Genomic DNA, 56,739 nt, shown 5'->3' with positions numbered 1-56,739 from the left:
CGGTCGCCCTCGGCGGCAACGCCTGGGACCGCGCGGGACGCGTCTGGTACGACACCCTCACGAGCGGTCTCGCCGAACGCACGGACTTCGCCACCTTCGCGGCAGCCTCGATCACCGCGGCCACTTCACGCTTCGGTGCCGACTCCGAGGAGCGGACGGAACTCGAGGCGGCCTGGGCACGTGTCGGGATCGTGCCGGCCGGCTGAGCACGATGGTAGGGATCATGAGGGCGGAGTAGCATCGCGGCATGAAGGTCACGGTGACGAGGAGCGGCGGCGTCGCGGGGATGACGCGGCGCTGGGAGGTCGTCGTCGACGACCAACCCGACGTGGACACCTGGATCGTGCTCCTCGAGGGCCTGCCGTGGGACGACGCCCCACAGGGTCCACCGCTGCCCGACCGCTACGTCTACCGCATCCGATGCGCGCCCAAGGAGGCGACGCTCGGGGAACGTCAGCTCACCGGCCCCTGGCAGGAACTCGTCGAGCGGGTCCGGGCGGCGCAACCGCCTCGCGAGTGACGGCAGCGGCCCGCCGTCGGGCGGACCGCTACGTGCGTCAGTGCTGCGGGAACCGTTCCGCGAGCAGTTCGATCGTCCGTTCGCGGGCCGGTGCCGAGTTCGCGGGAGTGCCCTCCCGAGCCGATCCGACGGGCGACACCATGACCTCGTCGACGCCGAAGCGATCGGCGAGTCCCTGCAGTTCCGTCGCGGCGCGGTCGGCGTCCCCGATGATCCAGGCGGCGCGCATCTGCTCGACGAAGCCGAGCTCGAGGTCGCTCTGCTCAGCGGTCGCAGCCTCCTCCACGGTGGCGATCGGCCCGAGGGGCTTGCCCGAGCGCAGCCGGGCCATCTGCTGGAGGTTCGGCAGGGCGAGGGCCTCGGCCTCCTCCGCGGTGTCGGCCACGACGGCGTTCGCGGTGAGGAAGGTGCGCGGGGCGTCGAGCAGCGCGGAGGGCTGGAAGCTCGAACGGTAGAGCTCGAGGGCGCGAGCCGTCCCCTGGCCGGAGAAGTGGTGCGCGAAGACGTACGGCAGGCCGAGTGCTGCGGCGAGCGCCGCGGAGTAGTCGCTGGATCCGAGCAACCAGACGTCGGGCACGCTCCCCGCCTTCGGGGTGCCGCGGAGGGCGTACTCCTCGCCGGAGGTCATGCGGACACTGGCACCGTCGACCCCGAGGAGGGCGACGATGTCCTGCACGTTGTTCGGGAAACGGTCGACGTCGCTCGTGTTACCGGACTGCCGGAGGACGGCGGAGATGACCGGGTCGCTGCCCGGAGCACGTCCGAGGCCGAGGTCGATGCGGCCGGGTGCCGAGGCCTCGAGGAGCGCGAACTGCTCGGCGACCACGAGCGGCGCGTGGTTCGGGAGCATCACGCCACCGGAGCCGACGCGGATCCGCTTCGTCGCGGCGGCGAGGATGCCGATCACGACCGCGGGGTTGGTCGACGCGACGGAGGGCATGTTGTGGTGCTCCGCCACCCAATACCGGTGGTACCCCAGCTCGTCTGCGCGCTTCGCCAGGGCGATCGTCGCGGCGAGCGCCGCCGCCGTGTCCTGGTCGGTGCGGACGGGGATGAGGTCCAGTATCGAGAGTCGCATGTTCACCTTTCGTCGCGCTGCCGAACGGCGACAGGCGCTTCGGGTGTAGCGTCCGGAGGGCTCGACATATTCCGGAGGGATGCCTCCGGCGGATTCCCAGCACGGTCCAAGCCGGAACCGACATCCGCCGCGTACGCTGGACGCCCGCCACTGCGAAGGAGCACACCATGGGATTCCTCGATCGACTGCTCGGACGCCCTGAGTCCGACGAGCCGGCCAAGGCGACGGATGACCGCCGGGCAGCGTCCGCAGCGCCCCGGACGCCGGACGAGATCGCCGTCGAGCGCTACCGCTACCTCCTGCGCACCGCTCCGCCGGAGACCATCGAACAGGTCCACGAGGAGGCGTTCACAAAGCTCACCCCCGAGCAGCGGGGCATCCTGTTCCGCCAGCTGTCCGAGGACGCTCCGACGGGTGAGGCGCCCACGAACGACTCCCCGAAAGCGCTCGCACGCTCCGCCACCCGCGCGGAGATGCGCCAACCGGGCACCCTGGAGCGGAACCTCGGCCCGCAGGGCGGTGGCATGGGCTTCGGGGGAATGCTCGCCAGCTCGATGCTCGGCACCATCGCCGGGGTCGTCGTCGGTTCGGCCATCGCGCAGGCGTTCATCCCCGACACCGTCGGCACCGAGGCCGGGGCGGACGCGGTCGGCGCCGATCAGAGCGGAGGCGAGGCTGGAGCGTCCGACGGGGCGGCTGTCGACGCCGGAGCCGACCCGGCGGCCGGCGGTTGGGGTGACGGCGGGTTCTCAGACGGTGGCGGCGGCGACTTCGGTGGTGGCGACTTCGGCGGCGGAGGCGACTTCGGATTCTGAGCGCCGACGCTGATCAGCTGAAGCCGATCACCCGGAGCTGGTCAGCGTCGGCGGCCGACGCTGCCCGGCGGGAGCGCGGCTCGCAGCTCGACGGCGCGGAGTTCGAGCAGTTCGATGACCTCCTCGATCCGCCCCTCCCTCGCCTCGTCGGTGGCCCGCTCCACCCACTGCGCGAGTTCCCGCTGCGCACTGTTCGGCAGGCCGCGGAAGAACGCCAGTCGACCGGCGTCGTGGAGCGCCTGTTCGAGGTCTGGCCGCAACCGGACGACCGTCCCGGTCGCCGCGAGCGGCGCGTCTCCCACATCAGCGTGTCTGCCCATGCGGCCACGCTAGTGGCTCGGGTGCCGGCCGTCGAGGGACCGGACTCCGATCGGCTTCCGGAGTCAGGTCTCCGAGCGGCGAAGCCTCAGGCGAGTTCCCAGGCGGCCACGCCACCGCCCACGACGACGAACACGGGGTGGGGCTGGGGCCGCCAGACCCTCGCCCACCGGGCTGCGACCTCCGGGCTCCGCTCGAGGAGATGGCGGCGCAGGTTGCCCCACTCGTAATCGAGCTGGCCGTCCGTCACGACGAGCGGCTCCCGCAGGGAACCCGCGGCGACGATGCGTGAGCGGTCGAGGGCCATGCCGCGCTCCCCCGCTTCGTCGGCGACACCACCGAGATAGGCGGCGACGGCCTCGAGCGGTTCTTCGGCCTCGAGGAAGCGCTGGAGCTGCGGGTGCGAGCGGAGACTCGAGCCGGGCTCCGCCAGCACCCGCTGGGCGATCAACCCCTCGCGCCAGGACGACGTCACCGCCTGGGCGTCGAAGTACCGTGGATGGATCGACCAGAGACGCATCCCTCCATCCTGCCCGACGCCGCCGACACGATGATCGGGGCAGCCCCTGACCCGGTGCCCCCGGGTGTGCCGCGGGTCTCCCGGCGTATGCTGGCGGTCATGTCTCCGCGTCCGCACCGTCCGCTGATGCAGCGGTGACCGCGCCCGCGACCCCGGGCCGAAGCGGACTCTTCGTCGATCTGCGCCCCCTCCGGGAGAGTCCCGCCTTCGCACGACTGTGGATCGGCGGCGCGATCACCGGTATCGGCGGCCAGATGACCATCGTCGCCGTCGGCCTCCAGGTGTACGACCTCACCGCCTCGACCTTCGCCGTCTCCCTGGTCGGGGTCATCGCCCTGCTCCCGATGATCTGCTTCGGCCTGTACGGCGGCATGCTCGCCGACGCCTTCGACCGGCGCACGGTCGCCCTCTCGGCCGCGATCGTCACCTGGGTCTCGACGGCCGTCATCGCCGTGTTGGCGTGGAGCGGCTCCGAGCTCGTCTGGCCCCTGTACCTGCTCACGACGGTCAACGCCGTGTCGACCACCATCGTCGGGACGACCCGGCAGGCGATCCTCCCCCGGCTACTTCCGGCACGCCTCCTCCCCGCTGCCGCCGCCCTCTCCGGCATCGCGGCCGGCGTCATGGTCACGGTGGGCCCGGCACTGGCCGGCGTGCTCGTGGCCGGCGTGGGCTTCCAATGGACCTACACGATCGACGTCGTCCTGTTCGTCGCCGCCTTCCTCGGGATCGCGTCCCTGCCGAAGATCCTCCCCGAGGGCGGGGTCAGCCGACTTCCCGGCATCCGGAGCCTCGTCGACGGATGGACGTTCCTCAGGACCGCCCCCAACGTGCGGATGACCTTCATCGTCGACATCATCGCGATGACCTTCGGCAACCCGCGGGTGCTCTACCCCGCCGTCGGTACCCTCGTCCTCGGCGGCGGAGCGATCACCGTCGGCGTCCTCACGGCAGCCGGCGCCGTCGGCACGCTCCTGTCGAGCCTCGTGTCGGGGAGACTCGGCCGGATCGACCGGCAGGGCCGTGCGATCGAGCGGGCCATCATCGTCTACGGCCTCGCCGTCGCCGGCTTCGGAGCCGTCCTCGCGTGGGTCACCCTCTCCGGCGCGGCCACACACGAGGCCGAGGGCGCGAACCTCCCCGCCATCGTCATCGCCGCCACCGCCCTCGCCGTCGCGGGCGCTGCGGACAACATCAGCTCGATCTTCCGCATGACGATCCTGCAGGCCGCCGTGCCCGACGCCGTCCGCGGGCGACTCCAGGGCGTGTTCACCGTCGTGGTGACCGGAGGGCCACGCGTCGGCGACCTCTACATCGGCCTCGCCGCCTCGGCGTTCGCGCTCTGGATCCCGGCACTCGCCGGAGGGCTCCTCGTCGTGGCGCTCGTATGGACCGTCGTGCGCCTCCAGGGCGGCTTCCGCCGCTACGACGCCCGCACGCCGACGCCCTGAGCCGGACTCAGGCGGGCGCGGTGGCGATGGAGAAGACGTCGCGGCCGGCGAGCGAAGCACGGCCGGGGAGGCCCTCCAGCTCGAGGACGAGCCCGAGTCCGGCCACCGTGTAGCCGGCCCGCTCGATGAGGTTGACCGCCGCGCCACAGCTCCCGCCGGTCGCGAGCACGTCGTCGAGGATGAGCACACGGGTGCCGGCAGGCAGCTGCTCGGTCCGCAGCTCCAGCGCCGCGGCTCCGTACTCGAGGCCGTAGTCCTCGCGCAGGACCTCGCCCGGCAGCTTGCCCGCCTTGCGGATCGGGACCAGCCGCGTGTGCGTCGCGTAGGCGACGGCGGCGGCCAGGAGGAAGCCGCGGGCCTCGACCCCGGCGACCGCGTCGAAGCGACCGGCGAAGTGCTCGCCCAGCTCGTCGATGATCGCGCGGAAGGCGTCGGCGTCGGCGAAGACGGGCGTCAGATCGCGGAACAGGATCCCGGGCGTCGGGAAGTCGGGGATCGTCGCCGTCAGGCGGTCGACGTACTGGGTGGCGGTGGTCATCTGGTCCTCGTTCGGTCTGGCGGACATGCGACACCCCTCGTCACCGCGACCGTCGGTCGGCGGGGACGAGGGGTGGCCTGCGGATGGTTACTTGACGCCCAGGAGGTCGATCACGAAGACCAGCGTCTGGCCGGACAGCTGGTGTCCGCCACCGGCCGGACCGTACGCGAGCTCCGGCGGGACCGTGAGCTTGCGGCGGCCGCCGACCTTCATGCCGGGAATGCCGTGCTGCCATCCCTGGATGAGGTTGCGCAGCGGGAAGTTGATGGACTGTCCGCGGCTCCACGAGGAGTCGAACTCCTCGCCGGAGTCGTAGCCGACGCCGAGGTAGTGGACGTCGACGGTCGAGGAGGCCTGGGCCTCGTCGCCCTCGCCGATGAAGATGTCCTCGACGACGAGTTCGGTGGGGGCCGGGCCCGTTGGGGCGTCGACCTCGGGCTTGGTGCGTGCTGAATCGGTCATGCATCCATCCAAGCAGTTCAGCACGACCGGCACACGCGGATTTCGCTGTGCGCGTGACCTGGCACGGCTCCTCCGAGCGCCTGCGGCCTCCTGTATTCCGGGTCTTGCGCTCCGCCGCCGACGGGTGCAAGCTGATGGCACAGACCAACTCATCGCCCGGGCGACTCGCAGGCACTGCCGCAGCACCGGGCGATGAGTCTGTCCGGGCGAGATCGAGCCGCCCCGCTCGAGCCCTGACCGGCCCGGACCGCTATGGCCACAACGCCCACCGCCGACGAGGCTGCGATAGCGTAGAGGCGTGAAGTTCGCCCATTTCGTCGCCACAGACCACCAGTCGAGCACCCCCGCAGAGCCGCGGGTCAGACTCGCCGTCATCAGCGATTCCGGGGCGGTGTTCCTCGATGAGATCCTCGAGGACGCCCCGCGCGACCTCCAGGAGCTGATCGAGCGCGGTCCGGCCGAGCTCGACCGGGTGCGCAGCTTCGTCGAGACGTCCATCGCCCACGGCGTGAGCGGCGAACCGCTCGACGGCCTCGTGCATGCCTCGGCGGTCCTCCGCCCACCGACCATCCTGGCGGTCGGGCTCAACTACTCCGCCCACTCGCAGGAGCTCAACCTCAAGACGGACAACGCCCCCACGATCTTCGGCCTGTGGGCCAACTCGCTGACCGGTCACGAGGGCACGACGAGCTGGCCCGCCGAGATCAGCGAGCAGGTGGACTACGAGGCCGAGCTCGGCGTCGTCATCGGTCGCGCCGCCCGCGACGTCGCGGCAGCCGACGCCCTGGGATACGTGTTCGGGTACACCGTCGTCAACGACATCACGGCACGGAACATCCAGTACTCCGAGGCGCAGTGGTCGAGGTGCAAGTCCTTCGACGGTTTCACCCCGACCGGCCCCGTGGTCGTGACGGCCGACGAGATCACCGACCCACAGGCCCTCCACATCTCGACGGTCCTCGACGGCGTGACGCTGCAGGACTCCTCGACCAGCCACATGGTCCGCAGCGTCGCGACGCTCATCGAGCACCTCTCCGGTTCGGCGACCCTCCTGCCCGGAACCCTCATCTCCACGGGAAGCCCGGGCGGGGCCGGATACTCGCGCGACCCGCAGGTCTTCCTCACGGACGGTGCCACCGTCACGGTGTCGGTCGAGGGCGTCGGTTCACTGACGACCCATTGCCGGGTCACCGCCGCCGAATAGGCCCTCAGGCACAGCACGAAGCCGTCCGGACCGTGGGTCCGGACGGCTTCGTCGTGCGTGCGACTCAGCGACTCGGGTCGGAGTCGGCGCCCGGGATCGGGAGGTCGATGATCGGGATGGCCGACGTCACCGCTTCGATCCCCGAGAGTCGGGCGGGAGAGAGCTGCTTCGTCACTTCCTCGCGGGTCATGAGGTTCGCCTCGACGACGAGGTCGGCGACGTTCCGACCGGTGAGCAGAGCGGTCTTCGCGAGCGCCGCGGCCGACTGGTAGCCGATGAAGGGCGTGAGGGCCGTGATGACCCCGACGGAGGCGCCGACCATGACACCGAGACGCTCCTCGTTCGCCGTGATGCCGTCGATGCAGTTCACCCGCAGCGTCCGGCAGGCCTGAGCCATCCACACGATGCTCTGCAGCAGGGAGTGCGCGATGACGGGCTCGAAGGCGTTCAACTGCAGCTGCCCGGCCTCGGCGGCCATCGTCACCGTCATGTCGGCGCCGACGACGCTGAAGGCAACCTGGTTCACGACCTCCGGGATCACCGGGTTGACCTTGCCCGGCATGATACTCGAACCGGCCTGGCGGGGCGGCAGGTTGATCTCGCCGAAACCGGCCTGGGGTCCGCTCGACAGGAGCCGGAGGTCGTTGCAGATCTTCGAGAGCTTGATCGCGCTGCGCTTCAAGGTGCCGCTGAACGACATGAACCCGCCGGCGTCGCTCGTCGACTCGATGAGGTCGGGAGCGGTGGTGAGCGACAGGCCCGTGATCTGGTTGAGGTGCCGGACGACCGACTCCGCGTAGCGGGGGTCGGCGGTGATCCCCGTTCCGATGGCGGTGGCGCCCAGGTTGACCTCTGCGAGCAACCACAGGGTCTCCTGCAGGCGGTCGTAGTCCTCCGTCAGGGTGGTCGCGAACCCGTGGAACTCCTGGCCGAGCGTCATCGGAACGGCGTCCTGCAGCTGCGTGCGCCCGACCTTCAGCACATGGGAGAACTCGTCGGACTTGGCGCTGCACGAGTCGCGCAGCAGGCCGAGCTCCGTCAGGAGGAACTGCAGGGAGAACGCGAGCGCGATCTTGATCGACGTCGGGTAGACGTCGTTGGTGGACTGCGAGCGGTTGGTGTCGTCGAGCGGGTGCAGGTACTGGTACTCCCCCTTCGCGTGGCCGGCGAGTTCCAGCGCAATGTTCGTGATCACCTCGTTCGCGTTCATGTTCGTCGAGGTGCCGGCGCCGCCCTGGATCACGCCGACGAGGAACTCCTCGTGGAAGTCGCCGTCGATGATGATCTGGCAGGCGCGGTCGATGAGGTTCGCCTTCGCGGGATCGAGGACCCCGATCTCGGCGTTCGCGCGGGCCGCGGCCTGCTTCACACTCGCGATGGCGACCACGAGGTCCGGATAGACCGAGATGGGACGCTTCGTGATGGGGAAGTTCTCGAGCGCCCGCGCGGTGTGGATACCCCAGTAGGCGTCGGCCGGGATCTGCATCGAGCCGAGCGAATCCGACTCGGTCCGTGTCTCGCCCGTGCTCATGCTGTCCGCCATGTCGTCGTGTGCTCCAGGGGTGGTCGGGATGCTGCTGGTGGTGGTGCTGATCGTCACTCGTGGCTCCGTTGCCTGGTGGGTGGATGTCCCATCCAGCGTAGCCCGGTGCGCTCCTCGGTGGCGCTCGCGTGTCTCGTTCCCGAGACGGTCGGCGCCCGGCGTCACTGCTTCCGGGAGAACGCCTCGAGTCGCTCGGCGGGGCTCAGCGCGGCCATGCGCTGGACGAACGCCTCGCTGAACGTGTCGGCGGTGACGAAGTCGCCGAGCGGGACCGTCGAGTGCGTGATGCGGTCGTCGTACACGTGCACGAGGTTGAAGGACTGGCCGCCGAACATGCCGTTCACCTCCGTGGACGGGAGCGAGAGGTTCATCGAATAGCAGCTGGCACTGGCGACCTGGACCGGGATGCCGGCGAAGGTGCTCGATGTCGAGTAGTGCAGATGACCACCGAGGATGGCCCGGACGTCGCTGCCCCGGAGGACGGCTTCGAGCCGGTGCTGGTCGCGGAGCTCGAGGATGTCGAAGAAGGGGATGCTCGACGGCACCGGTGGGTGGTGCATGGCGAGGATGCTGCCGAGCGGCGCCGGCGTGCTCAACACCTGTTGCAACCACGCCAACTGCTCGTCCTCCAGCTCACCGTGGTGCCACCCCGGCACCGTCGAGTCGAGGCCGATGACCCGCAGCCCACCGAAGTCCCAGACGGCGTCGAGCGGCTGCTCACCCGCCGGCAGGTCGAGCAGCTCCGTGCGCATGACCGACCGTTCGTCGTGGTTGCCCATGAGCCAGACGATCGTGGTGCCCAACCGTTCGGCGACCGGTTCGACCCGCTCGCGGAGCCGCCGGTAGGCGTCGGCCTCACCGAGGTCGGCGAGGTCTCCCGTGAAGACCATCGCGTCGGGTCGGAGCCGCATGCGTTCGACCTGCCGGAGCGCCTGTTCGAGGTTCGCCTGCACGTCGACCGCGTCGTAGAGGCGGCGGCCGTCGGCCAGGAGGTGCGGATCGCTCAGGTGGACGATGACGCGGCTGGGCGCCGGATACTGGCCGAATCGGACGTCGGAAGTCATGCCCCGAGTCTAGGACGCACCCCCGACGAGACCGGATCGTCCGCCGCCGGGAGCGGCGGACGACGGCTCAGGACGCGACGCCGAGCAGCTGCTCGATGGGCCCGCGGGCGAAGAACACGAGGAACCCGGCCGCCACGATCCAGAGCAGCGGACTGATCTCCCGAGCCTTGCCGGACAGCGAGCGCAGCACGACCCAGGCGATGAAGCCGGCACCGATGCCGTTCGCGATCGAGTAGGTGAGCGGCATGACGACGACCGTCAGGAACACCGGGAGCGCGACGGAGAACTCCGTCCAGACGATGTCCTTGATCTGCGACATCATGAGCGTCCCGACGATGACGAGGGCGGCAGCAGCGACCTCGGACGGGACGATCTGGGTGAGCGGCGTGAAGAACATCGCCAGCAGGAAGAGCACACCCGTCACCAGGTTCGCGAGGCCCGTCCTGGCGCCCTCGCCGATCCCGGCGCCGGACTCGATGAACACGGTCGACGAGGAGGACGACGTGGCGCCACCCGCCACCGCTCCGACACCCTCGACGATCAGCGCCGACCGCAGCCGCGGGAAGTCGCCCTTCGCGTCCGCGACGCCGGCCTCCTTCGAGAGCCCGGTCATGGTGCCCATCGCGTCGAAGAAGTTCGTGAACACGAGGGTGAAGACGAGCATGAGTGCGGCGAGCACACCGATGCGCTCGAAGCCGCCGAAGCTCACCTGGCCGAGCAGGCTGAGGTCGGGCAGCCCGACGACCTGGGTGGGGAGGGTGGGCACGCTGAGGTTCCAGCCACCGGCGTTCTCGCCGCCGTTCGAGGCGCCGACCTTGAAGACGGCCTCGGCGATGATCGCGATGATCGTCGAGGCGACGATGCCGATGAGGAGGGCGCCCTTCACCTTGCGGGCCACGAGCACACCGGTGAGGAGGAGCGAGATGACGAACACGGCGGTGGGGACCGTCGCGACGGAACCCTCGATCCCGAGGCCGACCGGCGGGGATCCGGCGCCCGTGGAGCGGACGAAGCCCGCGTCGACGAAGCCGATGAAGGCGATGAACAGGCCGATGCCGACCGTGATCGCGATCTTCAGCTGGATGGGGACCGCGTTGAAGATCATCGCGCGGAGCCCGGTGGCTGCGAGGAGGACGATGATCAGACCGTTGATGACGACGAGGCCCATCGCCTCGGCCCAGGTGACCTGGCCGACGACGCTGACCGCGAGGAAGGAGTTGATCCCGAGGCCCGCCGCGAAGGCGAACGGCAGGCGTGCCACGAGACCGAAGAGGATCGTCATGACGCCGGCGGTCAAGGCGGTGACGGCTGCGACCTGCGCGAAGCCGAGTTCGCCTCCCGTGACGTCGGCCGAACCGCTCAGGATGATCGGGTTGAGGATGACGATGTAGGCCATCGCGACGAAGGTCACGAGGCCTCCGCGCACCTCGCCTCCGACGGTCGAGCCGCGCTTGCTGATCTCGAAGAAACCGTCGAGACGCTCTCGGAACGAGCGCGGAGCGGTGGGCGTCGTGGTCACTGGACCTCCTGGGTCTGCATCGAAGCAACCAGCGTACCGGCACGGCGGACCGCCCCGCGACGACCGGGATGCGAGGGTCCCGCTACGATCGGCTGGACCCCTTAACCAGCACCCTCCCCACGGAATCGAGCTCACATGGCGCTGCCCTGGACTCTGCACGGCGACGGCAAGCACGTCCCGACCCACGCGATCGTCGGCCCCGGAGAACGGCTCAGCTGGCCCCGGACGATCGGGCTCGGGATGCAGCACGTCGTCGCGATGTTCGGCGCGACCTTCCTCGTCCCCGTCCTGACCGGCTTCCCGCCCACCACGACGCTGTTCTTCTCGGGCGTCGGCACCATCCTCTTCCTCGTCATCACCAAGAACCGCGTGCCGAGCTATCTCGGCTCGTCGTTCGCGTTCATCGCCCCGATCTCGGCCGCCGTCGCGAGCCAGGGCATGGGGAGCGCGCTCTTCGGCATCCTCGCGGTGGGGCTCCTCCTGGCGCTCGTCGGTGTCGTCGTGCAGGTCACGGGCACCGGCTGGATCGACGCGCTGATGCCGCCGGTCGTCGCCGGCGCCATCGTCGCGCTCATCGGGTTCAACCTCGCCCCCGCCGCGAAGAACAACTTCGTGGAAGCTCCGGTCACCGCCCTCGTGACGCTCGCGGCCGTGATCCTCTCGACCGTGCTCTTCCGCGGCATCCTCGGCCGTCTGTCGATCGTGATCGGCGTCGTCGTCGGCTACGTCGTCGCGGCGATCCGGCAGGAGATCGACTTCTCGAAGATCGCCGACGCAGCCTGGGTCGGGCTCCCCGAGTTCCACCTCGCGGACAACCCGATCTCGAACCCGGCCGTCTGGGCCGTCCTCCCGGCGTTCCTCCCCGTCGTGCTCGTCCTCATCGCCGAGAACGTCGGCCACATCCGGGGTGTCGCGCAGATGACCGACGCCTCCGTGAACAAGCAGACCGGCCGTGCGCTCCTGTCCGACGGTCTCGCGACGATGCTGGCCGGGTTCGGTGGCGGTTCGGGTACGACCACATACGGCGAGAACATCGGTGTCATGGCCGCGACGCGCGTCTACTCGACGGCGGCCTACTGGGTCGCCGGTCTGTTCGCGGTCCTCCTCGGCCTCTCCCCCAAGGTCGGTGCGGTCATCAACACCATCCCCGCAGGTGTGCTGGGTGGTGTCACGACGGCGCTCTACGGGCTCATCGGCATCATCGGCGTGAAGATCTGGCTCGACAACAAGGTCGACTTCTCGAAGCCCGTCAACCAGTTCACCGCGGCCACGGCGCTCATCATCGGCATCGCCGACTTCACCTGGGTCGCGGGCGGCGACGTCAGCTTCAACGGGATCGCACTCGGCACGATCGCGGCGATCGTCATCTACCACCTGATGACGGTCGTCGGCCGCTGGCGCAAGACCGCCTGACCGGGGGCTCTCATCCGTCTGCCAGCGCGGGCCGCTGGCGTCGGCGCGGGTCATTGCCGCGATCCTTGGGGCGGCCAGCGCAGTGCGCTGGCGTCAACGCGGGTCACACCCGTGAGCGCGGGTCTCCGGAGGACCGCGCTCGCGCGTCTGACCCGCGGCCACGCCGCGTAGGTACGGTTCGCGTCAGCGCACCGCGCTGGCGACCCCGCACGGATCGGTGCCGGAGTGGTGGCCCGCGCTCGCGTCAGCGCGGTGCGCTGGCGAACCCGAGTGGCTTAGCCCTGGTGGAAGAACGGCACGATCAGGTAGATGCCGAAGAGCACCGCCGCCGCACAGAGCGCGAAGCAGGCGTAGGCGCCGGCCCGGGCCAGGTTCTGCTGCGCGGGGGTCAGCGGGTTCTTCCGCGCGGCCTTGGCGGCACGCTTCGCCGCCTTCGCGGCCTCCTCCGGCGTGATGACCGTGATCGCGTCGGTGAACTCGGCCGGCGCGACGACGGGGATGCGCCCGGCGGTGGTGAGCAGGCGGAGCCCGAACGAGTACAGGCTGACGACGGCGGTGGCGCCGACGAGCGACGTCGCGAACACGATGAGGAATGCGGCCCAGTCGATCACTTCTTCACCTTCTTGGGCTTGGGGTTGCGCTTGATCTTGACGGCGCGACCGGAGTCGGCGACCTCGCTGACGACGTTGCTGTGGTCGACCTGGTTGCGGCGCGAGATCAGGAAGATGGTGAGGATCACGCCGACACCGACGACGGCGTCGATGATGATGCCGAAGAGACCGAGGTGCGCGACGGCGGCGGCCAGTGCGCCGACGATGCCCGCGGCGGGCAGGGTCATGAGCCAACCGAGGGCGATGCGGCCGGCCGTCCCCCACCGGACCTTCGAGCCACGGCGTCCGAGACCGGAACCGATGACGGACCCGGAGGCGACCTGCGTGGTCGAGAGCGCGAAGCCCAGGTGACTCGACGCGAGGATCGTCGCGGCGGTGCTCGTCTCCGCGGCGAAGCCCTGCGCCGGCTTCACGTCGGTGAGTCCCGTGCCGATCGTCTTGATGATGCGCCAGCCGCCCATGTAGGTGCCGAGGGCGATGGCGAGCGCGCAGACGACGATGACCCAGAGTTCGGGGCCGGTGCCGACGGCCTGCACCCCGACCGCGATGAAGGTGAGCGTGATGACGCCCATCGTCTTCTGCGCGTCGTTGGTGCCGTGTGCGAGGGCGACGAGGGAGGAGGAGAAGATCTGCGCGTACCGGAAGCCGTCGCGGCCGTCGGGTTTGCCGTCGTAGCGTCGCGTGATGCGGTACGCCAGCTTCGTGGCCGAGTACGCGACGAGGCCGGCGGTGACCGGGGCGATGAGTGCCGGGAGGATGACCTTCGAGAGGACGACACCGAAGTCGATGGAGCCGAGGCCGGCACCGACGATCGCCGCGCCGATGAGCCCACCGAAGAGGGCGTGGCTCGAGGAGGACGGGAGCCCGAGGAGCCACGTCAGCATGTTCCAGACGATCGCGCCGATCAGGCCGGCGAAGATGAGCTCCGGCCCGATCCGGATACCGCCCTCACCCTCGCGGATGAGTCCGCCGGAGATGGTCTTCGCCACCTCGGTCGAGAGGAACGCTCCGACCAGGTTGAGGATCGCGGCGAGCAGGACGGCGGTCTTCGGTTTCAGCGCACCCGTGGCGATCGGCGTCGCCATGGCGTTCGCCGTGTCGTGGAACCCGTTCGTGAAGTCGAAGAACAGGGCCAGTGCGATGACCAGCACGACAGTCAGGGTAACGAGTTCCACTGGTGTCTTTCTCGAGGCGGAGCGAATACGGACACAGTGCTCCCCGACGAGGTGGGTGGGGGGAATTCACGTGCTGGATACCGGCGGTTCACCCGCCGTACATGATCCTTACACCCTGCCCGGTCGAGGTCAACTCGACACCGATCACCGTCCGCCGCCCCCGCCTCCGCCGCCGCCGCCACCCGCGAAGCCGCCACCCGTCGAGCCGCCGGAGGAGCTCGCGCCTCCACTCGTCGACCACGACGCGGACGTGCTCGACGCCGATCCGGAGAAGCCGGAGAAGGCGTTCGCGAACATCGCCGCCTGGAACGGCGTGTTCGAGGCGTACCAGGACGGCGCGCTGCCGGCTTGCTCGTAGCGGACACCGAGTTCCTTCGCCCACTCGCGCTCCACGCCCCAGAGCACGGCGAAAGGTAGGAGCCGTTCGGTGAGCCGGACGAGCTGGCCGGGGTCGCCGAGGTCCACCCGTTCCGCACCGTCCGGGCTCTGCAGCATGCGGAACCGGTCCTGCTCCGCGAGCTCGAGGTAGTCGCGGAGGCCGAGCAACTCGTCCCGCGCCTCGGCGCCGGAGGCGGTGAGCGGTTTCGGCGCGATCGCCAGCCCGATCCCCGCGAGGAGCGCGGTCCCGGTCACGAACATCGCGGCGACCGACCAGCCGTTGTCCGCCCGTTGGGCGTAGGCGACCCCGAAGAAGACGATCCCAGCGACGCCGAGCACAGCGAGCGCGCCCACGATGATCCAGGCCCGCCCTGACGAGACCGAGCGTCGCAGGCCGCGGTCGAGCGCGGTCCGTTTGGCGGCCGCCAGCTCCGCCGTGACCGCCTTGCCGAGCGCCGGATCGACCTGCTTCATCTCCCGTGGCTGGTTCCGGTCGGGGAAGAGCGCGGCCAGTACGCGCCGTTCCTGCTCGTCAGTCACGCTGTCGTCGAGGTACTGCAGGGAGTAGTCCTTCTTGCCTGGTCCGTCCACGATCCGGAGCTTGCCGCGGACGGCGAGGCTGACGATCTGGGCGGCCATCGACGAGGCGGCACGACCGGCGAGGTCACCTGCCAGGAGGAGGTTCATCTGCTTCGGGACGGAGTACTGGGGCACGATGACGCCGCGACCGGGGTGGTCCCGCCAGAACCGCAGTCGGATCCAGAGGAGCGCGCCGAGCCCCGCGGCCGACAGCGCCCCGAGGACGATCGGGACGATGGAGAAGACGGGCGCCTCACCCGGTCGGGCCGGCTGGACGAAGGTGCCCGGCTCGAAACCGATGGCGACCGTGAGCGTCTGCCGCGCCTGGAGCGGGACCGAAGCGGTCGTGAAGACGTCTGCGTCCGCGTCCTCCGCCTGAGCGAGGTCGCACGGTGAGCTGTCCTCGGGATCGCCCCGGTAGCAGGCGCCTTCTCCGGTGAGCGCATCGGCGATGTCGGCGTCGACCCGCACCGTCATCTGCGCGTCCACGAACGGCTGGTCCCAGCCGGTGCCCGGCGCGTCCCAGTAGAACTCGTCCGCACGCGTGTCGCGATAGGCCCCGACCACCCCGCGCTGGGTGTACGTGATGACGTAGCTCTGCGTGCCGCGGACGTAGTCGTCCGTGCCGAGCGACAGCTCGAGGAAGTCGCCGTCGCGGTCGGCCTCCCATTCCACAGGCGCACCGTCGGCGTCGGTGACCGACACGATCTCCGTGTGCAGTGGTGCCCGGTCGAACTCGTCCGGGATCGCACGGATGATGCCCTTGTTCTGGTCGGACTCCGGGAACTCGGCGACGAAGGTCTCCACCGCCCGGAGCTCGGCCTGGCCGTCATCGCCCCGGGAGAGGGTGTACTCGCCGTCGAACGACGAGAAGGTGAAGTCGGACACGTCCGCGCGGGTCGCGGCGGCAACCGGTTCCGCCGTCGCCGTCATCACGACGAGCGGCGCGAGGACCGTCAGGAGCAGCGCGACCACGACGGGTCGTGATGCTCGCGGCTGGATCTGGGGCTGGCTGCGACGTCGGGGCTTCACCCCGCCAAGTCTAGGAGGAGGGTCCGCCGGGTGCGTGGCCGCACCCGCCGACGCTCACATCTCCTCGTGCGTGTTCGGGTCGCCGTCGAAGAGCCGACCGTCTGCACGACCGAGCGCGGTGATCGCCTGGACCTCCGCATCGCTCAGCTCGAACCCGAAGATGTCGAGGTTGGTCCGCTGCCGTTCCGCGGACGCGGACTTCGGGATCGGGAGGACGCCGCGCTGGTGGTGCCAGCGGAGCACGACCTGTGCCGGCGAGACGTCATGGGATGCCGCGGCAGTCGCGACGGGCTCCTCGGCGAACGGCGCCTGCGCCTTGCCGAGCGGGCTCCAGGCTTCCGTCAGGATGCCGTGCTCGCGGTGGAACGCGAGGAGGTCCTCCTGCGGGAAGTGCGGGTGCAGCTCGACCTGGTTGACGGCCGGCAGGACACCGGTCTCGTCGGCGAGCCGAGTCAGGAACTCCTCCGTGAAGTTCGAGACACCGATGCTCCGGACGAGACCCTCCCGCTGCAGCTGGATCATGGCCTTCCACGATTCGACGAAGCGGCCCACGGAGGGGTTCGGCCAGTGGATGAGGTACAGGTCGATGCGGTCGAGGCCGAGCGACTCCAGGGAACCGCGGCACGAGGTGATCGTCTCCTCGAAGCCGTGGTCGCGGCCCGGGAGCTTCGTCGCCACGACCAGCTCGTCACGGGGGACGTCGGTCTCGCGGACGGCGGCTCCGACCGCGTCCTCGTTCCGGTAGTTGACGGCGGTGTCGAGGAGCCGATAGCCGGCGTCGATCGCGGAGAGCGTGGCGTCGGTGCCCTCGCGCCCTCGCAGGGGGTAGGTGCCGAAGCCGATCGCGGGGACGCTCGAACCGTCGTTGAGGTCGAAGGTGGGGATGGTCGTCATCCCCCAACGCTAGACCCGTCGGCCCGCGGATGGCTCCGAGCGGGCTGGGAGGGTGCCGCCTCGACTAGCGTTGGACCATGGCGAAGCTCTCTGCCCCACGTGCCCAGACCCGACCGACCGAACGCACCCATCACGGTGACACCGTGGTGGACCCGTACGAATGGCTCCGCGAGAAGGACTCGCCGGAGGTGATCGAACATCTTGAGGCCGAGAACGCCTTCACAGCGCAGGAGACGGACCACCTCGCCGGCCTGCGGGAGCGCATCTTCCAGGAGATCAAGGGGCGCACCCTCGAGACCGACCTGTCCGTCCCGACCCGTGCGGGCGACTGGTGGTACTACGGACGGAGCGTTGAGGGCCGTCAGTACGGCATCCAGTGTCGGGTACCCGTCGCGGACGCCGACGACTGGACCCCTCCGACGCTGCCCGAGAGCGGTGCGGCGCCCGGCGAGCAGATCATCCTGGACGCGAACGTCGAGGCGGAGGGGCACGAGTTCTTCTCCCTCGGCAGCTTCGACGTCTCCGACGACGGCACCAGGCTCCTCTACGGGGTCGACGTCGAGGGCGACGAACGGTACACCGTCCGGGTCCGCGACCTCGCGACCGGCACCGACCTCGACGACGAGCTCCTCGGTACGGCCGGTGGCGCCGAGTTCTCGCCCGACGCGTCGGCGATCGTCTACACGACGGTCGACGAGAGCTGGCGGCCCGACACCGTGCACCTCCACCGGGTCGGCACGGCCCAGTCCGCCGACGTCGTCCTCTTCCACGAGCCGGACGAGCGGTTCTGGGTGGGTGCGGGCTTCACGCGCAGTCGCGCCCTGCTCCTCATCGAGGCGGGGTCGTCGGTCACGAGCGAGACCCGGCTCGTCTCCGCCGATGCGCTGACCGACGAGGCTCGGATCGTCTGGCCGCGGACCGAGGGCGTCGAGTACAGCGTCGAGCACCGCATCGCCGACGGCGACGACCGCCTGCTCATCCTCCACAACCGCGACGCCCCCGACTTCGAACTCGTCGAGGTGCCACTGGACGATCCACTGCAGGAACCGCGCGTCGTGGTCCCCCACAGCAGTGAGCGCCGACTCGAGGACGTCGAGGCGTTCGCCACCGTGACCACCGTCGCCTACCGACGCGACGGCCTGACGCGCATCGGCCTCCTCGACGCCACGACCGGCGACATCGACGAACTCGGCTTCGACGAACCCCTTTCGAGCGTCGGCTGGCACGGGAACGGCGAATGGACGCAACCGATGCTGCGATTCGGCTACGGCTCGCTCGTCACGCCGTCGACCGTGCTCGAACTCGACCTCCGCTCGGGCGAGCGGTTCGTCCGCAAGCAGCAGCCCGTCCTCGGCGACTACGACCCGGCGCGGTACGAGCAGTTCCGGGAGTGGGCGACCGCCACCGACGGGACGCGGGTGCCCGTCTCGATCGTGCGTCGGCGCGACCTCGAGGGCCCCGGGCCGCTCCACCTCTACGGCTACGGCTCCTACGAGGCGAGCATGGACCCGTCGTTCTCCATCGCCAGGCTGTCGATGCTCGACCGGGGCGTCACCTTCGCGATCGCGCACGTCCGCGGCGGTGGCGAGCTCGGCCGGCACTGGTACGAGGACGGCAAGAAGCTGCACAAGCAGAACAGCTTCAGCGACTTCGTCGACGTGGCCGACCACCTCATCGCCGACGGCTGGTCGACCGCCGGACAATTGGTCGCCGAGGGCGGCAGCGCGGGCGGCCTCCTCATGGGTGCGGTCGCGAACCGTGCGCCGGACCGGTTCGCGGGCATCCTCGCCGGCGTCCCGTTCGTCGACGCGCTGACGAGCATCCTCGACCCGTCGCTCCCGCTCACCGTCATCGAGTGGGACGAGTGGGGTGATCCGCTGCACGACCCCGAGGTCTACGCCTACATGAAGGCGTACAGCCCGTACGAGAACGTCGATCCGGCGAAGCAGTACCCGCGCATCCTCGCGACGACGAGCCTCAACGACACGCGCGTGCTCTACGTGGAGCCCGCGAAGTGGGTGGCCAGACTCCGCGACGCCGGTGCGCCCGCACTCCTCAAGATCGAGATGAGCGCCGGCCACGGCGGCGTGAGCGGGCGGTACAACGCCTGGAAGGAGCGCGCGGAGGAACTCGCGTGGCTGCTCGACGTGCTCGGCCTCGCCGAGACCGACGCCGCGTAGGCGGACGTGACGACGCCTCCACCCCGACCGGGGTGGAGGCGTCGTTCGTTCGTCGGGCGCCTAGCCGAAGAGGATGGCGGCCTCGTCGTAGCGCTCCTGCGGAACCGTCTTGAGCTTGCCGAGGGCCTCCTCGAAGCGGCAGTTGACGAGCTCGGTGCCGCGGAGGGCGATCATCGTGCCCCAGTCGCCGGCCATGACCGAGTCGATCGCCGCCATGCCGAGGCGGGTGGCGAGGACGCGGTCGTACGCGCTCGGCACGCCGCCGCGCTGCAGGTGGCCGAGCACCGTCGCGCGGGACTCGATGCCCGTGCGACGTTCGATCTCCGGTGCGAGGACGTCGGCGATCCCGCCGAGCCGGGGGCGGTTGAACGCGTCGAGCCCCTTCTCGGAGTGCGCGGACTCCATCGTGTCGAGGGTGAAGCCCTCGGATACGACGATGATCGGCGCGCGCCCGCGCTGGTAGACGCTGTCGGCCCACTCGCAGATCTGCTCGATGGACTGCGGCTGCTCCGGGATGAGGATGGCGTGCGCGCCGGCGGCCATGCCGGCGTGCAGGGCGATCCACCCCACGTGACGGCCCATGACCTCGATCACCATGCAGCGCTTGTGCGATTCGCCGGTGGTGCGCAGGCGGTCGATGGCCTCGGTCGCGATCTCGACGGCGGTGTCGAAGCCGAAGGAGTAGTCGGTGGCGTCGAGGTCGTTGTCGATGGTCTTCGGGACGCCGACGATCTTCAGTCCGGCGTCGGTGAGCCGCTTCGCCGCAGCGAGCGTGCCCTCGCCGCCGATCGCGATGAGGGCGTCGATCCCGAGGCGGTCCATGGTGTGCTGCACGTTCTCCGGGCCGCCGTGCGGGCCCTCGAACGGGTTCGTCCGGCTGGTGCCGAGGATGGTGCCGCCCTGCTTGGCGAGCCCCCGCACACTGTGGCGGTCGAGTGGCATGGTCAGCCCCTCGACCACACCTCGCCACCCGTCGCGGATGCCGATGAACTCCTGGTTGTGGATCTTGGTGCCCTTGAGCACCGCACCTCGGATGACCGCGTTCAGGCCGGGGCAGTCGCCGCCGCTCGTGAGCACACCAATTCTCATATCAACAGTCCTCATGGGGATCGGGGCACCGCCGGTGCCGGAAGTCATCCCTGACAATACCGTCTCGCCGCCGGTGGTTCATCCGGCCAGGGGCGGTGCCCCGGCGAGCCGGGGTTAGGCTGCTGGGATGAGTGCCGACGACTACCTTCCCGCCGATGGCGGCATCACCATGTTCTCCACCACCTGGTGCGGATACTGCGCCCGGCTGAAGCACCAGCTGTCGGCCGCAGGGATCCCCTTCACCGAGATCGACATCGAGCAGGTGCCGGGGACGGCCGAGCTCGTCGCCTCGCTCAACGGCGGCAACCAGACGGTCCCGACCGTCATCTACCCCGATCGTTCCACCGCGACGAACCCGTCGCTCGCGCAGGTGAAGACCGCACTCGGCGTCTGAGCACTGCGAGCTCCCACCGGGTGGCGAGGATCGCCGCCCGGTCGGACACACCGGGTGTCAGCCGCCCAGGGCCTCGCGCAACAGGTGGACGAGGGCGTTCAGCTGCACGGAGTCGACCGAGGCCACATCCTGATCGCTGCCGTCGAGCGCCCGGGCAGCGAGCCCCTGCTTGCTGTCGATGAGTTCGGCGACCTTGGAGTCGATCGTGTGGGCCGCGATGATGCGCCACGCCGTGACCGGCTCCTCCTGACCGATGCGGTGCACACGGTCGATCGCCTGCGTCTGCTCCGCCGCCGTCCACGACAGCTCGGCGAGCACGACGTTCGACGCGGCCTGGAGGTTGACGCCGACGCCTGCCGCCGTGAGCGAGCAGACCGCCACCGCGACCTCGGGATCGGTGTTGAAGGCGTCGATCGCGGCCTGGCGCGCCTGCGTCGTCTGGTCGCCGCGGAGCGACACGGTCTTCAAACCTCGACCGGCGAACAACTGCTCGGCGGCGTTCATGACGTCGATGTGCTTCGCGAAGAACACGACCTTGCCGACGGAGCGCGCGAGCTGGGCCGTGTAGTCGGCCGCAAGGACCGCCTTGGCCTGACCGATCTTCCGGATCATGGTGAACACGTTCTCCGTGCCACCGGCGGCCTTCGACTCGTCGAGTTCCGCCTGGGCGACCATGCGCATGAGCTCGGTGTTCGGGTCGTGCAAGGCGTCGACGCGTTCGCCACGGGACTCCAGGACACGCACGTAGCGCGACTTGAGACGCTGCCCGAGCTCGGCTTCGGCGTCGCGGATCGACCGGATCGCCTCGTCGTCGAGCTCGACCGGCAGGTCCGCGACCCGCTTCGCGGGGAGGTCCTTCGCCACGTCGAGCTTCTTGCGACGCACGATGCCCATGTCGATGACCGCGGAACGGGCTGCGGCGTAGAAGGCGTGCTCGGCCGGCGTGAGGCCGGTGTCCTCGAGCCGCTCCATGAGTTCGGCGGTGGGCTTGCCGTCCTTGATCCAGCCGAGGAACTGCCAGATGGCGTTGAAGTCCTCGACGTCGTTGATGAGCGGCGTGCCCGTCAGCGCGAGCAGCAGCGGGTCCTGGCCGGGGGTCGCCTTCCGGATCCGGTTCGCGAGGGACAGCACGTGCTGGGACCGCTGGGAGTGGAGGTTCTTGATGAAGTGGGCCTCGTCGACCACCATGCCGCGGAAGCCGAGGGTCCCGAGCCAGGCGAGGTGGCGGTCGAGGACCTCGTAGTTCACGATGATGACGTCGGCGAAGGCGTCGAGGGCCTGGCCGTCGCCGTGGATGACCGTGGCCCGGCGGTGCGGCGTCCACCGCTCGACCTCGCGAGCCCAGTTCATCTTCACGACGTTCGGGACGATGACGAGCAGCGGGTAGGCCTCCGCCACGGAGGCGGCGAGGACGGACTGCGCCGTCTTCCCGAGACCGGGCTCGTCGGCGAGCAGGAAGGAACGGTGCCCCTCCTTGACGCTCTCCACGAACCGCGCCTGGTGCTTCATGACCTCGAGGCCACGGGGCGACAACCGGTCGAGTTTCGGCGCGTCTGGGAGGTCCATCGAGGCTGCTCCCCCGCCGGAACCGAGCTCGAACGCCTTGTAGAGGGGGCCCATGAGCTCCCAGCTGTCGAGGCGACGGCGCACGGTCGGCTGCGGTGCCGCCTGGCTGAAGTCCGGGGCGAGGAAGGGATTGGCCAGCTGACGGGCCTTCACCGACTGCGGGATGACCTGCTTCTCGGCGAGCTCGGCCGGGACGACCGATTCCACAACGGGCTTCTCGACCGTGATGATGAGCTCGTCGGCGCTGAGTTCAGCGCCCGACTCGAGCAGCCAGTCACGACGGAGCCGCTGTGCGACCGGGCTCGTCGCGGCGTCCGCCTCGAGGAGCTGGATGAGCGAGGTGTCGCGCGCCGCGGTCTTCGCGAGGATGGTCGCGACGCCGTCGAGGCGCTTGAGGAGCTCGGCTCGGGTGGCGTCGCTGTAGCTCGTGTCGGCCTTGACCCGAGCGCGCTCCTCGCGGACCAGGAACGCGATGACCTGGTACTTGGTCCGGTTGGTGGGACCGACCTTGCCCTTCTGCGCCTTCGCCTCGACCTCGCGCACCTTGCGGGCGAGGATCGGGATGATGGGCGCGTCGTCGTCGTGGCGCGACGAGGACCCTCTGGGGTTCGAGCGGCCAGATGAACGGGTGCTGGAACGCCCCTGGGAACGGCGTTGCTGGCCGGTGTGCGGCATGCTCCTCCTGAGCAGTCGAGAATGCCTCATCGGCCGAGGGGCCGGAAGAGACGGGCGTCGGGCCCGACTGGTCGTCGTGGAGCAACAGAGCGTTGCACGAGACCGACACGGGCGCCCGACGGGCATGTGCCCAGTCTACGCCATCGGCCGCATCGCTCGCGAGCGCTCAGTCGGCGGCGTCCTCGAGGAGTCCGAAGCGCTCGAGCTCGGCGTCGTCGAGCATGCGCGAACGGATGAGGAAGCGCTGACCCGTGGGCGCCTCGACGCTGAACCCGCTCCCCCGGCCCCGGACCACGTCGATCGTGAGGTGCGTGAACTTCCAGTACTCGAACTGGGAGCGCGACATGTACACCTCGACGGGGGCGTCGAGTCCGGCGACGTCGAGGGTGTCGAGCAGGACGTCGACCGCCCCGGTGCGGAACATCCCGACGGGGTAGCACATGGGCGAGCTGCCGTCACAGCACCCGCCCGACTGGTGGAACATGAGCGGGCCGTGGACCGCGGTCATCTCGCGCAGGAGCGCGGCAGCCGTCTCGGTGACGTCGACCCGTCCGGTCATGGTGTCCTCCGTCGTCTCATCAAGGAATCTCCGAGCGGCCGTGCCGGTCCCCGGGGTCTGGTCCACGGGTGGCGCGACCCGAACGCGCGCCACCCGTGGACCCGTCGATCAGAAGAAGCCCATCGGGCCCTCTGCGTAGCTGACCAGCAGGTTCTTCGTCTGCTGGTAGTGGTCGAGCATCATCTTGTGGTTCTCGCGGCCGATACCCGACTGCTTGTACCCGCCGAACGCCGCGTGCGCCGGGTACTGGTGGTAGGTGTTCGACCACACCCGACCGGCCTCGATCGCCCGGCCCGCGCGGTAGAGCGTCGTCGCCTCCCGACTCCAGACACCGGCACCCAGGCCGTAGAGCGTGTCGTTCGCGATCGAGATCGCCTCGTCGTAGTCGGCGAAACTCGTCAGCGCGAGCACCGGGCCGAAGATCTCCTCCTGGAAGATCCGCATGTCGTTGGTGCCCTCGAACACGGTCGGCTGCACGTAGAACCCGCCGCTCAGTTCGCCGCCGAGATCGGCGCGCTCGCCACCGATCAACAGCTTCGCCCCACCCTGCTTGCCGATGTCCATGTACGACAGGATCTTCTCGAGCTGGTCGTTCGACGCCTGGGCACCGATCATCGTGTCTGTGTCGAGGGGGTTGCCCTGCTTGATCTTGCCGATGCGGACCAGCGCATCGCCCACGAAGCCGTCGTAGATCGACCGCTGCACGAGCGCCCGGCTCGGGCAGGTGCAGACCTCGCCCTGGTTGAGGGCGAACATGCTGAAGCCCTCCTGCGCCTTCTCGTAGTACTGGTCGTGCTCGCGCGCGACGTCCTCGAAGAACACGTTCGGGCTCTTGCCCCCGAGTTCGAGCGTGACCGGGATGAGGTTCTCGCTCGCGTACTGCATGATCAGGCGGCCGGTCGTGGTCTCGCCGGTGAAGGCGATCTTCCGGATCCGCGGGTGGGACGCCAGCGGCGCACCCGCCTCGATACCGAAGCCGTTGACGACGTTGAGGACGCCGGCGGGCAGCAGGTCCTTCACGAGGTCGACGATCAGGTGGATGGAGGCCGGGGTCTGCTCCGCCGGCTTCAACACGACGCAGTTGCCGGCGGCGAGCGCCGGCGCGAGCTTCCACACCGCCATGAGGATCGGGAAGTTCCAGGGGATGATCTGCCCGACGACGCCGAGCGGTTCGTGGAAGTGGTAAGCGACGGTGTCGTGGTCGAGTTCGGAGATGCCGCCCTCCTGAGCGCGGATGGCACCCGCGAAGTAGCGGAAATGGTCGATCGCGAGCGGGATGTCGGCGGCGAGGGTCTCGCGGACCGGTTTGCCGTTCTCCCAGCTCTCGGCGACCGCGATCTCCTCGAGGTGCTCCTCCATGCGGTCGGCGATCCGGTTGAGGATGACGGCACGCTCGGCGACGCTCGTCTTCGACCAGGCGGGGAACGCCTTCCACCCCGCCTCGACGGCGCGGTCCACGTCCGCCGCGGTCCCCCGGGCGATCTCGGTGAACACGGCGCCGGTGACGGGCGTCGGGTTCTCGAAATACTGTCCGTTCGCCGGCGGCACGTACTCGCCCCCGATGAAGTGGTCGTAGCGCGGTGCATAGTTGAACACGGCACCTTCGGTACCCGGATTGGCGTAGACGGTCATGGCACTCCTTGTCGACGACGTTGTCGGTGGCCGCACCGCTCAGGTGCGTGCGGCCGACGCTACCGGCGGGCAGGTTGCATGAAGTTGCACCACGGCTCGACCCGGATCGACGGTCAGCTCGCCGCGAGATCGGCTTCGAGTGCCTCCACCCGGGCGACGATCCCCGCCCGCTTCGGCGAGCGCGGCGGGAGTGCTCGCAGGCAGGTGTGGAGGACCTCGAGGTCGTCGGGGGCGGCGGCGCTCCCGAGGTAGTCGTACAAGAGGTCCGCCGACGCGTCGGTCAGCATCGCCTCGCGGAGCCTGGTCGACACCAGTTCGCGCAGCTCGACGATGCCGGGCGCGGTGGAGTCGGGGAGCAGCGGGCCCGGGTACGCGGCGAGCGCAGCGCGGTGGGCGCCGCGGTCGAGCAGGGACAGCACCTGGTGGGCGTCGAGCTGGAGGGGTGCGGTGAGACGATACGGGCGAGAGGCGGGGACGAGTGACGGCGCGGACGCGGTCAGCACCCTCCGGAGTCGCACGAGCTCGGCCCGCAGGGTGACCGCCGCCTCGTCGGCGTCGTAGAGCCGGTCGGCGAGCGCTTCGGCATTGAGACCCTGACGATGCCAGGACAACAGCGTCAGGATCTCGGCGTGACGGCGGCTGAGTTCGGTCGGCAGGTCCGACCCGTGCCCGACGAGCAGCCCGGTGTCGCGGCCGAGCACCTGCAGTCCCGCCCGGACCACGGTCGGACGGGGCGTCTCCCGACGTCGGCCGCGTCCGGTCGAGGAACGATCGGCGAGCGCCCGCAGGCGTTGCACCATGATCTCGGACTCCACGGCTGCCGCGGTCGCCTCCATGAGCGGCAGTGCGTGGGAGGCGACGGCCTGCGGTCCCCCGGTGATGTCGATCACCCCGATGATCCGCCTCGTCTCCGGATCGTGGACGGGCACGGCCGTACAGCTCCACGGGTGCACGAGCCGGTTGAAGTGCTCGGCCGCGTGGATCTGGATCCCGTGGTCGAGCTCGAGCGCGGTGCCCGGCGCGCTCGTGCCGACCTCGCGCTCCGACCAGCCGGCGCCTTCGACGAACAACATGCCCTCCGCCTGACGACGCAGGTGGCGGTCGCCGTCGACCCAGAGCAATCTGCCCATGGCGTCGCCGACCGCGACGAGCATGCCGGAGTCGTCGTCGGCGTCGTCGACGAGCAGCCTCGTGATCACCGGCAGGACGCCGGCGAGTGGATGACCGAGCCGGTGGTCGCGCAACTCGTCCTCGTCGAAGGCGAGCTCGGGCATGAGGTTGTCCGGGTCGAGGTGGCGGTCCATCGACCGCTCCCACGACTCGCGGACGAGCCGCCTCACGAGTCCGCGCTGCGCGTCGGCACGCGCCGGGGCCGCCAGCCAGGGACTGGTCACCTCACCACCACCCATCCACGTCGACCGGTTCTGCGGACAGTGTAACCGTCGCAGCCCGGCAGGTGGCGGATGTCCTCAGGCGGCCGGACGGAACCGCCGGAGGCGCAGGCTGTTGAGCACGACGAACACGCTCGAGAACGCCATCGCCGCTCCCGCGATCATCGGGTTGAGGAGCCCGAGCGCCGCGAGCGGGATCGCCGCGACGTTGTAGGCGAACGCCCAGAAGAGGTTGCCCCGGATGATGCGGAGGGTCCGTCTCGACAGCCGGACCGCGTCGATGGCCGTGGCGAGCGAACCGGAGACGATGCTGAGGTCGGCGGCGCTCTTGGCCGCGTCGGTCCCCGTCCCCATGGCGACACCGAGGTCGGCGGTCGCGATCGCGGCTGCGTCGTTCACCCCGTCGCCGATCATCGCGACGCGGTGACCGTCCGCCTGCAGGCGTTCGACGGCGGCGACCTTGTCCATCGGGCTCGCGTCGGCGATCACCTCGGTGATCCCGACCTCGGCCGCGACGCGCGCGGCGACGGCCGCGTTGTCACCGGTGAGCAGCACCGGCGTCATCCCGAGCGACACGGCACGCCGGACGGCGGCCCGCGCCTCCGGCTTGACGGTGTCCGCGACCTCGACGATCCCGCGGACCTCGCCGTCCCAGGCGACGACCACGACGGTGCTCGCGCGTTCCGCTGCGGCCCCGAGCGCTGCCGTGGCCGCAGGTCCGGTCCGGAAGCCCCGGTCCTCGGCGAACGCGGGGCGTCCGACGAGGACGGTCCCTCCACGAACGGTCCCGGTGACCCCGAGACCCTCGAAGCTCGCGAAGTCCGAGACCGCCGGAGGCGTTCCGCCACGACGTGCGGACTCCTCGACGATCGCCTCGGCGATGGGGTGCTCGGAGTCGGCTTCGAGCGCTGCCGCGAGGTCGAGCGCCGCGTCGGCGGCACCCTCCGCCCACACCTCGGTCACGCTCATCCGCCCCGAGGTGATGGTGCCGGTCTTGTCGAGCAGGACACGGTCGATGCCGCTCGCGCGTTCGAGGGCCTCCGGCCCGGCGATCAGGATGCCGAGCTGCGCTCCTCGACCGGTGCCGACGAGCAGGGCGACCGGGGTGGCGAGGCCGAGCGCACAGGGGCAGGCGATGATCAACACGGCGACGGCAGCAGTGAAGACGGCCTGCACCGACGAGCCCGCGGCGATCCACACGATCGCGGTCGCGACCGCCGTGACGAGCACGACGGGCACGAACACACCGGAGATGCGGTCCGCGAGGCGTTGGATGCGACTCTTCCCGAGCTGAGCGGCCTCGACCGCCTGTGCCATCCGCGCGAGCCTCGTCTGGGTCCCGACGGCGGTGGCACGGACCACGAGCGATCCGCCGCGCGCGATCGTGCCGCCGGTGACCGGCGAACCCGCCGTCTTCTCCGCGGGGACCGACTCCCCCGTCATCAAGCTCTCGTCGACGCTCGCGGCGCCCTCGACGACCACGCCGTCGGTCGCGACCGACTCGCCCGGCCGCACGAGGAACAGGTCGCCCACGAGGAGGCGGTCGACGGGGACACGCTCCTCCTGGCGGGTCGCCGCCATCAGGTCGCTCGGATCGGCGGCCCGTTCTCGGAGGATCGACACCTCGGAGGCACCGGCCGTCATCAGATCGCGGAGCGCCGCCCCGGCACTCCGCTTCGACCGTTGCTCGATGAGCCGCCCGGCGAGGAGGAACACGGTGACCCCGGCCGCCACCTCGAGGTAGAGGGCACCCGACGGGTCGGCGTCAGGAGCGAAGAAGGTGAACTCGTGGCGCATGCCGGTCATCCCGGCCATGCCGAAGAAGAGCGCCCAGAGCGACCACAGGTACGCGGCCCCAGTCCCGAGGGTGATGAGCGTGTCCATCGTCACCGAGCCGTGACGCAGTGTGGCGAACGTCGCGCGGTGGAACGGGTAGCCGCCCCAGAACACCACAGGGGTCGCCAGCGTGAGCGACAGCCACTGCCAGTGGTCGAACTGCCACGCAGGGACCATCGCGAGCAGGATGACCGGGAGGGCCAGCACCGTGCTGACGACGAGTCGGGTGCGGAGGGTCGTCACCGTCGCCGAAGGGTCGGACGCCGGCCCCGGCGTCGGAGCGTCCTCGCGGCCCGTTCCGGCGCGATCGTCCGCACCGGGACGCACCGTCGCCGTGTACCCGGCCTTCGCGACCGCTGCGACCAGCTCGTCAGCGGTGACGGCGGCCGGCGCCGTGACCGTCGCGCGCTCGGTGGCGAGGTTCACCTGCGCCTCGACACCGTCGAGCGCCGTGAGCCGCTTCTCGACCCTGGCCACGCAACTCGCGCACGTCATGCCCTCGATGTCGAGATCGAGGGTCTGCAGCGGCGCGCCCATCAGCGACGACCGACGAGGGTGTAGCCGGCCTCCTGGACGCCAGCGCCGACGGCCGCCTCGTCGGACGACGACGGACCGGCGACCGTGACCGTCCCCGCCTCGAGGTCCACGGCGACGTCGTCGACGCCGGACAACGCGGACAGCTCGGCCGTGACCGCGGACACGCAGTGCGCGCAGGTCATGCCGTCGACCCGGTAGGTGGTGGTTGCGGTGGTTTCGGACATGCGTCCTCCTCAGGATCTCGGAGCCACCACTATACCCCCAGGGGGTACCCCCTGCAACCGTTCGGCCGACGTCTCAGCAGGGTCAACCGAGGAGGCCGAGCTCCCGCACGGCGGACCGCTCCTCCTCCAGTTCCGCCACCGAGGTGTCGATGCGCTGCTGCCAGACGGGCGCGATCTCGAGCCCCTCGACCACCTGCCACCGACCGTCGACCGATCGCGCCGGGAACGAGCTGACCAGGCCCTCCGGCACGCCGTACCAGCCCTCCGAGGGCAGCGCCACGGACGTCCAGCGATCCGGCCGCTCCGGTGTGGCCGTGCCGCAGACCCAGTCGTGGACGTGGTCGATGGCGGCCGCCGCAGCCGAGGCTGCGGAGGACGAGCCGCGGACGGCGATGATCTCCGCGCCGCGCTTCGCCACCCGGGGGATGAACTCCTCCGCGATCCAGGCATCGTCGACCAGCTCGAGCGCCGGGCGACCTCCGACCGTCGCGTGGGAGAGGTCGGGGACCTGCGTCGCCGAGTGGTTCCCCCAGATGACGACGCCGTCGATGTCGGACACCGGCGCGCCGGTCCTGGCCGCCAACTGCGCGACGGCACGGTTGTGGTCGAGGCGAGTCAGGGCGGTGAACCGTTCCGGCGGCACCCCGGTCGCGGCTGCCTGCGCGATGAGGGCGTTCGTGTTGGCCGGGTTCCCGACCACCAGCACCCGGACGTCGTCGGCCGCGCCAGCGCCGATCGCGGCGCCCTGGGGCGCGAAGATGCCGCCGTTCGCCGCCAGCAGGTCGCCACGCTCCATCCCAGGACCACGCGGCCGGGCGCCCACGAGCAGGGCGATGTTCGCGCCGTCGAAGGCACGTGCCGCGTCCGTCGTCGCCTCGACGCCGGCGAGCAGGGGGAAGGCGCCGTCCTGCAGCTCCAGGGCAGTGCCCTCGGCCGCGCCGAGGCCCTGCGGGATCTCCAGCAGTCGCAGGACGACGGGACGTTCAGGCCCGAGCAGCTGCCCTGAAGCGATGCGGAACAGGAGGGAGTAGCCGATCTGGCCGCCCGCTCCCGTGACGGTGACGACGGTGGGTTCGCTCATACGACCACGCTACTCCGCGACCTCCGGTGCCGGCCTCGACGCCTGCAGCTCGGCCTCCGCGGAGTCGACGGCCTCGTGCTCCTCCGGCGAGACCGGGGACACCCGGTTCTTCCGCTGAGCGGAACGCTCCGAGGGCAGCGCGACGGCCGCCTCGGTGATCCGGTTGGCCATCCCGTTGAAGATGATCCCGTGGAACGGCAGGATCGCGAACCAGTACAGCCGGCCGCCGAGGCCCTTCGGGAAGAAGACCGCACGCTGCCGGTAGACCGAGCCGTCGCCGACCGGGGTCGCGCTCATCTCCAGCCACGCCAGACCAGGCACTCGCATCTCAGCACGCAGGCGCAGCATGCGGCCACGCTCCAGGTACTCGACGCGCCAGAAGTCGAGGGCGTCGCCGACACTCAGTCGCTGGGGATCGTCGCGGCCGCGACGGAGCCCGACGCCGCCGACGAGCTTGTCCATCCAGCCGCGGACCGCCCACGCCAGGGGGAACGAGTACCACCCGTTCTCGCCGCCGATCGACTCGATCACGGAGAAGAGCCGATCCGCGTCCGCGGACGTCTTGCGCTCCTTGAGGTCGATGTAGACGACGTGCCCCGCCCAGTCCGGGTCGCTCGGCAACGGGTCGCTCGGCGCGCCGGCGACCGTCGCGTTCCGCCAGGAGGTCTCCACCTCGCCGTCCTTCATCCGCTGCAGCGCGAGTCGGACCGCCCGACGATAGCCGGTCAGCCCGCCCTCCGGCGGCGGGATCACCGCGTCGATGTCGTGGTCCCCCATGACGCAGTCGACCAGGAGGGATTCGATGATGGGCGACGCCAGACGACGCGGGATCGGCGTGACGAGGTTGACCCACTGCGAGGCCAACCACGGGGTGAGCACCGGCAACGGGGCGATCGGGCGCTGCGGGAGACCGGCCTCCACCGCGTATCCGTTCATCATCTGGCCGTACCGGAGGACGTCCGGCCCGCCGATGTCGAACGCGCGGTTCACGTCGCGGTCCACCTCGGCGCCCGCCAGCAGGTAGTGCAGGACGTCCCGTACCGCGATCGGCTGGATGAAGTTCCGGACCCAGCGGGGTGCCGGCATGTACGGGAGGATGTCCGTCAGATGCCGGATCATCTCGAACGAGGTCGATCCGGAACCGATGACCACGCCGGCCTGCAGCACGAGCGTCGGCACACCGGATTCGAGGAGGATCCGTCCGACCTCGGTGCGAGACCGCAGGTGCTTCGACAGCTCGACACCGTCCGGGTGCAGGCCGCCCAGGTACACGATGCGGGAGACGCCGGCCGCCGCAGCCGCAGCCGCGACGTGCTCCGCGGCGTCGTACTCCGTCTGCTCGAAGTCGCCCTTCCCGCCCATCGAGTGCACGAGGTAGTAGACGACGTCCACGTCCACGCAGGCCGCCTTGACCGCGGCCGCGTCGCCGAGGTCACCCTCGACGACCTCCACGTCGTCCCGCCACGGCACGTCGGTCAGCTTCTGCGGCGAGCGCACGAGCACCCGCACCACGTACCCGGCCTCCAACAGGCGCGGGACGAGCCGCCCGCCGATGTAGCCGGTGGCACCCGTGACGAGCACGCGCTTCGGAGTCGATGATTCGGTCATGGACGCAACGTTACGGCCCCACGACGACAGCGTCGCCCGGCTGTACAGCCGGGCGACGCTGTGCAAGCACCACGGGGGTGCTGCTTCGGACTACAGGAGGGCCTTCGTGTGCCAGACGGTCTTCACCTCGGTGAACGCGGTGATGCGGTCGAGGCTCGCCGGGACGGCCCCGGTGGCACCGCTCGGACGGACGACGCGCTTCAGCGTCTCCGCTGCAAGGACTTCGAGCTCGATCCAGTCGAGCGCCCCTGCGCCCGCGAGGTCGATCGCGTTGACGTCCGCGTGTGACGCGAGCCACGGTGCCATCTCGGCGGGCGAGCCCGTGAGCACGTTGACCACGCCACCGGGGACGTCGCTCGTCGCCAGCACCTCCGCCAGGCTGATCGAGGACAGCGGGAACCGCTCGCTCGCGATGACGACCACCGTGTTCCCGGCGACGAGCGCCGGGGCGACGACGCTCACGAACCCGAGGAGCGACGACTCCTGCGGCGCGATGAGCGCGACGACGCCCGTCGGTTCCGGCACCGAGAGGTTGAAGTACGGACCCGAGACGGGGTTCGCTCCCCCGACGACCTGGACGTACTTGTCCGCCCACCCCGCGTACCAGACCCAGAGGTCGATGGCCTCGTCGACCTGGGCCGCGGCGGCTGCCTGCGACACGCCCTCCGCCCGGACGATCTCATCCACGAACTGGGCGCGACGCCCCTCGAGGAGTTCGGCGATGCGGTAGAGCACCTGGCCGCGGTTGTACGCGGTGGCGCCGGACCATCCGCCGAGCGCGGAGCGCGCGGCGACGACCGCGTCACGGGCGTCCTTCCGCGATGCGAGCGACGCGTTCGCCAGGAACCCGCCTGTCGAGTCGGTCACCTCGTACGTCCTTCCGGATTCACTGCGGGGGAACTTGCCGCCGATGGCGAGCTTGTAGGTCTTGGGGACGGTGAGGCGGCTCATCGCTGCTCCTCCTTCGTGGTGCTCGTGGCCGGTGCGGAGGCTGCGGTGACGCTCGATCCGGCCGGCGCGAGGTACGCACCGAGACCGTGTCGTCCGCCTTCGCGGCCGTACCCGGACTCCTGGTAGCCGCCGAAGGGGCTGGCCGGGTCGAAGCGGTTGAAGGTGTTCGCCCAGATGACGCCGGCGCGCAGCTTGTCGGCCACGGCGAGGATCCGGCTGCCCTTGTCGCTCCAGATGCCGGCCGACAGCCCGTACGGGGTGTTGTTCGCCTTGGCGATGGCCTCGGCGGGGGTCCGGAAGGACATGACCGACAGGACCGGCCCGAAGATCTCCTCGCGCGCGATCCGGTGGCTGGTCGACACGTTCGTGAAGATCGTGGGCGCGAACCAGAAGCCGTTCTCAGGCAGCTCGCACGCCGGGCTCCAGCGCTCCGCGCCCTCGAGCTCGCCGATGTCGGAGAGCTCGCGGATGCGGGCCAGCTGCTCGGCCGAGTTGATCGCGCCGACGTCGGTGTTCTTGTCGAGCGGGTCGCCGACGCGCAGCGTCTGCAGTCGCTGCTTCAAGCGGTCGACGACCTCGTCGTGGATGCTCTCCTGGACGAGGAGCCGCGAACCCGCGCAGCAGACGTGCCCCTGGTTGAAGAAGATGCCGTTGACGATGCCCTCGATCGCCTGGTCGATGGGCGCGTCGTCGAACACGATGTTGGCAGCCTTGCCGCCGAGCTCGAGCGTCAGCCGCTTGTCCGAACCCGCGATGGTCTTCGCGATCTCCCGGCCGACGGCCGTCGAGCCGGTGAAGGCGACCTTGTTGACATCCGGGTGGCGGACGATCGCCGCGCCCGTCGCGCCGGCACCGGTGACGATGTTGACGACACCCGCGGGGAGTTCCGCCTGCTGGAGGATCTCGGCGAAGATGAGCGCGGTCAGCGGCGTGGTCTCCGCGGGCTTGATGACGACGGTGTTCCCCGCGGCGAGCGCCGGGGCGACCTTCCAGGCGAGCATCAGCAGAGGGAAGTTCCACGGGATGACCTGGCCGGCGACGCCCAGGGCGCGAGGGTTCGCGCCGAGACCGGCGTAGTCGAGCTTGTCGGCCCAACCCGCGTAGTAGAAGAACCAGGCGGCGACGAGCGGGACGTCCACGTCGCGGGACTCCTTGATGGGCTTGCCGTTGTCGAGGCTCTCGGCGACCGCCAGTTCGCGGGCGCGTTCCTGGACGAGCCGCGCGATCCGGAAGAGGTACTTGCCGCGATCGGCGCCCGACAGCTTCGACCACACGCGGTCGTAGGCACGCCTGGCCGCGACGACCGCGCGGTCGACGTCGGCGTCGCTCGCGGCGGAGATCGTCGCGATCGGCTGCTCCGTGCTCGGCGAGATCGTCTGGAAGGAGCCGCCGGTCCCCTCCGTGAACTCACCGTCGATGAAGAGGCCGTACTCGGAGCGGAGGTGGAGGACCGAGGTCGACTCCGGGGCTGGTGCGTATTCGAGGAAGCTCATGATGTCCTAGTCGATCGTGACGTAGTCGGGGCCGGAGTAGTGGCCGGTGGTGAGTTTCTGCCGCTGCAGGAGCACGTCGTTGAGGAGGCTCGAGGCGCCGAACCGGAAGAGGTGCGGCTGGAGCCAGTCTTCTCCGACCGTCTCGGCCACGGTCACGAGGTACTTGATGGCGTCCTTCGACGAGCGGATGCCGCCGGCGGGCTTGACGCCGATCTGCTCACCCGTGAGACGGTGCCAGTCGCGGACGACCTCGAGCATGAGCACCGTCACCGGGAGGGTGGCGGCCGGCGCGACCTTGCCGGTGGAGGTCTTGATGAAATCGCCACCGGCCAGGATGGCGAGCCAGGAGGCGCGCTTCACGTTGTCGTAGGTGTTCAGCTCACCCGTCTCGAGGATGACCTTCAGATGCGCCGAGGTGCCGTCGCTCCGACGGCACGCCTCCTTGACGGCGACGATCTCGTCGAAGACCTGACCGTACCGACCGGAGAGGAAGGCACCGCGGTCGATGACCATGTCGATCTCGTCCGCCCCGGCGTCGACGGCGTCGGCCGTGTCGGCGAGCTTCACGGCGAGCGAGGCGCGGCCGCTCGGAAAGGCGGTGGCGACCGCCGCGACGTTGATGCCCGCCGCGTCGTGCCCCGCACCGGGCTGCGTGTGCGCCGAGCCGAGCGCTTCGACGGCGTAGGGCACCATGTCGCCGTAGACGCACACCGCGGCCACGCGAGGCGTGGACGGGTCGCCGGCGTCCGGCGTGATGGCCTTGGCGACGAGGGAGCGCACCTTGCCGGGGGTGTCGGCACCCTCGAGCGTGGTGAGGTCGATGAGTTCGATGATCCGGTCGAGGGCCCAGGCCTTCGAGGTCGTCTTGATCGAGCGGCTGCCGAGGTCGGTCGCCCGCTGTTCGAGCCCGACGGCGTCGACGCCGGCCAGGCCGTCGAGGTAGCGTCTGAGGCTGGCGTCGGTGACGGGGCCGTCGACGAGTTCGAGCGCCGTGGGCTTCGCCACGAGGTCTCCTGGTGGGGTGGTCATGGTGCGTTCCTTCCGAGCAGTTCGTGCTCCGGGGTGTGCTGCTGAACAGGTGATGGTTCGAGGTCGCTGAGCAGCGTCGTCGCGGTCGCCTCGTCGGTGACGAGGACGGTGCAGAGTCCGCTGCTCACGACGGCCCGCGCGACGGCGTGCTTCGGTGCGCCGGCGATGACCGCGATGCTGCGAGCTGCCCCGCGCAGGGCCTCCAGGCCGAGACCGACGGTGCGCTCGTCGAGCGTCGGGTCGACGATCATGCCCTCGGCGTCGATGTACCGTCCGACGACGTCGCCGACGGCACCGCGGGCGACGAGGACATCGACGTCGGCGGCCGTCAGGTAGCCGCTGTGCACGAGGGCGGAGTCGGGACCGGCGACGCCTGCGCCGTAGAGGTAGGTGTCCGCAGCCGCCGCCGTGCGGAGGACCTCCGCGACCGTGCGGTCGGACTCGATGCTGAGTTTGGTCTCGAGGCGCTCGAAGATCGCCGGGCTGGGGAGCAGGGTGACGTCGCCGCGCCCCTTCTCCGCGATCCTGGCCGCCGTTGCGGCTGCGGTACCGACACGCTGGTTGAGACTCACGCCGCCGTTGATCTGCACGACGGACAGTCCGGTCGCCCAGCCGTCTGGCAGGTGGTCGGCGAGGTCGCGGAGCGTCCGGCCCCAGCTCACGCCGAGCGTCCGCGGTACGGGCCGCATGGCGCCGAGGTAGTCCGCAGCCGCTCGCGCCACGCGCTCGTGGAGCTCCGCGCTGTCGCTCGGGCTCGGGACGACGACCGCGTCGACGAGACCGAACCGCTCCCGGAGCGCCCGCTCGAGCGGGAGCCGGCGCGCACGCGGGTGCACGATCTCGATGCGGATGTAGCCGAGCTCCCGGGCCTGGGCGAGGAGACGGCCGACCTTCCAGCGGGTGATCCCGAGCAGTGCCCCGATCTCGTCCTGGGTCTTCGTCTCGTCGTAGTACAGCTCCGCGGCACGCACCGCGAGCAGTTCATCGCGTTCGATCACCTCGGGCCTCCTCCGACTCCCCCAGCCTAGGACGGCGCACCGGGTCGGACAACGACCGTTGGTCGTTCTGCTCACATGAGCAGGGCGCGGTGCGCATCCGCGCATCGGGTACCGCGACTGCGAACGCTCAGGCTCGCCCGTGTCTCCGGGCGGCGAGGTCCGCCTCGATCGTCGTTGGGCGTCCCGTGATCCGACCCGCGATGGCGCACAGCGCACCCGTCGCCAGCAGGAGCAGCAGCGGCACGGTCCACGACCCCGTCACCGCATGGAGCAGGCTCACGACCAGCGGGCCCAGGGCACCGAGGGTGTAGCCGACGCTCTGGACGAACCCGCTGAGGGCGACCGCACCGTCGTGACTCGCGGTTCGGAGGTTGATGAGGACGAGGGCCAGCGGGAACAGCAGGGGGCCGAGCCCCGCGAGCAGGACCCACAACCAGGTCAGGGTCGCCGGCCACAAGAGCAAGCCGAGATAGCCGAGCACGAAGCAGGCGCTCGCGACGTACACGAGGACCGCCACGTTCCGCAGCCGGGCGACGAGCATCGGGACGATGAGACTCGCCGGCACCCCCATCGCGGAGAAGAGCGAGAGCAGGAGACCGCCCTGCGCGGCCGTGACGCCCGCCACGTCGGTGACGATGGTGGGCAGCCAGGTGAACATCGCGTAGGCGTTCAGCGAGGACGTGGCGAACACGGCCGCGATCGCCCAGGCGATCGGCGACCGGTGGACGAGGACCCGCCCGCGCGGCTCCTCGATCTCCGGGTCGGTCACCGCCGCGGCGCGGGCGTCCCGACGCTCCCTGACGATGAGCTCGATCCACGGCACCACGGCGAGCATCGCGACGATGGACCACACGCCGAGCGACACGTGCCAACCCGCCACGTCGGCCACCGGCACGGCGATGAGCGGCGGCAGGAAGGTGCTCACCGACAGGACCGTCGCGTAGAGCGAGGTCACGAGGCCGACCCGATCGGGGAAGTACTTCTTGACGAGCGGCGGGAGGACGACGTTGCCGATGCCGATTCCGGCGAAACAGAGTGCGCTGCCGATCGCGAGGACGGCGAAGTTCGGCGCGAGGGACCGCACCAGGTGCCCGGCCACGATCGACCCGAGGGCGAGCAGGAGCACGGGCTCGAGGTGCAGCCGTCGCACGAGGCGCGGCGTGAAGACGCCGAACAGGGCGAAGCACAGGGGCGGCAGCATGCCGAGCAGTCCCAGGCCGACCGAGCCGACGCCGATGTCGCCGTCGATCTCGGCGAAGATCGGCGACAGCGACGTGACGGCCGTCCGCAGGTTCGCCGCGACGAGGACGATGCCGACGAGCGCGAGGACCCTTCCCCGCCAGAGGGGACGCGGCCCCACTAGGACAGCATCCGGCGTGCGCGCTCGACGTCGTCGGTCATCTGCACGATCAGCGGTTCGATCCCGGTGAACGCGACCATGCCGCGGATCCGCTCCACGAACCGCACCTCGACCTCGTCGTCGTACAGGTCGAGGTCGGTCTCGTCGAGCACGTACGCCTCGACCTGCTTCTGCGGCACCCCGTCGAAGGTCGGGTTGTTCCCGACGGAGATCGCCGCCGGGTAGGAGCGCCCTCGCCACCGCAGCCAGCCGGCGTACACGCCGTCGGCGGGGATGAGCCCCTGCGAATCGGGAGACAGGTTGGCGGTCGGGAACCCGAGTTCGCGGCCGCGCTTCGCCCCGTGCACGACGATGCCGCGCACCTCCGGCGGACGACCGAGGAGCCGCGAGGCCTCACGGACGTCGCCCTCCTCCAGCAGTTCCCGGATCCAGGTGGACGACACGCGCCGGCCACCCTCCGGACGCACGTCGTCGACGACGTGCACCGAGAAGCCGTAGACCTCACCGAAGGACTCCAGGGTGGCGACGGTGCCGAGGCCCCGGTGCCCGAAGCGGAAGTCCTCGCCGACCAGTACCCGCTTGGCGTGGAGCGCGCCGACGAGGATCGACGTGACGAACTCCTCGGGCGTCAACTGGGCAAGGGTCTCGTCGAAGCGGAGCAGGAGGGCGGCATCGACGCCCGCGGACGCCAGCAGTCCGAGCTTCTGCTCGTTGCTGACGAGTGAGGCCGGGCAACGGTCGGGGTTGATGAGGCTCAACGGGTTGCGGTCGAAGGTGACCGCGACCGAGTTGAGCCCGTCGGCCGCGGCCGCTTCGAGCAGGGCGGCGATGACGGCGCGGTGGCCGCTGTGGACGCCGTCGAACTTGCCGATGGTGACGGCTGAGGGCCCGAAGCCGTCTGGGACCTCATCGAGCTCGGTGAAGGTGATCATTTCGTGGTGCGCCGATGTCCGGCCAGCCACCACAGTCCGAGGACCGGGAGGACGAGCGGGATGAAGACGTACCCGCGACCGAAGACGGACCACACGGTGTCGTGCGGGAAGAGTTCCGGATCGAACAGGCTCAGCAAGCCCACGATCAACACCCCGGCGAGTTCGAACGAGATCGTGCCCCACGCGATCCGCCGCCATGCGGCTCCCGGCGCCACGAGTGACGCGGTCGCGAGGATGTACACCACGGCCGCGAGGGCGGAGAGCAGGTAGGCCAGCGGCGCCTCGTCGAACTTGGTCGTGATCTGCACGACCGAGCGGCCGGTGGCGGCCAGCGCGAGGATCCCGTAGACGGCGACGAGCACGACCCCGACACCACGGACGCGTGGACGGGACGGAGCGGTGGTGGGGAGAGCCATGACCCATCGATTCTATGTGATCCGGACCGGCGGCCCGGCCCTTCGGAGCCTCGACGGCGGCACGGACCGCTCAGGCGAGCTGCACGCTCCAGATCTGCTCCATGCGGTAGAGCATCACGGCGACGGCGAGACACACGACCCCGAGGACGACCGTCGACCACCGGCCCCGCTCGACGAGTGCCCAGAACCCGCCGGCGATCGGCAGAATCATGGCGGAGATGAGGTAGGTGAAGAACTCGGGCACGCTCCCGGTGGCCGTGTTCCCGAAGGCCGGCGCGGCGATGGAGACGACGAGCTGCGCGACGAGGAGCACCTCGACGAGCGCCGTCGCCCCCATCGTCAGGTCGCTCGGCGGTCGACCGATGAGCCCGAACACGACGCAGAGGAGCCCTGCCACCACAGCGACCCCGATCTGGACGAGGGTGAACCACTCGATCATGCCGACTCCTCGGCCGGGAAGTTCACGACCGACTTCAGGGAACCGCCGCGGCGTTCGACGAGCCCCACCAACCGGCCGTCTGGCGCGATGGCCGCGATCGGTCCGGAGTGCCCTGCCGGCAGCTCGCGGTCGAGACGCTTCCCGTGGCCGAGGTCGACGGACTCCTGCTCCGTCAGCTCGAGGGCGCCGAACAACTGCCGGGCCACGTCGGCGGGGCGCAGCAGCGCGCGCTCGACGTCGAGCTCGTCGATGGTCGAGGCCGCGTGGACGTCGAACGGTCCGATCCTCGTCCGACGCAGGGCGGTCAGATGCCCGCCGACGCCGAGCGACGCACCGAGGTCGCGGGCGAGCGCGCGAATGTAGGTACCGGACGAGCAGACCACCCGGACGTCGACGTCGATGACGGCGCCCGTTCGGCGGATGTCGGTCACGTCGAACGCACTGACGGTGACCGCGCGGGACTTCAGCTCGACCTCGATCCCCTCGCGGGCGAGGGCGTAGGCGCGCTTCCCGCCCACCTTGATGGCACTGACGGTGCTCGGGACCTGCTCGATGTCGCCCGTCAGCGGACGGATCGCCGCGATGATCGCCTCGTCGTCCACGGCTGACACCGCGGCCTGGTCGGCGCGCTCGGTGACGTCACCCTCAGCGTCGTCGGTGGACGTGGCCTCACCGAGCCGGACGGTCGCCGTGTACTCCTTGTCGAGACCGACGATGAAGGTCAACAGTCTCGTCGACGACCGGATGCCGAGGACGAGCAGGCCGGTGGCCATCGGGTCGAGCGTGCCGGCGTGGCCGACCTTGCGCGTGCCCGCGAGGCGTCGCACCCGCGCGACCGCATCGTGCGAGGTGTGCCCCTGCGGTTTGTCGATGAGGAGGACACCGGGCTGCGCAGCCGCGGATCCGGGTGCTGCTGCGTTGTTCTCGACCACGCTGCAACGCTACCAGCGGCCGTCGGCACCCACGTCCGAGCGCCGGACCGAGCGGCCGTGCGCTGCTCAGCAGAAGTCGGCGAAGATCCGACGAGGATGACGTTCGTCGGTGTTGTCGACGATCGCGGTCGCCCGGGCGGTGGGGTCGTCGTCCTTCCGGTAGAGCGCCTGTCCGCCGACGTAGCGTGCGTTCGACGGCGCCGCGGGGTCGGCGTCGACACCGAGGGTGTCGTGCAGCCGCGCGTAGGCCACGTCCAGCGGGACCTCGACCCAAACGGATGCGTGCCAAAGTCCGCGGAGCTCGGGACGGTTGAGGAACACGCCGTCCACGATCAGGACCGCGTCCTGCGGCCCGGTCGTCCACCGCAGTGGCGCGCCGACGTCGCGTTCCTCGTCGAACCCCACCAGCTGGAACCCGGTGCTGCCCGCCAGGCGGAACGGCTCGACCAGCACCCGTCGGAACAGCGAGTAGTCGAAGGAGTCGTTCCAGAACCCCTCCGCGGAGTCACGGCCGCGCGCGTAGCGTTCCTCCCGCGGTCGGTGGAAGTCGTCGATCGACGCCCGGAACACGGCGCGCCCGCCCTCGTCGAACACCTCGGCGAGACCATCGGCGAACGCGGCCGTGCCGGAACCTCCGATCCCGTCGACCGCGATCATCGTGCGGCCGCGCGGGTAGTCCCGTTGGAACTGGTCTCGCAGCTGCCGCAGCAGCTCGATCCGTGGCGTCGTGACGAGCTTCATGGCGCCGAGCCTACCCGGGCGGATCGTAGGCTGGTGCGGTGCCGCCCGCCCCTTGCGACCTCGCCCCCCTCGTCACGGACTGGTTCCGCGCCAACGCCCGCGACCTGCCGTGGCGACGTCCCGGGTTCCCGGCGTGGGGCACCCTCGTGTCGGAGTTCATGCTGCAGCAGACCCAGGTCAGCCGGGTGATCCCGCGCCTCGAGGAGTGGCTCGGGCGCTGGCCGGCTCCCGCCGATCTCGCGGCGGAACCGCCCGCCGAAGCCGTCCGTGCCTGGGGTCGACTCGGCTATCCGCGTCGGGCGCTCTGGTTGCACGCCGCCGCCACGCAGATCACCGAGCGACACGGCGGGATCGTCCCGTCGGACGTCGACCAGCTCCTCGCGCTCACCGGCATCGGTGACTACACGGCGCGCGCCGTCGCGGTCTTCGCCTACGGCGACCGGCACCCGGTGGTCGACACGAACACCCGCCGCGTGATCGCCCGCGCCGTCGGCGGTCAGGCGGAGCCAGGACCACCGAACGCGAAGGTCGACCTCCCGGCGATGGAGGGCCTGCTGCCCGAGGACCGAGCCGAGGCGGCGGTGTTCAACGCGGGCATGATGGAGATCGGTGCGATCGTGTGCACGGCGAGGTCTCCCCGGTGCGAGGACTGCCCGCTCCGCGAGGCGTGCGCCTGGCGCGCGGCCGGGTACCCGGCCTACGACGGGCCGGTCAAGACGAAGCAGAAGCAGTTCGCGGGCAGCGACCGACAGGTCCGAGGCATCATCATGGCGGAGCTGCGCTCGACCCACCGATCACTGACGGAGGAGGAACTCCGCAGTCGGTGGCCCGATGGCGCACAGTTCGACCGCGCGCTGGCAGGGCTCGTCGCCGACCGCCTCGCGGTCCGCATCGACGGAGGCTACGCGCTCCCCCACGAGTGAACGCCGACAGGCCCAGCGACCGGCCCCCGAAGGGCGGTCCCTGAGCCTGTCGAAGGGCGGGTCTTAGTCCTCGGCGTCGACGTCGCGCGGCTTGACGTACGGATCCTCGTCGCCGGCGTACGCCGCACCGGCGGCCAGGCCGGCCACCTCGGTGTCGCGGTTCTTCGCTTCGCGGAGCAGATCCTCGATGTGCTGTGCGTTCTCGGGGATCGCGTCCAGGAAGAAGTCGAGACTCGGGGTGAGCCGGGTGTTGATGTTGCGGCCGATCTCGGCACGCAACAGCCCCTTCGCGGACTCGAGCGCCGCCGAGGTGTCGGCACGCTCCTCGTCTGAGCCGTACACCGTGTAGAACACGTTCGCGTGCTGGAGGTCACCGGTCACCTGGACGTCGGTGATCGTCACGAAACCGAGCCGCGGATCGCGGATGCCCTTGTCCAGCCGCTTGGCGATGACTTCCTTGATCCGGTCCGCCAACTTGCGGGCCCTGGGGTTCTCTGCCATCTCGTCCTCCTCTGATGACCGCCTGGCGGACGACCGCCCGGCGGGTGATGCACTCAATATAAGCAGGAATCCCCGCCGCCCTCCGTGAGGAGGACGACGGGGACCGGCCGAGCGGACTAGCCGCGCGGCTTCTCCTTCATTTCGATCGTCTCGATCTCGTCACCGATCTGGATGTCGTTGAACTTCCCGAGACCGATACCGGCCTCGAAGTCCGTACGGACCTCGGTGACGTCGTCCTTGAAGCGACGCAGCGATTCGATCGCCAGGCTGTCGCCGACCACGACGCCGTCGCGGATGACCCGTGCCTTGGCGTTCCTCGTGATCGTTCCGGAGCGGACGATGACACCCGCGATGTTGCCGAACTTCGAAGAACGGAACACCTCGCGGATCTCGGCGACACCGGACTGGACCTCTTCGTACTCGGGCTTGAGCATGCCGGTGAGGCTCTGCTCGACGTCCTCGAGGGCGTTGTAGATGACCGAGTAGAAGCGGACGTCCACACCCTCGCGCGCCGCACGTTCGCGGGCCTTCGGGTCGGGGCGCACGTTGAATCCGATGATGATCGCGTTGTCGATCGTCGCCAGGTTGACGTCGGACTCGGTGACCGCACCGACACCGCGGTGGATGATCCGCAGCTGGACGCTGTCGTCGACGTCGATCTTGAGCAGCGACTCCTCGAGTGCCTCGACGGCACCGGAGACGTCACCCTTGATGATGAGGTTGAGCGACTCGACCTTGCCCTCTTCGAGTGCACGGGTGAAGTCCTCGAGCGAGATGCGCTTGCGAGCCTTGGCCAGAGCGGCGTTGCGCTCCGCAGCCTCACGCTTCTCGGCGATCTGACGAGCGGTGCGGTCCTCCTCGGTGACGAGGAAGGTGTCGCCGGCCCGAGGAACGCTCGAGAGGCCCTGCACCTGGACGGGACGCGAGGGGCCCGCCTCGGCGACGGTGTCGCCGTTCTCGTCGACCATGGCACGCACACGGCCGTACGCCGTACCGGCGACGATCGCGTCGCCGACCCGGAGCGTACCCGACTGGATGAGCACGGTCGCGACGGAGCCGCGGCCCTTGTCGAGCTTGGCCTCGATGGCCACACCGCGGGCGTCCTTGTTCGGGTTCGCACGCAGGTCGAGACCGGCGTCGGCGGTGAGCAGGACGGCGTCGAGGAGGTCCTTGATGCCGGTGCCGGCACGGGCCGAGACGTCGACGAACATGACGTCTCCGCCGTACTCCTCGGCGACGAGGCCGTACTCGGTCAGCTGCTGGCGCACCTTGGCCGGGTTGGCGTCGGGCTTGTCCACCTTGTTGACCGCGACCACGATCGGCACGTTGGCCGCCTGGGCGTGGTTCAACGCCTCGACGGTCTGCGGCATGATGCCGTCATCGGCCGCGACCACGAGGATCGCGATGTCGGTGACCTGCGCACCACGAGCACGCATGGCGGTGAACGCCTCGTGACCCGGGGTGTCGATGAAGGTGATCGGACGTTCGAGACCTTCGTGCTCGGCGACGACCTGGTACGCACCGATGTGCTGCGTGATGCCACCGGCTTCGCCGGCCACCACGTTCGCGTTCCGGATGGCGTCGAGCAGGCGCGTCTTACCGTGGTCGACGTGACCCATGACGGTGACCACGGGAGGACGGATGGCGAGGTCCTCGTCGGATTCGTCCTCCAGCTCCTGGTCGAGGTCGATGTCGAAGCCTTCGAGCAGCTCCCGGTCCTCGTCCTCGGGCGAGACCATCTGGATCTTGTAGCCGAGCTCGGAACCGAGGACGTCGAACGTGGCCTCGTCGAGGGACTCCGTCGCCGTCGCCATCTCACCGAGGTGGAAGAGCACGGTGACGAGGTTGCCGGGGCTGGCGTCGATCTTGTCGGCGAAGTCCGAGATGGACGCGCCGCGACGCAGACGGACGATGGTGCTGCCGTCGCCGCGGGGAACGCTCACGCCGCCGAGCGACGGGGCTTCCCGCAGCTCGAATTCGGCCCTCTTCGTCCGCTTCGACTTGCGTGCCTTGCTCTTGCCGCCACCGCGACCGAAGGCACCTGCGGTACCACCGCCGGGTCCGCGACCACGACCGCCGCCGCCACCGGGGCGACCGGCGAAGCCGCCTGCGGGGGCTCCACCAGGAGCGCCACCGGGACGGAACCCGCCACCCGCACCGGCACCGCCGGGACGGAAGCCGCCGGCGCCGCCGGGACGACCTGCGCCACCCGGACGACCCGGACCGCCGGGACGCTGGCCCTGGCCGACGCCCGGACGGGGCGAGCCGGGGCGAGGAGCCTGCGGACGGGGGATGTTGCTGGGGTTCGGACGCTGACCCATGCCCTGTGCCGCGGCGAACGGGTTGTTGCCCGGACGCGGCGTGCCGGTCGGGCGCTGACCCATGCCCTGCGAGGAAGCGAAGGGGTTGTTGCCGGGCCGCGGTGCGCCCGGACGGGGACCGCCGGGCTTCGCGGCGTCGCCGGACGGGGCGTCACCGGCGGCCGGGGCGGCAGCCGGAGTCGCGGGAGCAGCCGGGGCGGCGGCCTCGGGCGTCTCCGCCACGGGGGCGGGAGCTGCCGGGGCCTTCGGGCCCGGTGCAGCCTGCTTCGGTCCGGGAGCAGCCGGAGCCGCAGCCTTGGGAGCGGGCGCAGCGGGGGCCGGAGCCTTCGGCGCGGCGGGACCCGGGGTCGGGGCGCCGGGGGTGGCCGGACGCTTGGCCGGGGCGGCGGGGGCCGCAGCGGCCTTGGCGCCCTCTGCCTCGAGGGCGGCGCGCAGCTTGCGGGCCACCGGGGGTTCGATACTGGAAGACGGTCCCTTGACGAACTCGCCCAATTCCTTGAGCTTCGCCATGGCGATCTTGCTGTCTACTCCGAGTTCGGATGCGATCTCGTGTACACGTGGTTTTGCAGCCACAATTCTCCTGTCTGAGCTTGCACCCAGGCAGGGGCAAGCGTTAGTGGTGGACGGTGCTCATTTCGAGCCGCTCATGAGTTGTCCATTAGCCGTTCAGCCTGTTCTCTCGGAATGCCGGGCCGGGTGGCACGGCAGCAGGATGTCGGCCCGGGATCCGGGCCTCGTACCTGCGGTGGGAAGCACGGTGTGCGCCGAAGCGCTCTCGCGTGCAATGTCCATCGTACACCCCGAGCCTGGGTGCAGGCTCACCGCCCGGCCGATCCGCGCGGATCGGCTCAGTCCGCAGCCGGCGCGTCCGTGGCGATCGTCGCGACCGCGGCGAGGACCGCGTCCGCCCCGGGTCCCGCACTCAACCGCAACGCCCGGGTGAACGCACGCCGGTGCACCGCCTGCTCGACGCAGGCGGTGGTCGGGTGCACCCAGGAACCGCGGCCCGGCAGGCGCTGAGCCACGTCGGGGACGAGCTCGCCCTCGACCGCCACCACGCGGAGCAGGGCCCAGCGCGGCTCGCGACGACGACAGCCGACGCAGGTCCGCACCGGTTCCATCCGGATCAGTCCGCTTCGAGGATCGAGTCCGGCTGGATGTCGATCTTCGCGCCGGTGAGCTTCGCGGCCAGACGGGCGTTCTGGCCCTCCTTGCCGATCGCGAGCGACAGCTGGTAGTCCGGGACGAGCGCGCGGACGGCCTTGAGGGACTGGTCGATCACGTACGAGCTCGTGACCTTGGCCGGCGAGAGCGCATTCGCGACGAAGGTCGGCAGGTCCGGCGAGTAGTCCACGATGTCGATCTTCTCGGCCCCGAGCTCGTCGGTGACGGCACGGACACGACGCCCGAGCTCACCGATGCAGGCGCCCTTGGCGTTGATGCTCGGGTCGTTCGCCTTCACCGCGATCTTCGTGCGGTGACCGGCCTCGCGGGCGAGCGACACGATCTCGACGATGCCGGAGGCGATCTCCGGGACCTCGAGCGCGAACAGCTTGCGGACGAGCCCCGGGTGCGTCCGTGACACGGTGATCTGCGGACCCTTCAGGCCCTTCGACACGCTCGTGACGTAGACCCGGATGCGCGCTCCGTGCGGGTACTCCTCACCCGCGACCTGCTCCTCGGGCGGCAGCATCGCCTCGATCGTGCCGAGGTCGACGTGGATCATGCGCGGGTTGGGGCCCTGCTGGATGACGCCGGCGATGATGTCGCCCTCGCGTCCCTTGAACTCGCCGAGCACCGCGTCGTCCTGGATGTCGCGGAGGCGCTGGAAGATGACTTGCTTGGCGGCGAAGGCGGCGATGCGACCGAAGTCGTCCGGCGTGCTCTCGGCCTCGCCGATGAGGACGCCCTCGTCGTCGAACTCGGGGACGAAGACGCCGACGTGGCCGGTCTTGCGGTCGAGCTGGACCCGAGCTGCCGGCACCTCGGTGCGAGCCGCGGGCTCCGCACCCTCCGTGCTCTTCAGGTACGCGCTCAGGATGGCCTGCTCGATGATCACGACGAGCTCCTCGAAGGGGATCTCCTTCTCGCGTTCGATCGACTTCAACAAACCGAGATCGATGTCCATCGATGGCCTCCTCTATTCAACTGATGGTGCCGCGGCAGGACGTGCAGCGGCACGACGGGCATGCTGCTGCCGTGCTGCCGAACCCGTCTGTCTACGGTACCGGATGCCGACGGGTACGTCATCCACCCAGCTGGGAAGCGGCCGCGCGTCGAGGACGCCCGCTCCCCCGGCTCGACCGCCGCTCCGAGCGGGTGACATGATTGCCCCATGGTCTTTGGCGAGCTGCGGAACGTCATGCGGAGCACGAGGGTGCGGATCCTCGTCGCGATCCTGCTCGCGACGACGCTCGCAATGACGCTCGTCGGTGTGTCGACCTACACGCTCGGACGCCAGCAGACCCTGGCGACGATCGACGCCCGGCTGGAGCACAGCGCCGAACTCATCGCCTTCATGGTCGTCGGGTCCGGGAACTCGGCCGACGCCCCCGCGACCAGCGACGCGGCCGTCGACGCGGTCATGCGCCGCTGGATCTTCGCCGAGGACGAGACCGCCGTCGGCGTCCGCGCGGACGGTTCGACGGTCCCGCCGAGTGCGCCCTCCGCCTTCCGCCTCGACGACGACCCGGCACTGCTCGACGCCATCACCGCGCGTGCGTCGCGCGGCGTGGTGACGGGCGAGGCCGACGGCCAGCGCACCGTGCGGTACGCGATCATCCCGGTGCAGGTCGTCGGCGACCCGAACCTGGCCCACGTCGTCATCGCCACCGACGTCCACGCCGCCCTCGCCGAATCGCGCGGGGTGCTCGCGGTCGAGATCGTCGTCGCCGTCGTCTGCCTCCTCCTGCTGGGGCTCGTCGGGTGGCAGCTCGCCGGCGGACTCCTCCATCCCATCAGGCTGCTCCGGGACGCCGCGGCGCGCATCACGGAGTCCGACCTCGACGAACGGATCCCGGTCGTCGGTCGTGACGACGTCTCCGAACTCACCAGGACGGTGAACGGGATGTTGGACCGCCTCGACGAGGCCTTCACGAGCCAACGTCAGCTGCTCGACGACGTCGGTCACGAGCTGAAGACGCCGCTGACCATCGTTCGCGGGCACCTCGAACTCCTCGACCCGTCCGACCCGGCGGACGTGGCGGCCACCCGCGACCTCGCGCTCGACGAACTCGACCGTATGAGCTCCCTGGTCGCCGACATCACGGAGCTCTCGACCGCCGGCCTGGCGTCCACCCTCGATCGCGAGCCGGTCGACGTCGCGTCGTTCACCGCCTCCGTCCACGACAAGGCGACGGCGATCTCGACCGACCACACCTGGGTCCTCGGCGACCAGGCCGAGCTCACCGCCGACGTCGACTCCGGCCGACTCGCCCAGGCTTGGCTGCAGCTCGCCGACAACGCGGCGAAGTACTCGCCGTCCGGCTCGACGATCGTCGTCTCGAGCCGGTTCGACGAGTCGGACGACCCGGCGCTCGTCCTCTCGGTCTCCGACGAGGGTCCAGGCGTTCCAGAGGCACTCCGCGAGCGCATCTTCGACCGGTTCACACGCGTCAGCGGCGGGCGCGGGGTCGCAGGCTCCGGCCTCGGGCTGTCGATCGTGCAGGCCATCGCCGCCGCGCACGGTGGGTGGGCCGAGGTCGAGGACGGCGACGGGCCAGGCTCCGTCTTCAGCATCCGGTTGCCGCTCGCGGTCGCCGACGACGACGAGGACGCCGACACGGCCGTCGAGCTCGATCCCGACGAGACCGCGGCGATCCCCCGGGACGCGATGGCGCAGGCGATCGCCCTCCGTGAGGCTCAGGCGGCCATGGAGGAGCAGGCAGCCCCGGAGGCCACGGCGCCACCGACGGAGTCGTCGTCAGTGCACGAGGATCCGGTGGACGACTTCCCCGACCTCGTCGACACCTCGGCACGTCGTCGCTCGGCGGAGGACGGCGCATGAGCCGGATCCTGGTCGCCGAGGACGAGACGCGCATCTCCGCGTTCGTCAGCAAGGGCCTCCGGGCCGCCGGACACACGGCCGACGTGACCGTCGACGGTTCGCAGGTCGTCGAGCTCGCCGAGAGCGGGGACTTCGACCTGCTCGTCCTCGACATCGGGCTGCCGGGCGTGGACGGGTTCGAGGTGCTCAAACGGCTGCGTGACGACGGCAGCGAACTGCCCGTCATCATCCTCACCGCCCGCGACTCCGCCCGCGACCTCGTCGCGGGTCTCGACGGGGGCGCGAACGACTACATGTCCAAGCCGTTCCGGTTCGAGGAGCTGCTCGCCCGCATCCGCCGCCGACTGGCCGAGCGAGGGGCGACCGCCCCCGCCGCGGTCGAAGAGCGTCTGTCCGTCGGCCGACTCGAGCTGGAACTCCGCGAGCGCCGGGTGCTCGTCGACGGCGTCCCCGTGGAACTCTCCACTCGGGAGTTCGCCCTCGCCGAGGAGTTCTTCCGTCACCCCGACCAGGTGCTCAGCCGCGAGGAACTCCTCAGCCGCGTGTGGGGCTACGACTTCGACCCCGGCTCCAACGTCGTCGACGTCTACGTGCGGTACCTGCGGAACAAGATCGGCAAGGACGCCATCGCCACCGTCCGTGGAGCGGGATACCGGCTCAGCACCGGCCGGTGACGGCCGCCACCCGACGAGGATGACGGCCGTCGACGTGCTGGTCCCGGCTAGAGCGACAGCTCGCTGATCGCGACGCGTTCCTTCGTCCCCGCGGCGCGGTCCCAGAGCTCGACGAAGCCCTCGGTGGCCTCGCGGCCGACGACGACGACCACCGGGACACCGATCAGCTCGGCGTCGCCGAACTTGACGCCGGGAGACACCTTGCCGGTGCGGTCGTCGTACAGGACGTCCTTGCCGGTCGCCTCGAGCGAGGCGACGAGGGACTCGGCCACCTCGAAGATGGCCGCGTCGCGACCGGCGGCGACCACGTGGACGTCGAACGGTGCCACGGCCTTCGGCCAGATGAGTCCGCGCTCGTCGTTGTTGCCCTCGGCGATGATCGCGAGGATGCGGGTGATGCCGATGCCGTAGGAGCCCATCGTCACCGTCACGAGCTTGCCGTTCTCGTCGAGCACCTTGAGACCGAGGGCCTCCGCGTACTTGCGTCCGAGTTGGAAGACGTGACCGATCTCCATGCCGCGTGCGAGTTCGACCGGACCCGAGCCGTCGGGTGCGGGGTCGCCGGCGCGGACCTCCGCGGCCTCGACGAAGCCGTCGGCCGTGAAGTCGCGCCCGGCGACGAGTCCCATGACGTGCTGCTGGTCGACGTTCGCCCCCGTGATCCACTGGGTGCCGTCGACGACGCGCGGGTCGAGCAGATACCGGATGTCCGTGGCCGACTCCTCGCCGAGGACGGGGCCCTGGGGGGACCACGGGCCGATGTAGCCCTTGACCAGGCCGGAGTGCTTCGCGAAGTCGGCGTCGGTGGCTGGTTCGACCTCGGCCGGGCTGAAGGCGACCTCGACCCGCTTGAGGTCGACGTCGCGGTCGCCGGGGAGCCCGATGACGACGAGCTCGCGCGTGCCGTCGAGGTGGGTGAGCGCCAGGACGACGTTCTTCAGCGTGTCGGCAGCCGTCCACGGGCGGCCGTCGTCGCGCGGGTGGCGGTCGTTGGCGAGGTCGACGAGGGTCGCGATCGTCGGGGTGTCCGGCGAGTCGAACACGGTCGCCGGGGCGAGTCCGTCGACGGGACGGGCCTCGGGGACCTCGGTGGTGTACGCCTCGACGTTCGCGGCGTACCCGCCGGCGGAACGGACGAAGGTGTCCTCACCGACCACGGTGGGGTGCAGGAACTCCTCGCTCCGCGAACCGCCCATGGCTCCGGCATCCGCCTGGACGATCACGTACTCGAGACCGAGGCGGGTGAAGATGCGCTCGTAGGCGTTCCGCTGCGCCTGGTAGCTCGCATCGAGCCCGGCGTCCGAGACGTCGAAGGAGTAGGCGTCCTTCATCGTGAACTCGCGGCCTCGGAGCAGGCCGGCCCGGGGCCGAGCCTCGTCGCGGTACTTGTCCTGGATCTGGAAGATCGACAGCGGCAGGTCCTTGTAGGACGAGTAGAGGTCCTTCACCAGGAGGGTGAAGACCTCCTCGTGCGTCGGCGCGAGCAGGTAGTCGGCCCCCTTGCGGTCCTGGAGCCGGAACAGTGCGTCGCCATACTCCTCCCACCGCCCGGTGACCTCGTAGGGCTCGCGGGGCAGCAGCGCGGGGAAGTGCACCTCGAACGCGCCCGCGTTCGCCATCTCCTCGCGGACGATGGCCTCGATCTTGTTCTTGACCCGCAGCCCGAGCGGCAGCCAGGCGAAGACACCCGGTGCCTGGCGGCGGATGTACCCCGCCCGCACCAGCAGGCGGTGACTCGTCACCTCCGCATCGGAGGGGTCTTCACGGAGCGTACGGAGGAAGAAGTTCGAAAGGCGCGTAACCACCTGTCCATGCTAGTCCGTCGGGGCACGGACGCTCCTGACCCCTACCAGGGACGCTCGGCGAAGTTGCCGTTGTCGTTGTTCCGTCCGCGGTTCCTCGCGTCCTCGGTGGACTTGTCCTGCTGCGCGTCCTGGCCGGCGTCCTTCAGCCGGTCGACCTTGCCGTCGACCTCGCTGTCGCCCGTGCCGCTCGATCCGCCCGAGTCGCCGTCACCCTGGCCGGAGTCCGAGGGATCCTGCTGGTCCTGCCCGCCGGAGCGGTCACGCTGGTCCGCGGCATCCTCGCGCTTCCGGTCGATGCGGTCGCCCGTGTCCTTGAGGTTCTCGCCGGGCGTGCCCTTGGGGTCGATGGCGTCGGGCTGCTGCCCGGCTCCACCTTGATCACCCTGGCCGCCCTGGTCACCTTGGTCGCCCTGACCACCCTGGTCGCCCTGGTCGCCCTGGTCGCCTTGACCGCCCTGGTCGCCCTGGTCGCCTTGACCGCCCTGGTCGCCCTGACCGCCCTGGTCGCCCTGGTCGCCTTGACCACCCTGGTCGCCCTGGTCACCTTGGTCGCCCTGGTCGCCCTGGTCACCTTGGTCGCCCTGGTCACCTTGGTCGCCCTGGTCACCCTGATCACCCTGGTCACCCTGGTCGCCCTGGTCGCCCTGACCACCTTGGTCGCCCTGCTCGTCCTGCCCACCCTGATCACCCTGGTCGCCCTGGCCACCGGCGTCCTGCTGATCCTCCTGGTCTTGCTGATCCTGCTCCTCCGACCCGCCCTCGAAGCAGTCCTCACCCTCGTCGACGATGCGCTTCGCGGTGTCGTACAGGTTGATGGCGCCCTGGAAGAACCGACCCTTCACGTACTCGTCGGCCTGCGTCTCGTACGCTCGCGCCAGGTTGACCCGGACGATGCACGAGGTCTCCTCGGTGGGCGCGAGTTCGAGTGCTTTCGCGAGGTCGTCGGTCCCCTGCACCCAGTCCTGCCCGACGGCGGCGGCAGTACCGCGGTCGAACCAGGCGATCCACGGCTCGACGACGTTCGCCGTTTGGAGGTGCGCAGCACTCAACTGCGCCCCGGAGTAGTCCTCGGCGCGGTACCCGGAGATCGCCGCCTGGGCCACGACCGGCAGGCTGACGAGCTTGACGCCGACGGTGAGCGCGACGAGGACGAGCGGCAGCGACCACCAGAAGAGGCGACGTCGCAAGCGGACCACCTCGCGCGGAGCCAACGGTCGACGCCGCGGTTCCTCGATCAGGGGCCGTGGCTCCGGATTGCGCGGTTCGGCCTCGGCCTGGTCGGACCGCACACGATCGTCGAAGAGCGTCATGCCCGACTCCCCTTCGTCCGTCGCAGTTCACCGAGCGCCGCCACGATCGCCGGGATCTCCGTGAGGAGCAAGGCACCGAACGCGAGGGCGAACACCCAGTACAGCTCATCGGTGCGCCGGATGTCCACCTCGTCCTGCACCGTCACGCCGCCGACGGCGAGGCCGTCGACGACGTCGTCGAGCGCAGCACCCGGCGTCCTGATCTCCGCTTTCACTCCGAGCTGTGACGCGATCGTCTCGAGCGCCCCGGGGTCGAGACGTGACACCGCGGGTTCCCCGGTCGAGTAGTCCTGGATGTAGCGCACGCTGCCGTCCTGGTACCCCGAGAACTCGCGCATCGTGCCGCCGGCCTCGGTCCCGTAGCCGAGCACGCCTCCTCCGCCGATGAGCGGCGCGATCGATTCGAACGACTCGGGTTGGGTGCCGCTCGTCTGCTCGCCGTCGCCCAGATAGAAGACGATCCGGTTCCGGCCGGGCTCCTGCTCCTCGGCTTTGGTCAACAGGGTGGTCAGGTACTCGACCGGTTCGTCGATGCTGCTCCCCCGGGAGTAGGTGGTGACCTCCTGCGTCATGGCCTCCGTCGCCGAGCGCAGCGCGGTCGCATCGGTCGTCAGCGGCATGCGCTGGACGGTGACGGCGTCGAAGGTCACGAGCGCGTAGCGGGCGCCCGCCAGTCGGTCGGCGATGCCCGTGATGTCGGCCTTCGCGCCGTCGAGCCGGGTGGGCGGTTGCGGTGCACCGTTCTCGTCGGTGTCAGGCAGGGTCTCGTCCGTCCAGTCCTCGGCCGCCATGGAACTCGTGGTGTCCACCACGAAGTAGACGTCGAGGTCGCCCATCGCCGACGGCGGACGGTGGTTGCCCGGGATGGTCGGACGGAGCGCGATGACGACGAGGACGAGGACCATCGCCAGGCGGGCGAGCCAATGCCAGGCACCGGGCCGCCGGATGCCGGCGAGGAATTGCCAGCCGGCGAAGGCCGCGAGGACCGCTCCGAACACGGCGAGTGCCCAGATCGGGAGGACGGGGTTGATCGTCATCGGCGCAGCCTCCAGGCGAGCAGCATGAGCAGCGCGAGGCCGCCGAACGCCGCGAGGACGAAGACCAGGGGCTCGTCGACCTGGACGAGCTGCTTCGCACCCTTCAGGGTCTTCGTCTGCTCCGCCGTGATCTGCTGGACGATCCCGCCGACCGCGGCAGGGTCGGCGAGCGCGTAGTAGTCGCCGCCGGTTGACGTCACCACCTCGTCCATCTCCGCGGCCAGGTCGTCGAGGTAGTCCTTGCTGCTGACGTCCCCGGGGTTGATCCCGTAGACGGTGACGTCCTGGGCCTTCGCGTACTCGCCGGCCTCCTTGAGGGTGAGGATCGGTTCGCCGGCGACGTAGTTGTCGGTCGCGAGGACGATCGACCGCGACCGCTGCTCTCCGACCTGGTCGAACCGCATGACGCACGACCCGAGGCCGTCGCCGATGAGCGAGGAACCGTTGCCGAGGTCCGTCCCGTTCCAGTACTCGTAATCGCTCTCGGGCGAGGTGAGGTCTTCGACGAGGTGGTCGAGTTGGGTGGTCACGTAGTCGTAGTCGCTGGTGAGCGGGAAGTAGGTCGTCGCGGACGCGTTGAACAGCACGAGGGCGATCCGTTCACCGTCGAAGCGTTGCACCAAGGACTCGAACACCCCCACCAGGGCGGCGTCGTATTCGGTCATCGAGCCGGAGACGTCGAGGCACAGCACGATATCGCGGTTCCGGAGCTCGGGCTGGAAGACCGTGGTGCTCACCACGCGTGATCCGAGCGCCGTGCCGGCGAGCAGCAGCACCGCGACCGCGGCGATGGTCGCGACGACCAGCCGGCGGTACCGCGTCAGCGCCCGGCGATAGCCCGGAAGTGCGGTGAGGCGCTCCGAGTGCGCGACCCACAGCGGTTCCTGGTTCGCCTTCCGACGACGACCGGCGCGCGTCGCGAGCACGGCGACGGCGACCACGGCGGCGACGGCGAGGAGCCAGACGAGCGGCATCCACCAGTAGATCAGCTCCATGTGGTCACCACCTGTCGCGCGAGCGCGGCGGCGTCCGGGACGCTCCCCGTCTCCGCCTCACGGAACTCGACCGGGTAGTACGCGGACACGGCACGACTGAGCGGTGCGAGCCCCGCGCGGTCGAGATCGGCGAGGGTCATGACCTGGGCACGGACGCCACTCGACTCGTGGGCGTACATCCGGAGGATCGCGCCGAGCCGTTGATGGGCTCGTCGGGTGCTCAACCCGCCCTCGGCATGCTCCTGCTCGATCTCGCCGATGAGCGCCAGATAGCGGTCCCGCAGCACGGTGGGCGACGGCGCAGGCGCCGGACGCGGCGCGCTGCCGCGAGCACGTCGACGCACATGGGCGAGCATCCAGACGTACCACGCGATCACCAGGGCGATGAGCACGAGTCCGAGGACCGGCCAGAGGAGCGTGTACTGGACCGGCGCGTAGTAGCCGTTATCGCCGGGCATGACGGTGGGCCTCGAGGAGATGGAAAAGGACGGGGATGACGTCGTCGGCCCCGGTCACGCGCTGACCGCTGATGCCGAGCGCTTCGAGCTGGTCGAGATGGCGGGCCGTGGCGTTCCGGACGGCGTCGGCGAACTCCCGGCGGAGCGCGTCGTCCGACCGGACGAAGGCCGGCAGGGACCGTTCGTCGGCGACGTCGACCATCGACCGGCTGGTGTAGTCGGCGCGCATGAGGTCGGCGTCGCCGACGGAGATCCACAACACCTCGTGCTGCGCGTGCAGGCGGCGGAGGATCGCCGAGCGCCGCGGGGTGATCTCCTCGTCGTCGGAGACGATCACCAGCAGGCAGCGCTGCGTGACGGAGCGCGCCGCGAACCCGAGGAGTTCGTCGAGGTCACTCTGCGGCGCTTCGAGGGATGCACGCCGGTCGATGTGCTGCAGGAGGCGCTCGAGCGCGGACTCGGTGCCCGCGGGACGCACGAGCTCCGGTGCCGCGGCGTCTCCGGCGACGAGACCGACGAGGTCGCCGTGCCGGATCGCGAGGTACCCGAGGATGCCGACCGCGAGGATCGCGACCTCGCGTTTGGTGCTGCCGCCCTCGGCGAGCGCCGCCAGGTCGCGCCCGGTGTCGACGGCGAACAGCACGTGGTGCTTCCGGCTCGCAATGTAGCGCTTGACGAGCGGCGTGCCGTGCCTGGCGGTCGCCTTCCAGTCGATGTCCTTGATCTCGTCGCCTGGCGTGTACTCGCGGAGGTCGTCGAAGTCGAGGCTCCTGCCCTGGAACACCGATCGGTACTCGCCGTCGAGCATCCCCCGCACGCGACGGTGGGCGTGGATGAAGAGTTTCGACTTCACCCGGTGGAGCAACGGAGCGGACATGGTCCTACGGCGCCTGGACCGCACCGAAGACGGCGTCGATGATGGTCTCCACCGAGACGTCGTCGGCCGCGGCCTCGAAGTTGAGGATGATGCGGTGTCGGAGCACCTGGTGCCGGTAGCTCTTGACGTCCTCCGGGATGACGTGGTCGCGGCCGGCGAGGATGGCGAGCGCGCGGGCGACGGTGCTGAACGCGATGCTGGCACGCGGGCTGGCCCCGTAGTCGATGTAGCTCGCCAGCTTGGGCGGGAGGTAGTCACGCGCGTGGCGGGTCACGTAGACCGTCTGCACGATGTAGTTGAGGATCGACGCGTCGAGGTACACCCGCTTCGCGAGCGACTGCAGGAACAGCACGTCCTCGAGGCTCACACCCTCGTGGTGCTGGTCCGTCTCGTACAGACCGGAGTTCACGCGGCGGACGATCTCGGCCTCCTCGCCGATCGTCGGGTAGTCGAGGACCTCCTTCAGGAGGAAGCGGTCGAGCTGGGCCTCGGGCAGCTGATACGTACCCTCCTGCTCGATCGGATTCTGCGTGGCCAGCACGAAGAACGGCTTCGGCAAGGGGTAGTGCGTCCCGCCGATCGAGGTCTGTCGCTCCTGCATCGCCTCGAGCATCGCGCTCTGGGTCTTCGCGCTCGACCGGTTGACCTCGTCGAG

General features: G+C 70.1%; 53 protein-coding genes (2 of these 53 running past the window's edge). 11 read left to right on the top strand and 42 right to left on the bottom strand.

The annotated features are described in order from the left end of the window. Both QRN27_RS09120 and QRN27_RS09115 read left to right on the top strand, forming a co-directional pair. Positions 1-206: the final stretch of a M4 family metallopeptidase gene (locus tag QRN27_RS09120; protein WP_285041945.1), read on the top strand. The gene continues 910 nt to the left of window position 1, outside the view; only the last 206 of its 1,116 coding nucleotides appear in the window; its start codon lies beyond the left edge, outside the window; it ends in the stop codon at positions 204-206. 41 nt (positions 207-247) lie between these two features. After that, positions 248-520, top strand: a complete 273-nt coding sequence (locus tag QRN27_RS09115; RefSeq protein ID WP_285041943.1) for a protealysin inhibitor emfourin — start codon at positions 248-250, stop codon at positions 518-520. A 37-nt stretch (positions 521-557) separates the two neighbouring features. Here QRN27_RS09115 and QRN27_RS09110 read toward each other — a convergent pair whose 3' ends face one another. Continuing rightward, positions 558-1,598: an LLM class flavin-dependent oxidoreductase gene (locus QRN27_RS09110; RefSeq protein ID WP_285041941.1), complete on the bottom strand. Its 1,041-nt coding sequence runs from the start codon at positions 1,596-1,598 to the stop codon at positions 558-560. Positions 1,599-1,765: 167 nt separating this feature from the next. On the opposite strand from QRN27_RS09110, the gene QRN27_RS09105 reads away from it, so the two are divergent. Continuing rightward, entirely contained in the window at positions 1,766-2,413 is a 648-nt protein-coding gene (locus QRN27_RS09105) for a hypothetical protein (RefSeq protein ID WP_285041939.1), read from the top strand. A gap of 41 nt (positions 2,414-2,454) precedes the next feature. On the opposite strand, the gene QRN27_RS09100 is transcribed toward QRN27_RS09105, so the two are convergent. Both QRN27_RS09100 and QRN27_RS09095 read right to left on the bottom strand, forming a co-directional pair. After that, on the bottom strand, positions 2,455-2,733 hold the full coding sequence (locus tag QRN27_RS09100; RefSeq protein ID WP_285041937.1) for a YdeI/OmpD-associated family protein: 279 nt from the start codon (positions 2,731-2,733) through the stop codon (positions 2,455-2,457). Positions 2,734-2,819: 86 nt separating this feature from the next. Continuing rightward, entirely contained in the window at positions 2,820-3,251 is a 432-nt protein-coding gene (locus QRN27_RS09095; protein WP_285041934.1) for a pyrimidine dimer DNA glycosylase/endonuclease V, read from the bottom strand. A 134-nt stretch (positions 3,252-3,385) separates the two neighbouring features. Here QRN27_RS09095 and QRN27_RS09090 point away from each other — a divergent pair, with 134 nt between their 5' ends. Further along, the gene (locus QRN27_RS09090) at positions 3,386-4,702 is read left to right on the top strand and encodes an MFS transporter (protein ID WP_285041932.1); all 1,317 of its coding nucleotides are present in this window, start codon (positions 3,386-3,388) and stop codon (positions 4,700-4,702) included. Positions 4,703-4,709: 7 nt separating this feature from the next. Here QRN27_RS09090 and QRN27_RS09085 read toward each other — a convergent pair whose 3' ends face one another. Both QRN27_RS09085 and QRN27_RS09080 read right to left on the bottom strand, forming a co-directional pair. Continuing rightward, complete coding sequence (locus QRN27_RS09085; protein WP_285041930.1) at positions 4,710-5,267, bottom strand: adenine phosphoribosyltransferase; 558 nt, start codon at positions 5,265-5,267, stop codon at positions 4,710-4,712. 60 nt (positions 5,268-5,327) lie between these two features. Next, the gene (locus tag QRN27_RS09080; RefSeq protein WP_056012238.1) at positions 5,328-5,702 is read right to left on the bottom strand and encodes an FKBP-type peptidyl-prolyl cis-trans isomerase; all 375 of its coding nucleotides are present in this window, start codon (positions 5,700-5,702) and stop codon (positions 5,328-5,330) included. A 298-nt stretch (positions 5,703-6,000) separates the two neighbouring features. Here QRN27_RS09080 and QRN27_RS09075 point away from each other — a divergent pair, with 298 nt between their 5' ends. Then, complete coding sequence (locus QRN27_RS09075; protein ID WP_502929502.1) at positions 6,001-6,906, top strand: fumarylacetoacetate hydrolase family protein; 906 nt, start codon at positions 6,001-6,003, stop codon at positions 6,904-6,906. Between the two features lie 64 nt (positions 6,907-6,970). Here the strand turns inward: QRN27_RS09075 and QRN27_RS09070 are convergent, their stop codons facing one another. The 3 genes from QRN27_RS09070 to QRN27_RS09060 all read right to left on the bottom strand — a co-directional run bounded on the left by QRN27_RS09070 (position 6,971) and on the right by QRN27_RS09060 (position 11,032). After that, on the bottom strand, positions 6,971-8,437 hold the full coding sequence (locus QRN27_RS09070; RefSeq protein WP_370582501.1) for an aspartate ammonia-lyase: 1,467 nt from the start codon (positions 8,435-8,437) through the stop codon (positions 6,971-6,973). Between the two features lie 173 nt (positions 8,438-8,610). Then, positions 8,611-9,513: a phosphodiesterase gene (locus QRN27_RS09065; protein WP_285041928.1), complete on the bottom strand. Its 903-nt coding sequence runs from the start codon at positions 9,511-9,513 to the stop codon at positions 8,611-8,613. A gap of 67 nt (positions 9,514-9,580) precedes the next feature. After that, on the bottom strand, positions 9,581-11,032 hold the full coding sequence (locus QRN27_RS09060) for an NCS2 family permease (protein ID WP_056012248.1): 1,452 nt from the start codon (positions 11,030-11,032) through the stop codon (positions 9,581-9,583). Between the two features lie 135 nt (positions 11,033-11,167). Here QRN27_RS09060 and QRN27_RS09055 point away from each other — a divergent pair, with 135 nt between their 5' ends. Beyond that, on the top strand, positions 11,168-12,445 hold the full coding sequence (locus tag QRN27_RS09055; protein ID WP_285041925.1) for a uracil-xanthine permease family protein: 1,278 nt from the start codon (positions 11,168-11,170) through the stop codon (positions 12,443-12,445). Positions 12,446-12,720: 275 nt separating this feature from the next. On the opposite strand, the gene QRN27_RS09050 is transcribed toward QRN27_RS09055, so the two are convergent. The 4 genes from QRN27_RS09050 to QRN27_RS09035 all read right to left on the bottom strand — a co-directional run bounded on the left by QRN27_RS09050 (position 12,721) and on the right by QRN27_RS09035 (position 17,114). Further along, entirely contained in the window at positions 12,721-13,056 is a 336-nt protein-coding gene (locus tag QRN27_RS09050) for a peptidase (RefSeq protein WP_194670488.1), read from the bottom strand. Further along, on the bottom strand, positions 13,053-14,231 hold the full coding sequence (locus tag QRN27_RS09045) for an inorganic phosphate transporter (RefSeq protein WP_194670489.1): 1,179 nt from the start codon (positions 14,229-14,231) through the stop codon (positions 13,053-13,055). The genes QRN27_RS09050 and QRN27_RS09045 overlap by 4 nt, the downstream gene beginning before the upstream one ends. Before the next feature lie 144 nt (positions 14,232-14,375). After that, positions 14,376-16,220, bottom strand: coding sequence for a DUF2207 domain-containing protein (locus QRN27_RS09040; RefSeq protein ID WP_285041921.1), 1,845 nt, complete (start codon positions 16,218-16,220; stop codon positions 14,376-14,378). A gap of 54 nt (positions 16,221-16,274) precedes the next feature. Then, on the bottom strand, positions 16,275-17,114 hold the full coding sequence (locus QRN27_RS09035) for an aldo/keto reductase (RefSeq protein ID WP_285041919.1): 840 nt from the start codon (positions 17,112-17,114) through the stop codon (positions 16,275-16,277). A gap of 77 nt (positions 17,115-17,191) precedes the next feature. Between QRN27_RS09035 and QRN27_RS09030 the strand changes: the two genes are divergently transcribed. Next, on the top strand, positions 17,192-19,294 hold the full coding sequence (locus QRN27_RS09030) for a S9 family peptidase (protein WP_285041917.1): 2,103 nt from the start codon (positions 17,192-17,194) through the stop codon (positions 19,292-19,294). A gap of 60 nt (positions 19,295-19,354) precedes the next feature. Here the strand turns inward: QRN27_RS09030 and QRN27_RS09025 are convergent, their stop codons facing one another. Then, complete coding sequence (locus QRN27_RS09025) at positions 19,355-20,383, bottom strand: 6-phosphofructokinase (protein ID WP_056012269.1); 1,029 nt, start codon at positions 20,381-20,383, stop codon at positions 19,355-19,357. A gap of 127 nt (positions 20,384-20,510) precedes the next feature. Between QRN27_RS09025 and QRN27_RS09020 the strand changes: the two genes are divergently transcribed. Further along, the gene (locus QRN27_RS09020) at positions 20,511-20,777 is read left to right on the top strand and encodes a mycoredoxin (protein WP_056012271.1); all 267 of its coding nucleotides are present in this window, start codon (positions 20,511-20,513) and stop codon (positions 20,775-20,777) included. A gap of 57 nt (positions 20,778-20,834) precedes the next feature. Here QRN27_RS09020 and QRN27_RS09015 read toward each other — a convergent pair whose 3' ends face one another. The 18 genes from QRN27_RS09015 to QRN27_RS08930 form a co-directional block, all read right to left on the bottom strand. Continuing rightward, entirely contained in the window at positions 20,835-23,018 is a 2,184-nt protein-coding gene (locus QRN27_RS09015) for a DEAD/DEAH box helicase (RefSeq protein ID WP_285041915.1), read from the bottom strand. Positions 23,019-23,184: 166 nt separating this feature from the next. Beyond that, a complete protein-coding gene (locus QRN27_RS09010) occupies positions 23,185-23,577 on the bottom strand; it encodes a DUF779 domain-containing protein (RefSeq protein ID WP_285041914.1) in 393 nt (130 codons plus the stop codon). 108 nt (positions 23,578-23,685) lie between these two features. Further along, on the bottom strand, positions 23,686-25,209 hold the full coding sequence (gene exaC / locus QRN27_RS09005) for an acetaldehyde dehydrogenase ExaC (protein WP_285041912.1): 1,524 nt from the start codon (positions 25,207-25,209) through the stop codon (positions 23,686-23,688). A gap of 113 nt (positions 25,210-25,322) precedes the next feature. Beyond that, a complete protein-coding gene (locus QRN27_RS09000) occupies positions 25,323-26,603 on the bottom strand; it encodes a GAF domain-containing protein (RefSeq protein WP_285041910.1) in 1,281 nt (426 codons plus the stop codon). Between the two features lie 75 nt (positions 26,604-26,678). Continuing rightward, positions 26,679-28,973, bottom strand: a complete 2,295-nt coding sequence (locus QRN27_RS08995; protein ID WP_285041908.1) for a heavy metal translocating P-type ATPase — start codon at positions 28,971-28,973, stop codon at positions 26,679-26,681. After that, complete coding sequence (locus QRN27_RS08990) at positions 28,973-29,197, bottom strand: heavy-metal-associated domain-containing protein (RefSeq protein WP_285041906.1); 225 nt, start codon at positions 29,195-29,197, stop codon at positions 28,973-28,975. The genes QRN27_RS08995 and QRN27_RS08990 overlap by 1 nt, the downstream gene beginning before the upstream one ends. Positions 29,198-29,279: 82 nt before the next feature. Continuing rightward, positions 29,280-30,278, bottom strand: coding sequence for a malate dehydrogenase (locus tag QRN27_RS08985; protein ID WP_285041904.1), 999 nt, complete (start codon positions 30,276-30,278; stop codon positions 29,280-29,282). Positions 30,279-30,287: 9 nt separating this feature from the next. Then, complete coding sequence (locus QRN27_RS08980) at positions 30,288-31,886, bottom strand: SDR family oxidoreductase (protein ID WP_194670500.1); 1,599 nt, start codon at positions 31,884-31,886, stop codon at positions 30,288-30,290. Positions 31,887-31,976: 90 nt separating this feature from the next. Further along, the gene (locus QRN27_RS08975; protein WP_285041900.1) at positions 31,977-32,837 is read right to left on the bottom strand and encodes an aldehyde dehydrogenase family protein; all 861 of its coding nucleotides are present in this window, start codon (positions 32,835-32,837) and stop codon (positions 31,977-31,979) included. Continuing rightward, positions 32,834-34,330 (bottom strand): aldehyde dehydrogenase family protein, encoded by a 1,497-nt coding sequence (locus QRN27_RS08970; protein ID WP_285041898.1) that lies wholly within the window; start codon positions 34,328-34,330, stop codon positions 32,834-32,836. Before QRN27_RS08970 ends, QRN27_RS08975 begins: the two co-directional genes overlap by 4 nt. Before the next feature lie 6 nt (positions 34,331-34,336). Then, positions 34,337-35,359 carry a deoxyribose-phosphate aldolase gene (deoC, locus tag QRN27_RS08965; RefSeq protein ID WP_285041896.1) on the bottom strand — a complete coding sequence of 341 codons (1,023 nt, stop codon included), beginning with the start codon at positions 35,357-35,359 and terminating at the stop codon, positions 34,337-34,339. Further along, the gene (locus QRN27_RS08960; protein ID WP_285041894.1) at positions 35,356-36,357 is read right to left on the bottom strand and encodes a sugar-binding transcriptional regulator; all 1,002 of its coding nucleotides are present in this window, start codon (positions 36,355-36,357) and stop codon (positions 35,356-35,358) included. The genes deoC and QRN27_RS08960 overlap by 4 nt, the downstream gene beginning before the upstream one ends. A gap of 127 nt (positions 36,358-36,484) precedes the next feature. Further along, positions 36,485-37,717 (bottom strand): MFS transporter, encoded by a 1,233-nt coding sequence (locus tag QRN27_RS08955; protein WP_285041893.1) that lies wholly within the window; start codon positions 37,715-37,717, stop codon positions 36,485-36,487. Continuing rightward, entirely contained in the window at positions 37,717-38,649 is a 933-nt protein-coding gene (locus tag QRN27_RS08950) for a bifunctional riboflavin kinase/FAD synthetase (protein WP_285041891.1), read from the bottom strand. Before QRN27_RS08950 ends, QRN27_RS08955 begins: the two co-directional genes overlap by 1 nt. Beyond that, complete coding sequence (locus tag QRN27_RS08945; RefSeq protein ID WP_285041889.1) at positions 38,646-39,065, bottom strand: hypothetical protein; 420 nt, start codon at positions 39,063-39,065, stop codon at positions 38,646-38,648. Before QRN27_RS08945 ends, QRN27_RS08950 begins: the two co-directional genes overlap by 4 nt. Positions 39,066-39,135: 70 nt before the next feature. After that, on the bottom strand, positions 39,136-39,504 hold the full coding sequence (locus QRN27_RS08940; protein ID WP_194670508.1) for a hypothetical protein: 369 nt from the start codon (positions 39,502-39,504) through the stop codon (positions 39,136-39,138). After that, entirely contained in the window at positions 39,501-40,436 is a 936-nt protein-coding gene (gene truB, locus QRN27_RS08935) for a tRNA pseudouridine(55) synthase TruB (RefSeq protein WP_285041886.1), read from the bottom strand. The genes QRN27_RS08940 and truB overlap by 4 nt, the downstream gene beginning before the upstream one ends. Positions 40,437-40,502: 66 nt before the next feature. After that, positions 40,503-41,177, bottom strand: coding sequence for a nucleoside/nucleotide kinase family protein (locus QRN27_RS08930; RefSeq protein WP_285041884.1), 675 nt, complete (start codon positions 41,175-41,177; stop codon positions 40,503-40,505). Positions 41,178-41,215: 38 nt separating this feature from the next. Between QRN27_RS08930 and QRN27_RS08925 the strand changes: the two genes are divergently transcribed. After that, the gene (locus QRN27_RS08925) at positions 41,216-42,100 is read left to right on the top strand and encodes an iron-sulfur binding domain-containing protein (protein ID WP_285041882.1); all 885 of its coding nucleotides are present in this window, start codon (positions 41,216-41,218) and stop codon (positions 42,098-42,100) included. Between the two features lie 63 nt (positions 42,101-42,163). Here the strand turns inward: QRN27_RS08925 and rbfA are convergent, their stop codons facing one another. The 4 genes from rbfA to nusA all read right to left on the bottom strand — a co-directional run bounded on the left by rbfA (position 42,164) and on the right by nusA (position 47,050). Then, the gene (gene rbfA, locus QRN27_RS08920; RefSeq protein ID WP_079707157.1) at positions 42,164-42,601 is read right to left on the bottom strand and encodes a 30S ribosome-binding factor RbfA; all 438 of its coding nucleotides are present in this window, start codon (positions 42,599-42,601) and stop codon (positions 42,164-42,166) included. A gap of 116 nt (positions 42,602-42,717) precedes the next feature. Continuing rightward, the gene (infB, locus tag QRN27_RS08915; RefSeq protein WP_285041880.1) at positions 42,718-45,495 is read right to left on the bottom strand and encodes a translation initiation factor IF-2; all 2,778 of its coding nucleotides are present in this window, start codon (positions 45,493-45,495) and stop codon (positions 42,718-42,720) included. Positions 45,496-45,770: 275 nt separating this feature from the next. Further along, on the bottom strand, positions 45,771-46,043 hold the full coding sequence (locus QRN27_RS08910) for a YlxR family protein (protein WP_285041878.1): 273 nt from the start codon (positions 46,041-46,043) through the stop codon (positions 45,771-45,773). A gap of 5 nt (positions 46,044-46,048) precedes the next feature. Then, the gene (gene nusA / locus QRN27_RS08905) at positions 46,049-47,050 is read right to left on the bottom strand and encodes a transcription termination factor NusA (RefSeq protein ID WP_285041877.1); all 1,002 of its coding nucleotides are present in this window, start codon (positions 47,048-47,050) and stop codon (positions 46,049-46,051) included. A 207-nt stretch (positions 47,051-47,257) separates the two neighbouring features. Here nusA and QRN27_RS08900 point away from each other — a divergent pair, with 207 nt between their 5' ends. Together QRN27_RS08900 and QRN27_RS08895 are read left to right on the top strand one after the other, a co-directional pair. Next, the gene (locus QRN27_RS08900; protein ID WP_285041874.1) at positions 47,258-48,928 is read left to right on the top strand and encodes a sensor histidine kinase; all 1,671 of its coding nucleotides are present in this window, start codon (positions 47,258-47,260) and stop codon (positions 48,926-48,928) included. Next, a complete protein-coding gene (locus QRN27_RS08895; RefSeq protein WP_285041872.1) occupies positions 48,925-49,602 on the top strand; it encodes a response regulator transcription factor in 678 nt (225 codons plus the stop codon). Before QRN27_RS08900 ends, QRN27_RS08895 begins: the two co-directional genes overlap by 4 nt. 47 nt (positions 49,603-49,649) lie before the next feature. Here QRN27_RS08895 and QRN27_RS08890 read toward each other — a convergent pair whose 3' ends face one another. The 7 genes in view from QRN27_RS08890 to QRN27_RS08860 are tightly spaced (at most 41 nt apart) and all read right to left on the bottom strand, a layout consistent with a single transcriptional unit that may run on beyond the window. Then, complete coding sequence (locus QRN27_RS08890; protein WP_285041870.1) at positions 49,650-51,407, bottom strand: proline--tRNA ligase; 1,758 nt, start codon at positions 51,405-51,407, stop codon at positions 49,650-49,652. A gap of 41 nt (positions 51,408-51,448) precedes the next feature. Beyond that, positions 51,449-52,717: a hypothetical protein gene (locus tag QRN27_RS08885; RefSeq protein ID WP_285041868.1), complete on the bottom strand. Its 1,269-nt coding sequence runs from the start codon at positions 52,715-52,717 to the stop codon at positions 51,449-51,451. Continuing rightward, complete coding sequence (locus QRN27_RS08880) at positions 52,714-53,754, bottom strand: VWA domain-containing protein (RefSeq protein ID WP_285041866.1); 1,041 nt, start codon at positions 53,752-53,754, stop codon at positions 52,714-52,716. The genes QRN27_RS08885 and QRN27_RS08880 overlap by 4 nt, the downstream gene beginning before the upstream one ends. Then, the gene (locus tag QRN27_RS08875; protein ID WP_285041864.1) at positions 53,751-54,749 is read right to left on the bottom strand and encodes a vWA domain-containing protein; all 999 of its coding nucleotides are present in this window, start codon (positions 54,747-54,749) and stop codon (positions 53,751-53,753) included. The genes QRN27_RS08880 and QRN27_RS08875 overlap by 4 nt, the downstream gene beginning before the upstream one ends. Beyond that, a complete protein-coding gene (locus QRN27_RS08870) occupies positions 54,740-55,207 on the bottom strand; it encodes a hypothetical protein (RefSeq protein ID WP_285041862.1) in 468 nt (155 codons plus the stop codon). Before QRN27_RS08870 ends, QRN27_RS08875 begins: the two co-directional genes overlap by 10 nt. Next, a complete protein-coding gene (locus tag QRN27_RS08865; protein ID WP_194670523.1) occupies positions 55,194-56,084 on the bottom strand; it encodes a DUF58 domain-containing protein in 891 nt (296 codons plus the stop codon). The genes QRN27_RS08870 and QRN27_RS08865 overlap by 14 nt, the downstream gene beginning before the upstream one ends. Before the next feature lie 4 nt (positions 56,085-56,088). Further along, positions 56,089-56,739 carry the 3' portion of an AAA family ATPase gene (locus tag QRN27_RS08860; protein ID WP_285041860.1) on the bottom strand. The gene runs 351 nt beyond the window's last position, so the window shows 651 of its 1,002 coding nt (coding positions 352-1,002); its start codon lies off the right edge, out of view; the stop codon is at positions 56,089-56,091.

Origin of the sequence: Plantibacter sp. LMC-P-059a (assembly GCF_030209505.1) — a bacterium.
Lineage (GTDB): Bacteria > Actinomycetota > Actinomycetes > Actinomycetales > Microbacteriaceae > Plantibacter.
Note: the sequence above shows the minus strand (reverse complement) of the source record. Positions and strands in the feature narration are given on the sequence as shown.

Excerpts from the sequence above, each read along its gene's own strand:
- QRN27_RS08930 (WP_285041884.1), bottom strand. The coding sequence starts at position 41,177 with ATGAAGCTCGTCACGACGCCACGGATCGAGCTGCTGCGGCAGCTGCGA.
- QRN27_RS08990 (WP_285041906.1), bottom strand. The coding sequence starts at position 29,197 with ATGTCCGAAACCACCGCAACCACCACCTACCGGGTCGACGGCATGACC.
- QRN27_RS08945 (WP_285041889.1), bottom strand. The coding sequence starts at position 39,065 with ATGGCTCTCCCCACCACCGCTCCGTCCCGTCCACGCGTCCGTGGTGTC.
- QRN27_RS09025 (WP_056012269.1), bottom strand. The coding sequence starts at position 20,383 with ATGAGAATTGGTGTGCTCACGAGCGGCGGCGACTGCCCCGGCCTGAAC.
- QRN27_RS08980 (WP_194670500.1), bottom strand. The coding sequence starts at position 31,886 with ATGACCGAATCATCGACTCCGAAGCGCGTGCTCGTCACGGGTGCCACC.
- QRN27_RS08970 (WP_285041898.1), bottom strand. The coding sequence starts at position 34,330 with ATGAGCTTCCTCGAATACGCACCAGCCCCGGAGTCGACCTCGGTCCTC.
- nusA (WP_285041877.1), bottom strand. The coding sequence starts at position 47,050 with ATGGACATCGATCTCGGTTTGTTGAAGTCGATCGAACGCGAGAAGGAG.
- QRN27_RS08995 (WP_285041908.1), bottom strand. The coding sequence starts at position 28,973 with ATGGGCGCGCCGCTGCAGACCCTCGATCTCGACATCGAGGGCATGACG.
- QRN27_RS09015 (WP_285041915.1), bottom strand. The coding sequence starts at position 23,018 with ATGCCGCACACCGGCCAGCAACGCCGTTCCCAGGGGCGTTCCAGCACC.
- QRN27_RS08975 (WP_285041900.1), bottom strand. The coding sequence starts at position 32,837 with ATGAGCCGCCTCACCGTCCCCAAGACCTACAAGCTCGCCATCGGCGGC.
- deoC (WP_285041896.1), bottom strand. The coding sequence starts at position 35,359 with ATGACCACCCCACCAGGAGACCTCGTGGCGAAGCCCACGGCGCTCGAA.
- QRN27_RS09035 (WP_285041919.1), bottom strand. The coding sequence starts at position 17,114 with ATGACGACCATCCCCACCTTCGACCTCAACGACGGTTCGAGCGTCCCC.
- QRN27_RS09020 (WP_056012271.1), top strand. The coding sequence starts at position 20,511 with ATGAGTGCCGACGACTACCTTCCCGCCGATGGCGGCATCACCATGTTC.
- QRN27_RS09115 (WP_285041943.1), top strand. The coding sequence starts at position 248 with ATGAAGGTCACGGTGACGAGGAGCGGCGGCGTCGCGGGGATGACGCGG.
- rbfA (WP_079707157.1), bottom strand. The coding sequence starts at position 42,601 with ATGGCAGAGAACCCCAGGGCCCGCAAGTTGGCGGACCGGATCAAGGAA.
- QRN27_RS09065 (WP_285041928.1), bottom strand. The coding sequence starts at position 9,513 with ATGACTTCCGACGTCCGATTCGGCCAGTATCCGGCGCCCAGCCGCGTC.
- QRN27_RS08865 (WP_194670523.1), bottom strand. The coding sequence starts at position 56,084 with ATGTCCGCTCCGTTGCTCCACCGGGTGAAGTCGAAACTCTTCATCCAC.
- QRN27_RS08870 (WP_285041862.1), bottom strand. The coding sequence starts at position 55,207 with ATGCCCGGCGATAACGGCTACTACGCGCCGGTCCAGTACACGCTCCTC.
- QRN27_RS08885 (WP_285041868.1), bottom strand. The coding sequence starts at position 52,717 with ATGACGCTCTTCGACGATCGTGTGCGGTCCGACCAGGCCGAGGCCGAA.
- QRN27_RS08940 (WP_194670508.1), bottom strand. The coding sequence starts at position 39,504 with ATGATCGAGTGGTTCACCCTCGTCCAGATCGGGGTCGCTGTGGTGGCA.
- QRN27_RS08900 (WP_285041874.1), top strand. The coding sequence starts at position 47,258 with ATGGTCTTTGGCGAGCTGCGGAACGTCATGCGGAGCACGAGGGTGCGG.
- QRN27_RS08875 (WP_285041864.1), bottom strand. The coding sequence starts at position 54,749 with ATGGAGCTGATCTACTGGTGGATGCCGCTCGTCTGGCTCCTCGCCGTC.
- QRN27_RS09110 (WP_285041941.1), bottom strand. The coding sequence starts at position 1,598 with ATGCGACTCTCGATACTGGACCTCATCCCCGTCCGCACCGACCAGGAC.
- QRN27_RS09010 (WP_285041914.1), bottom strand. The coding sequence starts at position 23,577 with ATGACCGGACGGGTCGACGTCACCGAGACGGCTGCCGCGCTCCTGCGC.
- QRN27_RS09080 (WP_056012238.1), bottom strand. The coding sequence starts at position 5,702 with ATGACCGATTCAGCACGCACCAAGCCCGAGGTCGACGCCCCAACGGGC.
- QRN27_RS09095 (WP_285041934.1), bottom strand. The coding sequence starts at position 3,251 with ATGCGTCTCTGGTCGATCCATCCACGGTACTTCGACGCCCAGGCGGTG.
- QRN27_RS08950 (WP_285041891.1), bottom strand. The coding sequence starts at position 38,649 with ATGATCACCTTCACCGAGCTCGATGAGGTCCCAGACGGCTTCGGGCCC.
- QRN27_RS08880 (WP_285041866.1), bottom strand. The coding sequence starts at position 53,754 with ATGACGATCAACCCCGTCCTCCCGATCTGGGCACTCGCCGTGTTCGGA.
- QRN27_RS09070 (WP_370582501.1), bottom strand. The coding sequence starts at position 8,437 with ATGAGCACGGGCGAGACACGGACCGAGTCGGATTCGCTCGGCTCGATG.
- QRN27_RS08895 (WP_285041872.1), top strand. The coding sequence starts at position 48,925 with ATGAGCCGGATCCTGGTCGCCGAGGACGAGACGCGCATCTCCGCGTTC.
- QRN27_RS09055 (WP_285041925.1), top strand. The coding sequence starts at position 11,168 with ATGGCGCTGCCCTGGACTCTGCACGGCGACGGCAAGCACGTCCCGACC.
- QRN27_RS09100 (WP_285041937.1), bottom strand. The coding sequence starts at position 2,733 with ATGGGCAGACACGCTGATGTGGGAGACGCGCCGCTCGCGGCGACCGGG.
- QRN27_RS09085 (WP_285041930.1), bottom strand. The coding sequence starts at position 5,267 with ATGTCCGCCAGACCGAACGAGGACCAGATGACCACCGCCACCCAGTAC.
- QRN27_RS09030 (WP_285041917.1), top strand. The coding sequence starts at position 17,192 with ATGGCGAAGCTCTCTGCCCCACGTGCCCAGACCCGACCGACCGAACGC.
- QRN27_RS09105 (WP_285041939.1), top strand. The coding sequence starts at position 1,766 with ATGGGATTCCTCGATCGACTGCTCGGACGCCCTGAGTCCGACGAGCCG.
- QRN27_RS08985 (WP_285041904.1), bottom strand. The coding sequence starts at position 30,278 with ATGAGCGAACCCACCGTCGTCACCGTCACGGGAGCGGGCGGCCAGATC.
- exaC (WP_285041912.1), bottom strand. The coding sequence starts at position 25,209 with ATGACCGTCTACGCCAATCCGGGTACCGAAGGTGCCGTGTTCAACTAT.
- QRN27_RS08910 (WP_285041878.1), bottom strand. The coding sequence starts at position 46,043 with ATGGAACCGGTGCGGACCTGCGTCGGCTGTCGTCGTCGCGAGCCGCGC.